A 54,058-nucleotide genomic window follows, 5' to 3' on the forward strand; every position below is an offset into this window, starting at 1 on the left:
GTAAAAAATAGACGGATCTGGTTTGCCGCGTCCAAAATTACCGGATATCAGAATATGATCAAAGAATGACACTAATTCCGGAACACCATCGAGCTTTTCCTGCTGTAAATCCGGTGAACCGTTGGTCAAGAGCAGCAAAGAGTAGCTTTCTTTCAGCTTTTTCAACACTTCGAATGTCTCTTCATACACGTAAGATAATTGTCGGCGTTCTTGTGGAAACTGTTCCGCAAGCTTAGCACCTAACTCAGCATCTTCGATTCCCGCAGCCTTAAGACCGTTGGTCCAGGCATCCTTACGGTAGGCAGGAGCCAGCTTTTGCAGGGCACGGAACTCCTCTAGCTGTCCGGAAGTGAAGTTTCCCCATAAACCCTCGAACGGATTAATGCCAATCATCTTAGTAAACGCAATTGTCTCGTAAGACTCATACAGCTTCCTGGCTTCGCTTCTAACCAAGTCCTCCAACTCTACCGGGTTCAGCTGCGGGTAGTGCTGGCTGGCTGCCTGACACGTTCTCTCAAACGCTTCCCGAACGCTTCGCTCATCCCACAATAACGTATCGTCAAGATCAAACAAAATCGCTTTTACCGTCATTCTATTCCCCTCAATCTACCAACAAATTAAAATTTATGATTTCACAGATGGAGTATCGTTCAAGGTTACACCATTGCGCTTGGCAAACTCCTTTAATTCTTCGGCGATCTCTTCTATCGGCATGCGATGCATGAATTTAGAGAAAACCCATCTTGACATTCTGCCTTTAAACTGGATAATGACGTAACCTTTAAGCAGCGTAATTTCCTGAATATCACCTGCTTCGACCCGCTTATCACCGGCAAACCGTCTGGACATGACAAATTTTTTGCCAATAGTGAGTGACGGACGTCTAACTAAATAGATGAACACTCCTAATAAAAAGTAAGCGATCGAAATAAACCAATAGGAAGCATCGCCTTCATAAAAGTCATAGAACAGTACAGTAAAACAAAGAGAGAAGCCAATTAAAAATAAGGGAAGCATCCAAGTTCTCCCGAGATAGCGCTTTGTCTGTTCAATTGAACTCGAGGTCAAGGATGTTGACTTCCCCTGCTTCTGTCTCTGCTTATACAGTTTCTGCTGATTTTTCTCTACCATGCGCTCCCATTTACGCGACATTGCTGTTTTCCCCCAAATCCAGGCTATTTGTAGAACTTACCTGAGCTACACATCAGCTTTATTGCTTCTTATCCTCATCCACAAATTTGATGTTTTCCAGTTGGCTTCTTAAGTTGGTTTTAAAAGCATCAATATAAATTCTGCGCAGCTTATCCCGCTCCGCAATTTCTTCCTCTGTCAATTCCTCTGATTTCGCTTTTCTGGCCAGTTCATTGATTCGATTGACAGTTTCCTCGATAGACAATATGTTAACCCCCTGTCCGCCTGTCATGCTATGCTTTTCTTACTTTGCCATTCCCCTTTTCAAATGTCAAGCAGGGCCTGTTCCTATAAACAAGCCCCGCTCGATTCATTGATTTATGAGATGTTTGGACCGCTTCATGGGAAGGAGCTAGTTTTTCTATAGAACAACTTCTTCTCATTACTTCACGGTCGGAAATAGCAAGCAGTTCTAACGAACAAGATAATCAAATTTATGTAGGACTTATTGGGGGATGTACAAAATCTGTCCCTCTCTTAATAATGATCCTGTCAACTGATTGACCTCGCGAATTTTCTTCATATACGAACGGACACTTTCACCTTCAGGTACATACCGATTCGCCAATGACCATAGGGTGTCTCCAGCAGCTACGTCAGTCACCAAATAATTCTGTTCTACCAATACTAGAGGCTCATTAGGCGATTGATCGTTGGCATACACATGAATAATGAAGAAGCCTGATAACATCGTAAGAATAAGGGCAGAAACGATAAAGATACGGATCCCCATTCGACGGCTCTTATATACAGAAGGAATCATGTTTAATATATTCATTGCTCAATCCCCCAAACGTTTGTTCTGTTTTATATAAAAAGAATACTACGAACAAGCGTTTGTGTCAACGGTTTTCCGGAACATTCGTTCCCTTTTTTTGTGCTGCACCTACCTAAAACATTAGAACAACTGTTTGTACGAACTCGGGTTCTATGTTATACTTTTTTTAACTTATATCTCGCATTGGAGTTGAATATGATGGCTAAAGTTTCTAATCGCCAGCAGGCGATTCTGGAGTTTATTAAAAATGAGGTACGGGACAAGGGCTACCCCCCATCAGTTAGAGAAATTGGGGAAGCGGTCGGCCTTGCATCCAGTTCAACAGTCCATGGACATCTGGAAAGATTGGAAAAGAAGGGGCTGATCCGCCGAGATCCGACCAAGCCCAGAGCTATTGAGGTGCTGGATGACCACGACAACTCAGGAGCATTCTCCTTGTCTGTTGCCAGAGTGCCCTTAGTCGGCAAAGTAACTGCCGGTACTCCTATTTTGGCTACCGAGAACATAGAGGACTACTTTCCGCTGCCAAGTCACTATGTTGGTGATAACAATGTATTTATGTTGAACGTCATTGGGGAAAGTATGATTGAAGCCGGCATACATGATGGAGATATGGTTATTGTTCGTCAGCAACCTACCGCTAACAACGGGGATATCGTAGTAGCTATGACAGAAGATGATGAAGCTACAGTCAAAACCTTCTACAAAGAGAAGGATCATATTCGCCTGCAGCCAGAGAACGCATCCATGGAGCCTATTCGTCTCTCTAATGTGACCATTCTTGGCAAGGTTATTGGCCTCTTCCGCGATTTCCATTAATCACTAGCCTTCCCGCAAGGAGATGCTTGAATTATAGTCACACTTATAGAAGATGAACCCCGTTCAGGAACATTGATAAGTTCCGGATAACGGGGTTTTATCTGTTGGTTCTTACTGTCTGGACGGACAAAAGGACCTCGTTCCCTACTTACAGATGCTGCTTTCCTCGTGCGGGTGCTGCTTTCCTTGCAGATTCTGCTTTCCTCCTGCAGGTGCTGCTTTCCACTTGCAGGCGCTGCTTTCCAGCAGACTTGGTTGGCCTCAGACCTTGAGAAGGCCTGACCACCCGTATGGCCAAAATGTTGTTTGAATTAAATCGTCTGAGCTTCTGTTTCTGTAAGCAATAGGCAGTAACCAAATGACCACTCATTTCCAGCAGCATAATGGTTCGCTGTGTAATCACTTCAAACCTGTCCATATAAATAATCTCTACCCAGTGATTCATGTAACGATGCAGGTTCACTATCGTTTCCCCCCTTGAAACATTGAGCGTGTACAAACAACATGTTCACTTGTAGTTCGCACCAAAAACAATACAAAGAGAACGTTTGTTCTCATTATAAATCAAATCGTTCCATCCTATCAACTGGAAAGTTCTCCTGAAATCTCGTTGCATACTGTCTTCACCTTGCTTCCAGCACCTCGCTGCTTGCCTCGTTTTTTGCACTTGCCGTGAAAGTGTTACTTGTGAATAGCAGTCAGTTGGCAGTGACAGCTGACAGCGAGGCCGTCTGCAGCCTGATTCAAATTCTAACGCTCGCCATTGTCCTTATTTGAGCAAAATCAGGGTGTTAGAAATTGTAACGCTTGCCACCGTCCTTATTTTGCTCAAATCGCGGTTTTTCGGGCTTTTTGTCACAAATAAGAGCGTGGAGGAGCGTTAGAAATCAAACCCCTGCTTTTTCGGCCGAATAAGAGCGAGGCGAGCGTTAGCGCAGAACAATTGGCAGGACGATGCGCACCGGACACTTGCGATGGATATCCGCAATAAATCAACAGCCTCACGTATCCGCAGTAAATTGACAATCTCACGTAGCGGCAGCAAAAAAAGCCTGCAGACAAAAGTTCATCCTAGCGGAACCTTGTCTTCAGGCTGAGTTACGAAAACTTCTTTGATTTATTGTTCGATTCAGATTCGAACTCTTAGTACAGAGTCAAGTACTGATCTCTCTCCCACTCGTGAACCTGAGTTCGATAAATATCCCATTCGATTTCTTTCAATTCATAGAAATGAACAAGAGCATGTTCGCCCAGCGCGCTGCTGATCACTTCATTCTCCACCAGCTCGGTAATCGCTTCTTTCAGATCTGCCGGAAGACTTGGAATCCCTTCGGCGATCCTTTCTTCTTCCGACATCACATAAATGTTACGGTCAGTAGGCGGAGGCAGCTGCATTTCATTCTTGATTCCATCCAGCCCGGCTTTCAGCATCACGGCAAGAGCCAGATAAGGATTGGCGGACGGATCCGGGTTACGCACTTCAACACGGGTGCTGAGACCGCGGGAAGCCGGGATACGAATCATCGGACTGCGGTTGCTCGCGGACCAAGCTACGTAACAAGGTGCTTCGTAACCGGGAACGAGCCGCTTATATGAGTTGACCGTCGGATTCGTAATTGCGGTAATGGAGCGTGCATGGTGTAAAATTCCGGCCATATATTGACGAGCTGTTTCGCTTAACCCAAGGCTGTCGGACTCGTCATAAAACACATTCGTAGCACCTTTAAATAAGGACATGTGACAATGCATCCCCGAACCGTTCATACCGAACAACGGTTTAGGCATAAATGTTGCATGCAAACCATGCTGCCTGGCAATGGTTTTGACAACAAGCTTGAACGTTTGAATCTGATCTGCGGCTTTAATAGCATCCGCATACTTGAAGTCGATCTCGTGCTGCCCGGGAGCGACCTCATGGTGGGAAGCTTCAATTTCAAAGCCCATTTCTTCAAGAGTAAGAACAATCTCTCTACGGCAGTTCTCACCTAAATCCATAGGGGCCAGGTCGAAATATCCGCCTTGGTCATTAAGCTCCATTGTGGCTTTGCCCTTTTCATCGGTTTTAAACAAGAAGAACTCTGGCTCCGGCCCGACATTCATTGCACTGAAGCCCATTGTTTCCGCTTCTTTAAGCGCCCTCTTTAAAATACCACGCGGATCACCCGGGAATGGAGTTCCATCCGGCAAGTAAACATCACAAATGAGGCGGGCTACACGGTCTTCGGCCACCCACGGAAATACAACCCAGGTATCTAGATCCGGATACAGATACATGTCCGATTCCTCAATACGCACATAGCCTTCAACTGAAGAGCCATCGAACATCATTTTGTTATCCAACGCTTTCTCCAGTTGTGACGAAGGGATTTCCACATTTTTGATCGTTCCCAGCAAATCTGTAAACTGGAGACGAATAAATCTTACATTCATCTCTTTCGCAATTCTTAAAATATCTTCTCTTGTGTATCCCATCTGTGATACCTCCTAAAAATATACAATGATAGGGAATTATTTCTGGAAAAAACGAGCCAGCTCTCCTTGAATAATAGAGACCTTGCCTGGCCGGTTGGGGCCGATCAGCTGTTGTTTCAGCAGCTTGTGCAGCTGCGACTCCGACAACTCCTTACGCTTGGCCACAGATTGTTCGTTAATAATCGTAACATCCTGACCATCTTGAGGAGCTGGACGCAGCACCTGCTTGATCCCGGCAATATTAACGCCTTTTTCTATCAACTGCTTAATTTCCAACAAACGTTGAACATCGTTAAAAGAGAACAGGCGCTGGTTTCCGTCCGTCCGTGCGGGCTTGACCAGTTCATGCTGCTCATAGTAACGAATTTGTCTAGCTGTCAAGTCAGTAAGCTTCATTACAATACCTATAGGAAATAACGCCATATTCCTACGAATCTCATCGTTCATCTAGATCACTCCCGTGTGAGTGTTAATCACCACAATTGTAGCTTTTCCTCCAAGGAATGTCAATAAGTTGATGAATTTATGAGAATTTTTTCGCTAAAAAGTCACAATTCGACGTTTTTATGTTAGGTATTATGACAAAGAGTGCTTTTTTTGCAGTTCAGACAAAGCAGTTATGACTCCTAACTTAACATGAGAGTAGGTTAATCCTCCCTGCATGTAAGCAATATATGGCTTACGGATAGGAGCGTCCGCTGACAGCTCCAGACTTCCCCCCTGGATAAAGGTTCCCGCAGCCATAATAACTGGATGCTTATAGCCCGGCATCTCCCACGGCTCGGGCAAAACATGAGCATCCACGGCTGCCGCCTTTTGCACAGCTTGAACAAATGTTATCAGCTCATCCTCATTCGTAAAGCGGATGGCCTGAATTAAATCTGTCCGCGGCTCGTCCCACTTGGGGCTTGTCTCATACCCGCAATCAGCAAACACCTTAGCAGCCAAAACGCTGCCCTTTAAAGCTTGGCCTACCAAATGGGGAGCAAGGAACAAGCCCTGGTATATGCTCCGTGTCGTCCCCAGCATGGCTCCTACTTCCCCACCGATGCCAGGGGCCGTAAGCCGGTAGGCAGCTTTTTGCACCAGATCGTCCCTGCCAGCAATATATCCCCCTGATGCCGCGAGGCCTCCCCCCGGATTTTTGATCAGGGAACCTGCAATCAGATCAACGCCAGCCTCGGTTGGCTCCTGACGCTCAGTAAATTCACCATAGCAATTATCTGCAAAAACAACAACATCCGGCTTGATCGCTTTGACGAACTTCACCATTTCCCCTATTTGTGCAATAGAAAAAGATGTTCTCCACTGATATCCGCGGGATCGCTGTATGCCAATTACTTTAGTTTTATCTGTAATTGCCGCGCGAATGCCCTCCCAATCAGGCTGGCCGTCCGCAGCTAGCTCCACCTCGTTATATTCGATCTCCCAGTCTCTCAGCGAACCGCTGCCATCCGGGCCGGAGCCGATTACTTTGTGCAGCGTGTCATAAGGTCTGCCGGTTATGTAAAGCAGTTCTTCCCTGGGCCTTAATAAACCGAACAGTGCCGTTGCTATCGTGTGGGTCCCCGACACAAGATGAGGCCTGACGATAGCAGCCTCGGCACCAAACACTTCCGCATACACGTGGTCAAGCACTTCTCTGCCGCGATCATTATATCCGTATCCTGTGGAAGCGGAAAAATGATAATCGCTAACCTGATGCTTTTGAAAAGCGCGGATCACCTTCCACTGATTAGCATCAATCGTTCCCTCAATATGCTCAAAAGCATTCCTTATTTGCTGTTCCGCGCTTTTAATTAAACGCTGAACGGTTTCTTCATCATGCATTCCATCCGTACACCTTTCCTGCTATACTCCGCTTTGTCCGTTCCATTCCTAGATTGGAGCTGACGCTTCCCACTCAAATTCCTTTAGCATAAATCCTAATTGCTCATAGTCGGGGCGGTTAACCCTTACCTTCATAACCATCCTGCCTTCCTCTTCAGCACATTCCAAAACCTCGCCGAGGCGGTAAACCTGGGATACGAGATCCCCGCGCTCAGCCGGAATGCGGTAATACAGTTCCCCGCCGCTAACCTTCTGCTGGATGCGTGCTAACAGCTGTTTCAGATCATCGGCATTGTAGGCGCTAATCCGGATGAACTCTCCCGGAACCACAAGCACTTCCTGCTGATGATCTTGCTCAGCAAGCAAATCAATTTTATTAAAAACGGTCAGCTGCTCTTTACCCTGTGCTCCCAATTCTGCCAGCACTTCCTCCACAACCGCTATCTGCCCGTCGCGGACAGGTGAAGAGCTATCTACGACATGAATAATCAGATCAGCCTCCAGCACTTCTTCTAAAGTCGCGCGAAAAGCAGCCACGAGATCATGGGGAAGATTCTGAATAAATCCGACCGTGTCCGTCAAAATGATTTCTTTGCCGCTTGGCAGTACCAAGCTTCTTGAGGTTGGGTCAAGCGTAGCAAACAATTGGTTTTCTACCAGAACGTCTGCCGCAGTCAGTTGTTTCAGCAGCGTCGATTTGCCCGCATTGGTGTAGCCAACCAAAGCGGCCTGATAGACGCCTGTCTTGCGTCTTCTCGCCCGGTGAAGCTGGCGATGGCGGACCACCTCCCGCAGCTGGCGTTTTAACTCCCCAATGCGGTTGCGGATATGGCGCCGGTCGGTTTCCAATTTGCTTTCTCCAGGGCCGCGAGTACCTATCCCCCGCCAAGGCGGGACAAATTGTTGCCGTGACCCGACAACCGGGGCAGCAAATAGGTCAACTGCGCCAGCTCTACCTGCAAAATACCTTCCCGGGTGTTGGCCCGCTGGGCGAAAATATCCAAAATCAGCTGGGTGCGATCGATAATCTTGACATCTAGCATCTCTTCGAGATTACGCACCTGGGCACCTGATAACTCACGGTCAAAAATAACCGTCTGGGCTTGAAATTCCGCAACACGTTGTTTTAATTCCTCTACCTTTCCTTTACCGATGAGCCAACGTGTATCTGCCGAATCCTTGTTTTGAGTCATCTCATCCACTACAAGCACACCCGACGTTTCTGCCAAATTCCTCAGCTCAAGAAGTGAATAGCTGGCAAGCTTGTCATCTTTATCGCTCGAAGTTTTCAAGCTTACGAGGATGGCTTTTTCTTGTTCGGGCCTATCAATTTGATGCATATGCTGTCTCATCCTCCACCTCCTATAAGCCATAGGTTCCGCCTTCCAGCGTTAACCTTGCCATCGCGCGCTCCGCCTGCTACCGCGCAGTCCGCTTACCACCGCACAGTCCGCTTGCCATCGCGCGCTCCGCCTGCTACCGCGCAGTCCGCTTGCCACCGCACGGGTCCCGCTTGCCACCGCGCACGGTCCGCTTGCCACCGCACGGGTCCCGTTTGCCACCGCGCACGGTCCGCTAGCTACCGCACAGTCCGCTTGCCACCACGGGTTCCGATCGCCATCAAGCCCTGCAAGCTGGTCTTCCCGTTTGGTAAGCAATAGCTTTTCCCCGCTGCTGCATTAACACGAAAGAGCCGTAAGAACTGGCCCATACAGCTACTAGGAAGTGTACACTTCTTGGCGAGTTTTATACAGCCTGTAGGGCATCCTCAGCACTCAAAGCCGGCGGTCGAGCCGCAAGTCATCTGGAAGCAGAGTCATCAGTTCTTTCTTGGAAGGCGGTTTATCTACTTCCAAAAGACGCACTGCCTGATGCCGGGTTGATCGTTCAATCAAATTGCGAACAAGCCGCGCATTGCTAAACCATTCATCGCCCATTTCTTTCTCCCGAATGAGATATTGCCGCAGCTTTAATTCTGCTTGAGGATGGAACATATATTCCCTTTCAGCAATCATCATCTTCGCAATCTCCATCAATTGGTCTACCGAGTAATCGGGAAATTCTACCTGAATAGGGAATCGCGAAGGCAGGCCGGGGTTGGTCTGCAGGAAGCTATCCATCTCTTCCGGGTACCCCGCAAGTATCAGCACAAATTGATTCCTGTAGTCCTCCATCGCCTTCACCACGGATGAGTTTTTTATGTGTGGAATCACTAATCCGTAAATGCAGCACAATATCCCCATTCTCATGCAGCGCAACGGATTCCACGAAGAGCCGGGCTAAAGCCCGCCGGTCCTCAATTGACAGACATCCTGAGCGAAGGAGTGTATGGAGCTTACTAGTATAGTTTACCATATGTGTTCGCAGATTAGCATTAGAGGAATTATGCTCCTCCAATTCCTTCTGCAGTCTCGTCCGCCGATCACGAAGACGCTCGATTTGCTGTTCAAGAGCATCCAGCTTCGTCCGCAATTCTTCCTTGTCCTTCAAAATTCCGTCCAGATAAAGCTCCAGCAGCTGCCGTCGAGCCTTTGTCTTGGCCTCCAGTGATTGCATAATCGTATGCAGCTCAAGCTCAAGGTGACGGCGTTCATCCGCAGCCTTCCCCGAGCCCAGCCAATTAGCAAGCAGCTGCCGCTCGTCAATGAGACTGAGCAGCTTGCCCCATACGAGATCATCTACTTGATCGCTGCGCCAGTTTCGTCCGCGGCAGCGGCTTTTGGCCGGCTTTCCTCCGGGAGCATAGCCTTTACCTGATTTGTTAGTACAGCTGTAATAGGTCAATTTGCCGTCCTTTCCCACAGAGCTGACCCCGGAAGAAACCGGAGCGGAGCAGCGGCCGCAGCGGGCCAGGCCCTTTAACAGGTAGCGCATGGATGGCCGTCCGGACGAAGCTTTTTTCAACCCGGACAGCCTGGCCAAAATTCGCAAATAGGTTTCATCATCAATAAAGGCGGGAATGGGAATCGCGATCCATTCCTCCTTCGGCCGTGTTCGTACGCTGCCTTTTCCATTCAGCTGAATCGTCTCTGTTTTTCCATAATAGTATTTTCCGGTGTAGGCTTCATTTTTTAATATCCGGCTGATGGTCGCCTGATACCACACATTGCCATCCGGGCCAGGCATACCCCGCCGGGCGAGCTCTCGGGCGATCGCCGAGCAGGACATATCTTTATGCAGCAAAAGATCAACCATCAACAGATACGTTAGCTTTTCATCCGGATGGACAATGAGTTGATCCGAGCTTTTATCAAAGCGGTAACCGTACAGTCTGCGCATCCCCGGAAGCTGCCCTTGCCTGGCCTTGGCCCGGCGCCCCCGCTTGGTATTCGCCAAAATCTTGGCTTTGTTGTATTGGGCTATGCTGCCCTGAATATTAAACATCAGCATTGATTCTGGATTCTCCTTATCCAGGTCGAACTCGACAAACTCGATATCTCCGCCTCTATCCCAAATTTTTGCCGTCAGCTCCATCTGCAAAAATAGATAGCGGCTCAAACGATCAGGATGCAGCAAGATCACCTTCTGCCCGATGCCCTGCTCCAAAAGCTCCAGTACATAATTCATCATCGGACGGTCTGGATTGTCCCCCCGTTCTCCAGCCTCTACAACAGCAAGCAGTTCTTCGTTCCGGCACGCTAACCGGCTTAATGCATACGCCGCACAGCGCTCTATTTGTGATTCCAAAGAATACCCGTGCCTGGCCTGATCCTCCGTCGACACTCTGACATAGATCAAAGCCCGAACGAGCCCCGCCAATTCGCTGATTTCCCATGTTTTCAGTTTTTCGCCTTGAATTACCCTCATCTGCGTCACACCTTATGGAGTAAATAAGTTATGCTCCCTAAGAGCATGCTTTCCATCCCGATTATTGACCCCGATAAATAATGGGGCTATCCGAAAAGTGGCAGTTCAGTCCGATAACAAAAAGCAATCCGAAGAATGCTGTAATATCAACATTGTTGGATTTTTAATTTCGGTGTGCTCGAAAATGAAATGTGTGCGGAAAACCGCATATATTCGCTGCTTCAGCGGGCCCCGGGGCCTATTTGTATGCGAAAGTGTATTCAAAAACAGTCATGCCATTGAATTCTCAGGCACAACTCCAGCATGAAAATAGCCAAGGTTGGCGGGTTCGAGGGCTGCGCGGGCTTGTTGCCTGCGCTTTGTACGAAATGCCGTACAAATTCATGGGGTTGAAGTGCGATTTCCGGAGAATTGTATGAAACGTTGTACAAATGCAGGGGGTTTAAGGCCAGCAACCAGCGACTTGTATGAGAAATCGTACAAATGCATGGGATTGAGGTGCGATTAACCGAAATTTGTATGACAAATCGTATAAATGCGGAGTCTTAAGCTATTAAGAAGCTCCAGCAAGTGTTTTAGACGAAATTTCGTAGCAAGTTATGTGATTGAGGTCGATTACCCATGATTGCTCATCATGCAGGAAGTTTTATTTTCACAGAAAATCCGCATACAACCGCCGCTACAGCGGATCCCGAGGCGAATTGGGGCTGTCCAGAAAGTCAGCGTTGACTGATTGCGGACGCCCCGTTTTGATTGAATTTTAAAAGTTGGACGGAAAACTATGTTTTTCCGTCCAACTTTTTATTTTGGAGACTTTCTGGACAGCTCCTTCCATCCTAACAATGATCATAAGTATAAAATCCGGTAATAGTTGACTGCACCGCAGTACCGGTGCCTACTTCTCCTTTCCTTTGAAATGATTGCTCATTACATTTGCAAACCATTTGGCCAGGTCAGCTTTTATCTCCTTTTCCATTTCGGGCGGTTCCTTCTCTTCTTCCTTAAAAACCAGGGCAACGTTAAGCTGTCTGTTCATAGTAAGTGTGAGCATCACCCTCCTTGCTTCTTTGCTTCATATGTATTCCGCTAATCTTTTGTCCCATTCCCCAAAAAGCAACAAAAGCGTAAAAAAATAAATCCCCTTAAATATTCACAGCCTGCCCTTAATATACTGTTAGCATGCGGGCTGTTTACGGAAGAAAACCGCAGCCATACCACTCCCGGATAAAGGCGAGGTGAAGGATCAGTGACAAGTCGTGCGGAAACACAGAGCCATTCTGTAAAAGTGTCCTTGAACTCCAGACAAATCAAAATGATCATTCATAATGAACCGCCAGTAGAGCATCGTCAGGATTTGCCTGTGGATCCGGATCCGTATCAAGAGATGATTAGGGAGCTTAATTCCATGGTGGGCCTGGAAAATGTTAAAGAGCTGGTCTTTCGCATTTATGCTATGTTGAAGGTCAATCAAATGAGGGAAAAAGCGGGGTTAAAGCCGAGCAAACAGGTTCACCATATGATATTCTACGGAAATCCGGGCACTGGCAAGACAACAGTAGCACGCGCCTTGGCCAAACTGTTCCACAAAATGGGCCTGTTGAGCAAGGGGCATTTGATTGAAGCCGACCGTGCTGACCTGGTTGGCGAGTACATCGGGCATACCGCCCAAAAAACGAGAGAGCTTGTGAAAAAGGCTTTAGGGGGTGTGCTGTTTGTGGATGAGGCCTACGCGTTGGCGCGTGGAGGCGAAAAAGATTTCGGCAAAGAATCGATTGATACCTTCGTCAAAATGATGGAGGACCATCGTGATGAATTTGTGCTTATTCTGGCAGGATACCCCAGCGAAATGCAGCAGTTCATTGCGATTAATCCAGGCCTGCCGTCGCGCTTTCCTATACAGCTGGAATTTCCCGATTATTCTCTTGATGAGCTCATGCAGATCGCCAAAGGAATGACTGAAGAAAGACAGTACGCCATGTCCGAATCAGCTGAGCTGAAGGTGAAAAGCATTCTGCAAAAGGAGAAGGACAATCGCTTTCTCAACTTTTCCAATGCCCGCTATGTGCGCAACGTCATCGAAGGCTCCATCCGAAACCATGCAGCCCGCTTGTTAAGGCAATCGTTATCGCCAAGTCTGCAAGACCTGCAAATGTTGCGCGCAGAGGATATTCATCGGCCAGACAGTCCTCAGCCTGCAGCCCCCTTCCTCCTGCCCTTGGAATAAAGCATGTTTAGCCTGCCTTTGGAATAAAGCCTGTTTAGGCAGCTAGGGCTTTAAGTATTGTCCAGGTATAAAGATAAGCTTAGCAGCATATAGTAATTAGGTGGCATAGCCTGACAGGAAGTCACTCCCATTCTTGCGTTGGGCCTGGATGAAAAGGAACAGGTATGAAGGAGGACAATGATGTATTCAAGAAAAACATTCGAAGAAATCGAAGAAGCCGAAACAGACGTCTGGTCCTGTACTAATGAGGACTGTAACGGCTGGATGAGAGACAATTTTTCGTTTACTGACCGCCCTAGCTGTCCCCTATGTCAGACAGAAATGCAAAAAGAGGCGCGAGTGCTGCCGGTGGTTGAAAATGCGACCAAAAAAACAGTAACCGGGTAGAAAGCAAAGGCTAAACCCGAATTACTGAGTATACACATAGACAACATTACACAAAGCTCTGCAGAATCAAAATCGCATCGGAGTCAACAAACGCATGTCCGCCGGGATGTGCGTTTGTTATTTGGCGCAGGTGCTGCACGATCAACAAGAAAACCTAAACCATCGCCTTCACCATCGTGTCGATCGCTTCTTTTCCAAAATCTTTGTCACCGCCCCGGGCCAGGCTATAGGCTTCATCAATGAAAAGAACGCCGCCAAGCGCTTTTTTTATCAGCTCTTTCGTCTTCTGGGCTGTATGGCCAATGTACTCGCCCACCAGCTCGGCACGATCGACCTCCAGGAGATGGCCTTTCGAGAGCACCCCAAGCTCGTGCAACAGCTTCGCTACAATACGAGCTACCGTAGTTTTGCCCGTACCGGGATTGCCCTTAAACACCATGTGATAGACGTGGGCATCGTAATGCAGCCCAGCTTCTGCACGGTATCGCTTGATCAGCAGTAACGCATAAATCTCGTAGATCAGCTCCTTAACATTATCTAGCCCGATCATACGCTCCAATTCTTTCAGCACTGCGGAGAACTGCCGGTTGGAAGCGGCACGGATTTTGGATAAATCAGCTGCAGCGCTGCTTTGGGCTTGCCCCGGCTGACGCAGCACGACATTGATTTGGCGGGATGTTGCGGTCATGCGGGAAACGGTCGGCGCCGAACTCCATCCGCTCATAGAGAAAATCACCTCGCTGTCTTGGTAATAGGCAGTATACGCAGGAGCCCAGATAAAGGTTCGTGGGAAAAGCTAGCCTCCGCTTCCGCCAAGTCTCATTGTCCATTTCTGCCAGACCCACTTGGCATAAGCAAGCGTCTCCCGCCCCCGGTGCCATTTCCCGTTTAGAACAGAAGATTCAACGAGCCATAATTGCGTCTCTTCCATCGGTAACACAGCCGCCATTTCCAGAGCACGCGCGCCATGAAAATCGTGAGTGACCACAATTGCACTGGACCATTCGTTGGCTTCCATAATCTCGTGACTGTAATAAAGATTTTCCCATGTATCGGTTGCTTGCTCTTCCAAATAGATCGCTTGCTCCGGAATGCCTCTGGACGTGAGATAATGAAACATCCCTTCAGCTTCGGTTATCTCTGAACCGCTGCCTAATCCTCCGGAAACAATGATGCTGTCTACTGCACCTTCATCAAACAATTCCACCGCAGCTTCGAGTCGCTCACGCAGAGCAGGGCTTGGACGGCCATCCCAAAGCGCCGCACCTAATACAATAGCTGTATCTGCCGGCTGCTTGCTCGCCGTACGGACGGCAGCAGCGATTTTCCACTGCACATAACCTGTCCAAATAACCGCAGCCAATAATAAAATGCTTGATGCGAGAATAAACCTTTTTATTTTCTTGCTGCGCACTTCATATCAGCTCCCGGCTTTCTTTACACAGGAACCGTCACCTCAGCCGGCTCCAGGAACGCTTCAATCTTGCAGAACAAGGCTTCCGCTTCAGCTTCCAGACATAATAGATGCTTGGAGTTAGGCAGGACCACCAGCTCCTTGGGAGCCTGGATCCGCTCATAAATATATTTCGAGCTGTAAGGATGAACGATCGGATCGGCTTGGCCGTGGATGATCAGCGTAGGGGCTTCTATTTTGCCCAAATCCCCCTTCAGCTCTTTAACCAGCCTCATAAATTCAAAGACAGCCTGCAACGGGGTCTGCTTCTTCCAATTGTAAAACTTTAAGTCTCTCTTGGCCAGCCGTTCCGTTACATCTTTGAAAAGTCTGGCTGGACTGACGTATATAATCGGAGTTCCTAGCAGCACTAGCCGCCGCACAGGATAGAGCGTTGCCAAATGCGCAGCAAGAAGTCCTCCCATCGAGAACCCGACCAGATCGATTGAACCGAATTGCTGCACCAGCTTTTGCGCTTCTTTTTCGGCCGCTTCAATCCAGTCATAACGTGTATAATTTTTCAGGTTTCGGAGATTTCCGTTATGGCCCGGCAGCTCAGGAGTGACACAGCAGCAGCCTTTATTCATTAAATGATGGGCCAGCGGCTTAACTTCATAAGGACCGCCTGTAAAGCCATGCAGCAGCAGGCAAGCTCGATCTTCTGTCATGTTCATTCTCCTTCCCACTCCTTGTATCTGTTTTTGTACAGATTACACATTATGCCAATGCAAGGTGAGTGAACTTTTTCTACTTAAGTATGCCCCAATCCGTACCATCCGAAGCTCCCTTCGGTTCGTATTTCCAATGACTACCTTTCGCAGCTGTAATTGAAAGCATCCAGGTGCAAATTCCCTCTTCATATTGGGCTGTGGCTTCGAAGCTTACTCAGGTGCATTGCGGCCCGGAAAACTTATAAAAATCTATATTATAAATAAAGCAAGAGCTTATGCTCTTGCTTTATCCTATGACGCGCTTCTTCGAACGGGACACGGCAATAGGCCAAGCAACGGCTTCGCAACCTTGTGGCTATTACGATTCGTGAATGGTAATTTTTTGGATGACGACTTCCGCCAGAGGCTTGCTCATCTCCCCAGATTGAGGATTCTTCTCTACAGGAGTAGCGGCAATCGCCGCAACGGTATCCATCCCCTCAATGACTCTGCCGAAAATGGAATAGTTGGGCTGGCTATTCAGCGCTACACTATCTGGTCCGGTACAGATAAAGAACTGGCTGCCATTCGTGTTCTTACCTGCATTAGCCATCGCTACGATGCCCGGCTCATAAGCAATACCGGTGTCCAGCTCATCTTCGAACTGGTACCCGGGGCCTCCTCTACCGGTGCCGGTCGGATCTCCCGTCTGAATCATAAAGGACTCGACAATCCGGTGAAAAATCACACCATCATAAAAGCCTTCGTTAGCGAGGAAAACAAAATTGTTCACGGTTTTAGGAGCTTCACTAGCGTATAACTCTATAGTAAACTCCCCCTTGTTCGTTTGAAACTGGGCCTGGTAAGTTTTATTCGGATCAATCATCATTTCCGGAGCTTCCGACCACTGCTTGGTCCCATTACCATCATTGCTGCCATTGCTTCCATTGGTTTGACCGCAAGCAGCCATGAGCAGCATAAGCGCAGTCAGGCTGCTGACCAGCCAAATTCGGGATAAGTTCTGCAAATTCATCTCGTTTAACCCACCTTATTTAGTATAATCGTCGCCACTTATTAGGTTACTACAATTTAGGGGCGCAGGGAAAGTCACTCCGGAAGAACCCTGTTTTCGCCAATCTCACGATGATAGACAAGTCTCTTCGTGCTGCATGAAACCATGCACGATAACACGAGTCTCTTTCGCTCCGCCAAACCCATGCACGATAACACGAGTCTCTTCCGCTCCGCCAAACCCATGCACGATACAAGAATCTCATCCATGTTATCAGGACAGGATGCCGCACGCGGCTGGAAGAGCAGCGTCCAAGCGAGCTCCACCACAATAAAAAAGCAGCCTGCAGCAAAGCGGCAGAACTGCTCTTATGCGGGCTGATGCTTTCATTGCACCCCCAGCCAGTCACTTCCCTCATCCTCAGAGCCGTTCGCCGGTTCCTCCAGCTCCCCTCCATTTTGTGGAGGTGGAGTGGGTGACGAAGAAGGCGTTGGCGTTGGAGTGGGACTTGGAGTCGGAGTCGGTGTTGGTGTTGGTGTTGGCGTCGGGGTAGGGCTATGTCCTGGCGTAGGACTATGATCCGGTGTCGATGTTGGTGACGAGTCAGGACGCTCCGTGTCATGGCCTGGCTCAGAGCTTCCGTTTTCATCCGGCTCTTCACCTTCCCCTTGACCGTCATCCCCGTCTTCATCAGGCGGAGGAGTAGCTGAGCCATCCTGCTCCTCGGGAATGGTCACACTGACGACAGCACTGCGTTCCGAGCTGCGATCATTGGCAGCATCGTAAGCAATGATATAGTATTCATAAGTGTTGCCCGGAATAATATTCATATCATTTAAATACTCTCCCGATACCGTGGCATACTCGAAAAAGTCGCCATTTCCAACAGATTTGCGATAAATCTGATACTGCAGGCCTTCTTCCTCTAGCGGCTGCCAGACTAACCGAACCTGCTCTTCATCCTCCAAATACAAGGCATCCAGCTGGGTAACTGCCTGAAGCTCCTCCTTGGGCTCGTCTGGCGGATCCGGTGTGGAATCCTCCCCGCTCGGGAACTGTTTTTTCGGCATGTTGGCCAATCCCTTGGACATAACTTCCTTGAACAGGGCAGCTGCATTGCCGCTGCTCATCGTAATATAGTGGTTAGCATCGGCCTTGTCAAAGCCCATCCAGACAGCAGCCGTCCATTCCGGCGTATAGCCGACAAACCAGATATCCTTGTCGCCATTCTCCACATGCGGATGCTGGGTTGAGCCTGTCTTGCCGACAACAATACGGTCATCCATGCGGGCAGCCCGGCCGGTACCATCACTGCTGTTGACAACCCCATACAGCAGCTCCGTCATATCGCGGGCAGTTTGCTGCTTCATCACACGGGTACCTTCATCGTTAAATGCAGCCACTTCCCGGCCATTACGATCTTTAATGCTTACAATCGCATGCGATTCAATCAATACACCGTCATTGGCAAAAGCGCTGTAGGCTTGTGCCATTTCCAGCGGCGAGGTCCCGTAGGTCAATCCGCCCAATGCAACAGCCAAGTTATTGTCCTGCTCATCAAAGGTGATGCCCAAGGAACGGGCAAAGTCCATTCCGTTTTTCAGGCCGATTTCATTGAGCAGCCATACGGCAGGTACATTGGAGGAATACTTGACCGCGTCGGCCATCGTGACAACACCACGGTAGCGGTTGTTATAATTTCGCGGAGAGTATCCGTTAAAATCCATTTGTTTGTCCTCAAGCCTGGAATAAATGTTGTATTCTCCGCTCTCGAGCGCGTAACCATAGCTGACCAGCGGTTTGATGGAAGAGCCCGGCTGCTGCTTGACCAGTGCCCGATTCAATCCTTTGCGCTCATAGTCTCTACCGCCGATCATGGCTACGATTCCGCCTGTGTACTGATCGACAATGACCATGCTGGATTGCATCTGCATCGTCTGACCGTCTACCTTCTGCTGAAACAAGCTTTCATTCTCAAACGCTTCCTGCATCGCCCGCTGGGCATCGGCATTCATGGCTGTCTGGATCGTATAGCCACCGCGCAGAATCACTTCTTCTTCCAGATTGTATCTCTCATTCGCCTCTCTAAGCACGTAATCAATGTACGTAGGAAACTCATTGCTGCTCACAATGGAGGTCGCTTTCTCGGGATCATATTCGATCTCCATCGCTTCGTTTTTCTGCTCCTCGGTAATATAACCTTGGTCAGCCATTAGCGTAAGCACTACCCCGCGGCGAGTCTTCGACCGCTCCGGATCATTAAGCGGAGAATAAGCATTCGGTCCTTTAGGGAGGGCTGCCAGGGTAGCAATTTGCCAAAGCTCCAGCTGATGAAGATCCTCTATGCCAAAATATTTCTTCGAGGCCTGCTTAATCCCGTAAGCGCCGCCGCCAAAATAAATCCGGTTTAAATAGAGCTCCAAAATTTGGTCCTTGGTCAAATTCTCTTCCAGAGCAATGGCGATTGAAGCTTCATTAGCTTTTCTCAGCAATGTTTTCTCAGAACTCAAGAACAGATTCTTGGCCAGCTGCTGAGTAATGGTGCTTCCGCCCTCGACAAAGTCTCTGGCGATAATATCTTTAACCAGCGCCCGGCCGATGGAAATAAAGTCAATCCCGGTATGCTCTTCGAATCTCCGGTCTTCCGTAGCAATAAACGCCTGCTGCAGAAGCTCCGGAATCTCATCCAAAGTGACCGGCTCCGGCGTTCCCTTTGCCTTGAGCTCAGCCATCTGGTTGCCGTCTGCATCTAACAGAATGGAAGGTGCTCCGAGCTCCAGCTTACCGCTCTGCTCACTCAATATTTTTTGACCTGTATACAAAATATAAAGATAGCCGGCTAGTGAAAATATGATTGCCAAGGCAAGTGCTATCAGCCCTGACGCCAGTATGGCCCTGCCTGTGATCCGTTTCTTTTTCTTCCTTTTGGGTTTAGGCTGGGCTTTCTTTTTTGCGGTCATCGTCTCTCTCCCCCTTTAGGTGTCCTTCTCTCTCTATTGACAAACAAGTGATGTTTCCATAATAACTCTCCTTCCGAGCATTTCAAGAAGAATAAGAAATAAATAAGAATTGTTAAGTTCGGTTTAATATCTTGTCCGCATTAGGAAGCCCCCGCAGCAAAGGCTCCGTATATTCTTCCGATGCTTCCCGCTGCCGTTCCCCCAATATTTAAACCTTCCTTATCCGTTATAGACGAAGCCGCCTGCATAAAAGATTCATTTCCCATCGCTTTGTCACACTTTTGACACTTTATGTTCGCCTTCGCCGCAAGGCAAAATAGTCTGTTTTTCTATAGGCAGCAGCATTTGGACAGACAGCAAAGTTTTGGGAAATAAAAAGAACAACCCTTTGCTTAAATAGGTGCACGGGGTTGCTCCACTTCGAATTGTATACAAGGATGGTTAACAGCTGGTTCTTAGTTCTCGGAAGAAAAAGATACAGAGCGCAGCGGTGTGAAGGTGGAAATGGCATGTTTGTACACCATTTGCTGCTTGCCCTCACTATCAATAATAATGGTAAAATTATCAAATGCTTTAATCAGGCCTCTAATTTGGAAGCCATTCGTTAAATATACAGTGACGGGTACGCTCTCTTTTCTCAAGGAATTTAAAAAATTGTCTTGAATATTGATCGTTTTGTTCATCGATGGTCCTCCTTCGAATAGTGGAACAGACGATATGTTCTTCCCCGTGTTCTTTCTAATTTGTGACCTACTGCTGGGGGGTCTTGTTAATCAGCTTTTCCTCAATTATACCATTAATGAGCCGCAAATGCTTGTCAAACTGATCTGTATCGGTGACATCCACCCAGTGTATATCCTTCATATGCCGGAACCAGGACAGCTGTCTCTTGGCGAATCTTCGGGTATTTCGTTTGAGCAGGGTGACTGCTTCCTCCAAAGTCAGCTCCTTTCGCAAGCAGGCGCAAATTTCCTTATAGCCAAGGCCTTGCATGGACACCAATTCATCGGAGTACCCCTGGCTTCGCAAGGAAGCCACTTCTTCAACCAAGCCTGCATCCAGCATTTGGTCAATTCTCTCTTCTATTCGTTTATATAGTAACTGCCTGTCCATTGTCAAGCCTACAATACAGATATCGTAAGGAGATCGTTTTTTTTGTCCGGCGAGTTGTGAGGAAAGCGTCTGTCCGGTTAAATGATGCACCTCCAGAGCGCGAATAATCCTGCGAGAATCGTTCGGATGAAGCCGCTCGGCCGTTACAGGGTCCACCGCCCGAAGCTTGTCATGCAGCGCATGCGCGCCATGCTGCCGCAAAAAAAGCTCCTGTTCAGCACGAAATTCCTCATCTGAGCCCGCATCGCTGAATTGATAGCCGTAAGCGAGTGATTCAACATATAGCCCCGTGCCCCCCACCACAAAAGGCAAGCGGCCTCTAGCGGTAATCTCCGCGATCAGCCTGCTGCCCCTCTCCTGAAATTCCGCTGCGGAAAAAGGCTCATCCGGATCGTGGATATCGATCATATGATGTACGACAGCCCGCCTTTCCTCCGGAGACGCTTTTGCCGTTCCAATATCCATTCCGCGGTATACCTGCATGGAATCACCGGATATGATCTCGCATTGGTAGGTTTTGGCAATTTCCAGGCTAAGCTTTGTTTTTCCCGATGCCGTCGGTCCGATAAGAATCAATAGCCGGGCTGAGTCGGGCTGTTTATCTGTAAGCATTGGGTCTGATCACTCCATACGCAATTTTTGACCCCGGCCGTGCAATCGCCTCAAAGCCGAGACGGGAAAATTCTCCGCTGCCCCTGCGTTCCTTCATCACCACAAAACGTCGTGCAACCCGGCAGGCTTCACGGACTGCTTCCGCGGATAATGCCTGCGGATTGGCCAAATTTCGCAAGGGGGACAAGGAGTCTGAGGCTGCAACCGGTGTACGGAACATCGGATCAAAGTAAATCACGTCTACACTTCCCTCCGGAGCATTACGCAAATAATCCAGGTGAGGAAGCTGCAGCAGCCTGACCCTCCGCATCGCCTCGTCCACTTCGTTTACCCCGGATTGATAGACAGCAAGCCCTTCCTGAACCAGAATAGCGAGCACAGGCTCACTCTCCAGAGCGGTGACGCTTCCTTCCTCGCCAACCGCATACGAAAATACGATCGCATCGGAGCCGAGCCCTGCCGTACAGTCCAGTACTGCATCTCCCGGTTTGAGCTGCAGCAGCTTGAGCAAATAATCCGTTTCGCCTTTCAGCATCCCCTTAATTCGCAATTGGGCCATACTGGGATGGAAGCGAAACGGTTCCGAGCCGCTACGGTAATAAGTTAACTGCCCGCCTGAAACGAGAATTAATTCGTCCTCTTTATAGCTCCGCTGCAGCTGACGGATGGATGAATTCTTGCGGGGCACCAGCGTCCAGCCGAACCGCTCCGCCAACCGGGCAGCCTTGTCCAGCTGATGCTTATCAGGCTTATAGGCTGTGGTCACTAACATATTACAACAATCTCCTGTTCCATTTGCTTTTAATATGCCCAGATTAATCCATAAGCATTTTTTAGAAATCTTCTGTCCGCACGAGGCTGCCAGCGTGGATGTTCGGCGTTACATGACGAAGGTCAAGCACCCCTTTTAAAGTTCGCCAAGATCGGAAGTTAAACCTAATCGGGCAGCCGGCGTTTCGGCGCAACTTTGACCGTTCAATTTCATTAGATGCAGGATGCTTGTTTAATCCTAGCACACCACTTGCTCGCATAACCCTAGTCAATACATGATGCTCGTTATTCCATGCCAGCACATGATGCCCTCGTTTTGACCTGGTCAGCAGGTTTACAAAAGGATAACCCGGCAGCCTCTTACATGACCCGTTTGAACATCTTTTCCAGCTCATACGTGGAAAAACTTACTACAATCGGGCGGCCGTGAGGACAGGTGTATGGAATCCGGCATCCGGCCAACCGGCGGATTAATGTCTCCATTTCGGCAATGCTCAGGGCCTGATTCGCTTTAATCGATGCTTTGCAGGAGCAGAGCGTTGATGATTTCTCCCGGAGCTTGGCAAGGTCCAGCTGCTTTTTCTCTGTCAGCATCCACTCGGCCATTTCCTCAATAAGCTCCTTTTCTTCTCCGGCAGGAAACCAGTGGGGATAAGCGCGGACGATGAAGCTCGCGCCGCCGAAACTTTCCATATAGACTCCAACCCGCTCAAACCAGTCAAGCCGTTCATTCAGGAGAGCGGCTTCCGCCGGAGTAAATTCCAGCGTCAAGGGCACGAGCAGTTCCTGGCTCGCTTCTTCAGGCTTGCCGAATTTCTCATAATAATATTCGTAGTTTATACGTTCATGCGCAGCGTGCTGATCGATTAAGTACAGCCCCTGCTCGTTCTGGGCAAGTATGTACGTGCCGTGCAGCTGGCCGATCGGCGTCAGTGCCGGAAATGCCGGCAGCCCGCCCGGGCCGCGCGTGCTTTCCGCCGCTGTGGCTGGCTGCGGCTGCAAGCCGGCTGCCAGCTCCGCCGACGCGGCGGACATTCCGCGCCTGCTGTCGCGCGGACTATAGCCGCGGGCTTCGCGGGCAGGCCCCGCCCCCCTTGACGCGAAGGTGTCAAGGGGGGCTCGGCCCGCAGCAGCCGGGCGATCGCCGCGGCCGCCTGCGCCGCCACCTTGGCCGGAAGCATCGCTAGGGAGCGATGCTTCCGGCTCGGGGGCGGAGCTGCTGCCGGCAGGCGGGCCGGAGCGCCGCACGCCGACCTCCGGCGGCAGGGCGTTTGGCGGCGTGAGCGGCGCTTGGCCAGCGCCTGGTGCGCTGGAAGCAGAGGACTCCGCTTGACGCGGAGTCCTCTGCTGATCACGCGCAGCATCGGGGCGGCCGGCCGCCGCGGGTACGCCGGCTTGCGGTACGCCGGCTTGCGGTACGCCGGCTTGCGCCCGGGCTTCGCCGCTAGACGCGGTCTGCCCGGGCTCGCCGGTGCCAAGGTCATCTTTCGCGCTCTCTTTCGCAATAGCGCTGCCAGCTTCACAGCCTTGTTGGCCAGCGGCAAACATCTCATCGCCGTACCAGGCGATCTGCTCCCGCACGACCGGCTTCTTGTCTGCCGGCTTACGGCCTTCCGGGATCAAAACTTCCTGAGCAAGCGCTGCCCGTACAGACTCCTCAACGCTCTGCAAGAGCTCGGGTTCTTTGCTGAAGCGGACCTCCAGCTTTGCAGGATGGACATTCACATCGACCAGTTCCGGCGACATCTCCAGGTGCAGGACTGCCAACGGGTAACGATTAATCGGCAGCAGCGTATGATAACCTTTGAGCAAAGCCTGTACCAAGCCGTAATTGCGTATATACCTGCCATTAATAATCGTAGATATTCCGTATCTGTTCGCCCTCGTCCATTCCGGACGGGAGATGTAGCCTGAAATCGTATAGTCGGGTGTTTCCAGGCTTACCGCAAGCATTTGCTTGGCAGCCGATGTTCCATATACGGCTGCTATTACTTGAAGCAAATCTCCGTTGCCAAGCGTGTGCAGCAGCGAGTTGTGGTTATGCTTCAAGGAAAACGCGATACCAGGATGAGCCAGAGCCAAGCGGTACATATAATCGGAAACATGGCCCAGCTCTGTTTGAATCGTCTTCATATATTTCAGCCTTGCCGGGGTATTGTAAAAGAGCTCGCGAACCGTAATCTCCGTGCCGCGGGAAGCCGCTGCCTCTTCTGCAGCCAGTACCTGTCCCCCTGCAACGACTATTCTTGTTCCCAAGCCGGAGGTATTGTCAGAGGTCACGCACTCTACTTTCGCGACTGCGGCAATACTCGGGAGAGCTTCCCCACGGAAACCAAGGGAGCGGATGCGGAACAAATCCTTGCTTGCTGAAATCTTGCTCGTCGCGTGCCGGTGGAATGCCAGCTGTACATCACTCTTCTCCATTCCTGATCCGTTGTCCTTGACACGAATAAGCTGGATGCCGCCTTCCTCCAAAAATACTTCAATTCTCGTGCTGCCGGCATCGATCGAATTTTCCACAAGCTCCTTAACCACGGAAGAGGGACGCTCTACCACTTCACCTGCCGCGATTTGGTTAGCTATATGGTCATCCAGCAATCGAATCCTACCCATCCTCAGACACTCTCCTTTCAAAAAAGCTTTTGACCGCTTCAACCGGATCTCGTTAAACCTACTATTCCAATCAATCTTCCGGCTGAACTTATATCATATTCAAGTAAAATACAAATACATCCTGCGCGGTAACTTCCATTAGAAGATCACGGACGGACAGTCAATACCAAGCCGCCATCATTTACTTTCCAATGAAATTGGGGAAAGACTTGCTGAAATGCTTCAAGCTCCACGTAAGCCAAATCCTGTTCCAAAATCACAGACTCACCAGTATGGAAAACGATAACTTGTCTGTCAGGGAGTGAAGTAAGCACAACAGAGCCCAACGCCCCATGCCAGCCAATGTCATTTCCTACCATGGCTGCCAGTATTCTTGAATGGACATACCATTTCTCCTCCCGATTGAGAAATGGAGCCTCGTATCCTATCTCCTCACCATTAACTATTAGCTCACCAGTGAAACGAATATCCAGCTCTACTGCAGAGTCGAGGGCATGCAGAGCAGCAAGCAGCTGTGGAAGCTCGCCTTCTACTTCCCAATCGGGGATAATTCCCTGCCCCTGTACGGGATGTCCCATTGGCGTAAAATATTGCTCCGTGGACATTTTCAACACACCGCCATTGGACAGAGGAATCATCGACTGGATCGTTCCTTTCCCGTATGTACGGCTGCCGATAAGCACTGCTTTTTCGTAATCCTGTAAAAATCCGGCCAGCACCTCAGCCGCACTGGCGCTTTCCCCGTTAACTAACAGAGCAACCGGTACGGATAGCTCCGAACCGCCAATAATTTCTATGTCCTCCTGGTAGCCGGAACCGTCCTGCACCGTCATCAGCACACCCTCTGGAATAAAGCTTGCTGACAATTCATGCACCGAATCCGCCAATCCCCCAGGGTTATTACGAATATCCAAAATAAGAGCTTTCATTCCTTGCGCGCTTAATTGATTCAGCATCTCAGTGAACTCCTGACTGGTTTCACTGGCAAACACGCTAATATAAATATACCCGGTACCATCGTTCATCAAAAATCCGCTCACGGAAGGAACAACGATTTCCCCTACGAATAATTCAACTTCCACTATTTGTCCGGAGCGATCAAGGGTCAGGATAACCGAGCTGCCATCTTCCTTCGGAATAAGGCTTAAAAAGCTGTCAATCTCCCTGTCACCCGCAGTGACGCCATCTATGGCAACCAGATAATCTCCAGCCAGCAATCCGGCTTCGGCTGCAGGTGAGTTGGGATATACTTCAACAATTCTCATCCCCTCATCTTCCTCAGCGACAAGGACACCTATCCCCGTGAACTTCTGATTGAGGGAATTCAGGTAGTTATCCCACTCATCTGGTGTCATATAGCGGCTATAAGGATCGTTCAGGGCCTCAAGCATGGCCTCTATCGATACCCCCGCCAATTTTTCTCCGGAAGGGGATGTCACATGAAAGGATTGGAGCAGCTCGTGAATTTCAAGCCACTGCAGCTGGGAATCGCTCAGCTCCCAGTACTCCTCTTCCTCCGCAGCCGCAAACGCTGGAAGGGCAAGAAGCATAAGGCAGACCAGCCATACAATAAACAGTTGTTTTCCGGTTATTTTGAACTTAAAGGGCATATAAGGTTTCTCCTCTCATCCTTTACCTCTTCCTTTACAGGGCCTGTATCCATTTGCACAATCTTATGGCTTGTCTTATGTAGTTTTTTTACAAACAAGGGACCCGCTGGTCCTTTCACACTTTAAAATCTTCCGTGTTTCCGGTTTCCGGCTCCTGCTTCCTGCTTCCTGCTTCCTGATTCCAGCTTCCGGCTTCCGGTTTCCGGCTTCCAGCTTCCTGCTTTCAGCTTCCGGCTTCCAGCTCCCCTGCAATTTCTTTTTGTTTTTCAATATCTCTATTTTCTGTGCTTGTGTTTTCTTTCGCTTCTTAATCTTTGTTACTCTCTAATCTTTTACTTGCCACTATGATGAGCTCTTGCTTTCGTTTGCCTCGCGGCGCCTTCGCTTGACTCGCTTCTGTAAAGCAGGCCGTTACCGGGTTGGAACCGGACACTGTGCTGCCTTACCGACTCGCGAGAGGGCCAGCGTGCCGCTATTCAGGCTGCGTTACCGGCCCCAGCCGGGCCAACGTGCCGCTATTCGGCTGCCTTACCGGACCCAGCCGGGCCAACGTGTCTTTATACGAGCTGCAAAAAGCGCACGACCAAGGCCTCCCGGCCCGCGGTCCGGGCTGTCATTCTCAGCATGCGATTTCATGCAGCTACAGCTTTTGCTTGAGCTCATACAGCAAGTTCATCGCCTGCAGTGGAGTCATGTTAATCAGATCGGCCTGCTTTAATTGCTCCACCACCCGGTAAATCTCACCGGAAGAAGAGTCCTCCTTAAGCAGGTCCATACTGCTGTTCCTTTCGGCAGTATAGGACTTCTTTTGCAGTTTGCTTTCCGCTGACGATAGAGACTCAGTGTCTCCGAAGAAGCTCAGTTGAACCGCCTCCGGGCTTCTCCCCGCTTGCGCCAACCGCTCGTTATCATGAGCATTACCGCAAGCATTACCTTGCGCATTATCATGAGCATTATCACGAGCATTACCGTAAGCATTATCGTGAGCAATCTCCTGAGCATCATCCCGGGCCGCCGCCATCTCTTTGCGGCCTTGGTTTGCCTCTCCTCCATAATCCACTGCTCTCGCCTCAAAAGTGCTGAGCAGCGCATAGGATCGTGAGATGATCGATTCCGGCAAGCCGGCGATTTGGGCACAATAAATACCGTAGCTTGTGCTTGCTGCGCCGGGAACCAGCTTGCGCAAGAACGTAACCTGCCTTCCGCTTTCCTTGACTGCCATGGAGTAATTGTGCAAATAGGTCAAGCTATCCTCCAAATGAGCCAGCTCGTGAAAATGGGTAGAGACGAGCGTCTTGCAGCCGATCTGGTCATGAAGGTATTCGATAACCGCCTGTGCGATAGCCATTCCTTCACCGGTTGAGGTGCCTCTGCCAAGCTCATCAATAATGACCAGGCTTCGCGGTGTCGCTTTAGCTGTCATCGCTTGGATGTCCATCATCTCCACCATAAAGGTGCTCTGTCCGCCAATCAGATCATCGGCGGCGCCAATCCGCGTGAAGATCCGGTCCGTTATCGGAACAGCAGCCTGCTCAGCGGGGACAAAGCTGCCCATTTGAGCCATGATGGAAATCATCGCCACCTGTCTCATATAGGTGCTTTTCCCGGCCATATTCGGCCCGGTTATTAGCAGCACGCGGTTCGTGTCCATCTCCATAACAGTGTCATTCGCGACAAAAGATTGCTCCTTCAGCACGGATTCTACCACGGGATGACGGCCTTCCTTCACAACCATATCGCCGTTCTCGGAGATGGCCGGCCGGGTGAAGCGATGGGAAGCGCTGACCACGGCCAAGGATTGCAGGGTATCGACACTTGCAATTGTGGCTGCCAGCTGCTGCAGACGGGTTCTATGTGCGGCAATCTCCTCACGCAGCTGAGTAAACAAGTCATATTCAATTAGGACCATCTTCTCCTGCGCTTCGAGAATTAACGCTTCCTTTTCCTTCAGCTCCGCAGTAATAAATCTCTCTGCGTTAGCGAGAGTTTGTTTCCGTTCATAGCGTCCTTCCGGCAGCAGTGACAGATTGGCGCGAGTTACCTCTATGTAATAGCCAAACACCTTGTTATAGCCGATCTTCAAAGACTTGATGCCGGTAGCTTCCCGCTCTTTTCTTTCCAGCTCGGCGATCCACTGCTTGCCGCTAGTATCAGCTTCTCTAAGCTTGTCCAGATGCTCATGGTAGCCTTTCTTGATAAGGCCTCCCTCCCTGACGGAAACCGGGGGATCATCCACAATAGCGGCTGCGATGAGCTCCAGAACATCCCCGCAGTCATCCATCTGCCGGACAAGCCGCCTTAAGGTGGATGAACCCGAATGCAAGCACAGCTCCTTCAGATGCGGCACCTGTCTCAATGATTGGCGCAGAGCCGCCAAATCGCGCCCGTTGGCATTACCGTAGCAGATCCGGCCCACCAGCCGCTCCAGGTCATAAACCTCTTTGAGCTGGGAGCGAATATCCTCGCGGACAATCATCTGGTTATGCAAGCATTCCACTGCTTCCAGACGGTCTTCAATAGACTGTTTATTCATCAGCGGCTTCTCAATCCAGCGCCGCAGCATCCGGGCACCCATCGCTGTCACCGTGCGGTCGAGCAGCCACAGCAGCGAGCCCTTCTTAGAGCGGTCTCTAACCGTCTCTACGAGCTCCAGGTTCCGCCGCGTGAACGGATCCATGACCATATATTGATCAGGCTCGTAACGCTGAATTCGCTCGATATGGTCCAAGGCTCTTTTTTGCGTCTCCTGCAAATAGCTCATTAGCAGCGCAACGGATGCTTGCTCGGCATCGTTCAAGCTCTGGACATCGCCAGCCTGGAACCGGCTGAGCGGGTCGTAATCGTGGCCTTGACTACCTGAAGCATGACCAGTGAGCGAGCCGGTAAGTTCTGATGCAGCAGCCAATGGCCGGCCTCCTGGTGAGCCCGCGGATTCCCGCTCAGTATAGATGGGGATTTTCGTATGCGAATACAGAGCTCTCACTTCTGCTAACAGGGTAGGAGCGCCTACAATCTCTGCAGGCGAATAGACACTGACCTCATCGAGCAATTGCTCCAGAGAGCTGCTGAAGGAAGTCGCGTAAAGCTCGCCTGTCGACAGATCACAAGAAGCCAGCGCATACTCCCCGTTGGATACTGCCAAAGCCGTTATGTAATTGTTCTGGGATGTCCCGGCTTGTTTGTTATCCATAAACGTACCGGGAGTAACAACCTTCACCACTTCCCGGCGGACGATGCCTTTAGCATCCTGGGGGTTCTCCACCTGTTCACAAATGGCCACTTTGAACCCTTTTTCTATTAATCTGGCAATATAGCCATCAGCAGAATGATAGGGTACTCCGCACATCGGAATTTTTTCTTTGGCTCCGCCATCTCTCCCTGTTAAGGTTAATTCCAGCTCGCGCGAAGCTACTTTGGCATCTTCAAAAAACAACTCATAAAAATCTCCCAGCCTAAAAAACAAAAGAGCGTCCTGCACGCCCGATTTTACCGATAAGTATTGTTGAATCATTGGGGTATAAGTCAATTCCGGGCAACCTCCAAACTGTGAGGGACATAACCGTTCTTGCTATGGCCTGAACGGCAGCGTGTCCACCTGCTAATGCTCTTTACATTATAACACGAATCAGTACAGCCCTGTTGATATAATCATTCGCTGTTCGAATCAAGCAGCCCGGCCTCACGTCTTGCCCTAATGATAACCGATTCGATGAATGGCCCTTTGGCTAAAGTATACTGCTCGCGGTCCATAGCATGGTCTTCGGCTAATCGCTTCTTTAGACTGGCATATTGTTCCCGCACATCCGGGTGCTCGGTCAGATAGTCCCTGAATAATTGCTGATTCGTCCAGTGCTCGCCTTTATAGATATATATATGAAGATGGTGGGTCCCGGCACCGCGCTCCCCTTTTCTAAAAAACCGTCTGAAAGGGAATGCTTCGTGATAAACCCATTCATACCCTATACGGGCGAACGGCTCCACCCATTCCAAAGCTTCGTCCAAGTGCCGAACACCGCCCATTAGGTCGAGAATAGGCTTCGCACTCATACCGATAACCGAGGTGCTGCCGATATGCTCGATTCCCAGCAGCTTATCGCCCGCGATACGCCTTATTTGAGCCGCCTCCCGCTCATAGCTGACGGTCCACTGCGGATTGTAGGCTTCTACTATTACCGATTGCTCCATGGTCAGCGGCTTCCTCCTATTTCATAAACTGCTGTCACCCTTATCTCATGCAAGTATACGACATCTCGTGATCTGATGTAAGCAGGTTTTCGCTCAAAAAAATGACACGATTATACGTCACAGCTTCCAATTACGGCGGAAATCCAGGCTGCTGTCAGGCGCTGAAGCAGCAAACAGCACTTGCTTCAAGGCGTCCAGCTGCTTGCTATGTGCTGAGTAAGCCGGCAGCTCCTCGAGCTCTTTCCATAATGGAGCGACAACGTTCAGCAGCTCTTTACGATTACCACGATAGAAGGCTTGCTGTACCCGGGACTCGGCCAGCGGCTCCTGCCGCAAATATCGGTAATTTTCCGCAAGGAGGAAAGCAAGAGTCAGCACTCCGGCAGTAATCTCAGGGGAAAGCAGCCAGCTTGGCAAGGTCCGATATTCGAAGCCTCCGTGCAGCTTGCGCCGGCAGTCTCCCAGATAGCCATAGAGCGGCCGCCGCTGATGCGACCCTTTGTCTTCCAGCAGAGCTGCGGGTAAGGTTAAGTAGTTGTCGAGCTTGCGGACCAGCCCGGAATGCAGCCAAATGCCGCTAAAGTGGATATGGCCACCAAGGGGAATGCCTTTGACCGGCATTCCACCTGACAGCCATTCCAATGCATCATCCGCAATCAGATCCTTAGCCTGCACCAATCCTGAATGGATGTTGTCCAGCAGCTTGCCGGGAGTTTCCGCCGGCTCCGGCCGGATCTCCACCAGCGGGTGGATTAACCTCCTCCCCCTCAATACGACTGCATCACATCCGACATTACCTGATTTATCCATAAAACGGGAGGCTGGAATGACCTTGCCATTCGGACTTCGCAGTATAAATTCCGGATCGGCGCCAAGAAGCAAAGGTGCGTTTAGCCTGCGGCCGGCTTCCTCTTCCCTTGCGAAACGATTCATCGCCCCGGCGAAAAGCACGGCCAGCTTAGTCGTCAGCTTGGGCTGCGGCCGAACATCGAGAACAAAGGTGCCCCCAACCGGATGGATGCCGATTTGAACGAGGGCATAATCGAGCCCAAGCGCATAAACCGAACGCACCGCCGTTTTCATCGCCCGCAGCACATGATAGCCGTTGCGCGGCCTTCCCAGCTCGCGGTAGCCGACGTTACGATCAATCCTGGAAGAAAGCAAGAGAGGCTCCACTAATGATTTTTCATAGACAGCCAAAGCCTCCATATGAAACACCGGAATCCAGTACAGTGTCGTATACGTCCGTTCCGCATTCTCTTTCCCTTGAGAGTCTGTTAAAGACAGGTTCCCCGTCTTAAGTCCATGCCGGTTCAGCGTTTCGTTGCGTTCAGAGATGCGCATCGCTCTTAATACTGCGGACAGCCGGTTAAGTGTCGGAATGGAGTCCGGCTCCTTGAGCGTCGTTCCCCAGCGTATCAGATACGTAGGGAGGGACTCGGCATCCAGCCGGCTGCCTGAAGTAACCTGCAGCCTCGCAAGCAGCAGTTCGATCCCCGGCTCATGATTATGCATAAAAAACACTGCCATTTCAAGCGCCCCCTTTGTTCCCGCAAGCACGCACTGATAATTTTTCAGCAAAAAAGAGGGCTGCCGCCCTCAGCAAAAGCTGGTTATGCACATATAATGGTTAGCAAAGATACAATCAGTTGTAATCCTCATCAATCAAGTCAGGATCCAGGTCCTCATATTCGCCGAGGTCCGCATCATCGAAATCGAATGATTTTTCATAGTCGGGCAATCCATGCGGGTTAACCAGTACGCACACCTTGGTTTCAGCGATCATTTCGATCTGGAACTCCCTTTCCACTCGAATGATGACACTGTCACCGTTGGACGCAACTGTGGCTTCCACACAGTTAGGTTCTTGTGTTGCTAAGGCCGATACCTCCGAAGTGGATGCCCTGTGTTTTTTATCCACATAAGTCAACGGAATAACATCAACATAAGATACCGTCTCCTTGGCTACATCCGTTTTGGAGTTTCCATCATAAGAATACCAGATGTTGATATCGTAAGTACCGATTACTTCCACCCCATCGCTGGCTTTTGCCGCCTCATACTGGTGGTTGATAAGCCAGGCGCCGAGTATGCTCGTAGGGGTATTCGCCGGAGTGACGTTGTGGCTTACCTGACTGAATTTGCGTCCCTTGCCGCAGACAGCTTTTGTAATAATCTCTCTAAATTGAAAGTCTTTATCTTTAATCGACATTGTTCAACCTCCTCCATGCAATCATTCTTATAAATTGTATGCAGGACATTCGTCTAGAGTGACAAAAATTTTTCGAGAATCGTATAGAGAGTCTGCACCTCACAGGCCGCCTTAGCCTGTGATTTGGCTGAACCGCGGAGTGGACAAGACTATTGTCCTCTACTTTATCTGCTCTTTTTATTAGATAAGCATTTTGCATAATTCGATTTCATTTACAAGTAATAACAAGATATAGACAAACTGAAGCGTTTGGATCTATATCTTGTTTGATTAAAGGCTTATATGGAATTTATGCAAAAATGCTCAAGACATTGACTATCCAACCTGCGGATCACTAGCATTTTTAGTTTTTGCAGCCGATCTCAGCGCTGCCTGATCAGCTTGCTTTCCAAATACGCTACAGCCTGATACATCAAGGTGGCGACAATAGCGATAATAAATAAACTTCCGATGACCAGTGAAAAGTTAAACACTTGAAATCCGTAAATGATTAAATAACCAAGGCCCTGTTTAGAAACCAGAAATTCGCCGACAATGACTCCTATCCAAGCCAGGCCGACGTTCACTTTAAGCGTCGAAACGATGGCCGGGAAGGAGGCGGGAAAGATCACTTTGCGAAATACACTGGAGCGGCTTCCGCCAAAAACCCGGACTACTTTTACATAATTCGAATCCACTTCGTTAAAGCTGGAATAAATAACGAGAGTCGTAATGATGACCGTGATCGCCAGGGTCATCCCGATAATGGATAATACACCCGGACCGAGACCGACGATAAATAACGGGCCTAAGGCAACCTTAGGCATGCTGTTCAGCACGACAATGTATGGGTCCAGCACTTTTTGCAGAAATGGAGACCACCAGATCAATACCGCAATGACAGTACCCAGCAGCGTTCCCAACACAAAGCCGACAAGTGTCTCCAGAACGGTAACTCCGATATGCGGCAGCAGAGTCCCCTCCACAAGCCTCGAATACAAGAGCGCCCATACCTTGCTCGGATAGCTGAAAAGAAGCACGTCAATCCAATTTTTCCTTCCCGCTATTTCCCATAGCAGCAGCCCGCCAAGCAGCAGCGCCAACTGGGTAAAGCGAACCCACACCTTGCTCTTGAACTGCTTTTGTTTGTAGCTGCGGTATATAGCATCCGTCAAGGGGAGGGTTGGATTTGGCGCTTGAATAGGCCCTTCTTTATTCTCCGTTTTCATCCGGCTCTCCCTCCTGTCGTTCCTCCGACTCAAGCTCTCTCCAAATCTGATGAAACAAAGGATGGAACTGCGGGTGCTCCCTTGCTTTAAGCGGGGCAGCTTCCCGGATTTCGTGAGGAATCACGACTTCCCTGCGGATCGTTCCCGGATTGCGGCCCATAATGAGAACCCTATCACTCATCGCCACGGCCTCCGAGATGTCGTGAGTAACCAGCAGCGCTGTTTTTCCCCGGATGCTCAGGGTATGAGACAACAATTCTTCAAGCTGCAGCTTGGTCTGATAATCGAGAGCCGAGAACGGTTCGTCTAGCAGCAGCACCTCCGGTTCTGTAGCCAGCGTGCGGGCCAGAGCGACCCTTTGACGCATTCCGCCGGAGAGCTGGCTCGGGTAAAGCTGCTCCGTTCCCGCAAGCCCTATCTCCTCCAGCAGATGGCTCGCGTACTCCTTATGCGGGCCCGTTAAACGGCCAGTCAATTCCAGCCCAATCATCAAGTTTTGCCAAATGGTCCTCCACGGAAATAAATAGTCCTGCTGCAGCATGTAGCCCACTTTTTCCGAAGGGCTTTCAACCTTCTCCCCAAACAGCTTCACTGTTCCCTGCGTAGGCTGGATCAACCCGGCAATCGTGGAGAGGACGGTCGTCTTACCGCATCCGCTTGGTCCCACCAGGGAGACGAATTCTCCCGGCGCTACCGAAAAAGAAATACGATCAATAGCCAAAGATGCCCCACTGTCGGTGACGTACACTTGTGTAATGCCTTCCAATGCGACGGCAGGCTTCAAAGTATCACCTCCTCATGAATTCCATGAAGCTTGCTTTACGGTGAGGATAAAGCGGAAATGGCCTGTTCTGCGAACCGGTTATCAATCAGCGCCTCCGGCTCCACTCGCTCTTCCAGTTCACCTGCTGCTTCCATAATGTCCAGCAAGTTATTCCACTCATCCGCGTCTATGATCGGATCGGTGGCAAAGGAGCCCTGCTCTTTGTAACGCTCGACAACACGGGCAATGATTTCTTCGTCTGTATCATCAAAAAAACCGGCAATTGCCCTAGTAATTTCTTCCACCGGCTGGGTCTCCACCCAAAGCTGGGCGCGATGAACCGCATTGGTGAATTTTTGAATCAATTCTTCATTCTTTTCGATATAGCTTTGTTTGGCCATAAATACGGTATAGGGCAAATGCCCGCTCTCCACTCCAAAGGAGGCTATAACGTGGCCGCGTCCTTCTTTCTCAAATACAGAGGCCTGGGGCTCGAATAACTGGACAAAATCGCCTGTCCCCGATGCAAAGGCTGTCGGGATGTTGGCAAACTCCACATTTTGCAGAAGCTCGAGATCGTTATGGGGATCAATCCCGTGTAATTTCAAGGTGAATTCGCCCGCCATTTGCGGCATTCCGCCCTTTCGCTGACCGAGAAAGGTGGTGCCTTTAAGCTGTGACCATTCAAAATCGGGAAGAGGCTCCCTGGCCACCAGAAAGGTACCGTCAGTCTGCGTCACTTGGGCAAAATTAATAATCGGATCGTCACTGCCCTGCTGGTGAACATAGATGGAGGTTTCCGAGCCGACCAGCGCAATATCGATTCCGCCGGAGAGCAAGGTAGTCATGGTTTTGTCTCCGCCAAATGTCGTGGTGAGCTCCACTGTCAACCCTTCTTCTTCAAAGAAGCCTTGCGAAATCGCCACATACTGCGGCGCGTAAAAAATCGAGCGAGTCACTTCGCCTACCCGCAGGGTCTCACTGCCTTGGGCGGATGAGCAAGCAGCCAGTACGACCAGTGATACCATCCCGAGCCAAGCGATAAACCGCCGAGCCCAACGCTTCATAGCCTATTCCCCCTTCTTCATAATTCTTGCTTCTGTATCCTATGTCCGCTGCCTAAAAAGTGTTAAGGACAGCTGAATAAATCCCCCGGGAGCAAGCACGGCTAAGCAGCTTGCCCGCCCGTGAAGCATTAGCCTGCCGGCATGTCAATCTCGCTTCAAAAAAAATAACCCCACATAAGTGGGGTTCGCAGAGAGCCGGGATGCTTACTCAACTTACCGGCAGCTATCGCACAGCAGCTTTATAATTTATAAATATTTTTATATTTTTCTTCCAGATAGCGCACGAGATAATCGGGGTTCAGCTCTTCCCCGGTTACTTTCATGACAATTTCCGAAGGATCCAGCAGCTTGCCGTACTGATAAATTTGCTCGCTCAGCCAATCCTTAATAGGCAGCAGCTCGCCTCGCCGGATTTTCTCCTCAAAATCAGGCATTTGCATCATCAGCGTATGACGGAATTGGGCAGAGTACATATTCCCGAGAGCATAGGACGGGAAGTAGCCGAACATTCCTCCTGACCAGTGTACGTCTTGAAGCACCCCATCGCCGTCATTATCCGGGGCGACCCCCAAATAGTCCTTGTACAAGTCATTCCAATATTCAGGCAGCTCAGACACTTTAACGGAGCCGTTAAAGAGCGCTTTCTCAATCTCATAACGGATCATGATGTGCAGGTTGTAAGTGACCTCGTCGGCCTCGATCCGGATTAAAGTCGGCTTAACCTCGTTAATCCCCCGGTAAAACCGATCGAGCTCCACATCATCCAGCTGGCCGGGGAATTGCTTGCGCAGATCGCCATAATATCGCTGCCAGAATGGTTCACTGCGTCCGACCATATTTTCCCAGAAGCGGGATTGCGATTCATGAATGCCCATGGAGGTTCCCGTGCACAGGTTCGTTCCCATCAAATCGCCAGATATGTTCTGTTCATAAAGTCCGTGGCCGCCTTCATGAATCGTTCCGAACAGCGCGGTTGTTAAATTATCCAGGGCAAACTTGGTCGTAATTCGCACATCACCCGGATTTAATCCGATTGCGAAAGGATGAACCGTTTCGTCAAGCCGTCCCGCATCGAAGCTGTAGCCGATTTGCTCCAGTATGTAATGGTTGAAGCGGCGCTGCCGTTCTTTTTCAAACTTTTGATGGAGAAATCCGGTTTCCGGCTGGTAAGCTGCGCTTGCAATAGCACTGACCAACGGCACGACCCGCTCTCTAAGCACGCCAAACACTTGATCCAGCTTTTCTACAGTCATGCCTGGCTCGTACATATCAAGCAGTGTATCGTATTTGTTCTGCTCATAACCCCACAGCTCGACAAATTCCAAATTCGTCTCCACAATTTGCTCCAAATACGGCTGAAACATGCTGAAGTCAGCCTGATCCTTGGCTTCCTCCCATACCGATTCCGCTTGCGAGGTGAGCACCGTGTAGGCTTGGTATTTATCCGGCGGAATTTTTTTGTCACGATCATAGTCTTTCTTGCATTCCAACACCATTTTTTGCTGGGAAGTGGTGAGCTGGCTTGCATTTTCCGGCTTAGTCAATTCCTCCAAATACTCGCCCATCTCGTCAGATACCGAAAGGCGGAACATTTCGGCTGATAAGTAGCCAATAGCTTGAGATCGGCCCTCCATCGCTTTTTTCGGCGCACCGGTCCGCATATCCCAATGCATAAGGCCGATCGCTTCGCTGTAGCCGTTCATTTTTCTCAGCAAATTCAAAAATCCATCCAACTTGTTTTCAAAGGCATCCGTCACTTGATCACACCTTCCCACAATATTTCTCTTTGATATTACTTTTTCTTCGTTTTATAATCAATAGAAAGCCCCGATAGAATTGTTGCCGCTGTGTAAACCATCCTAGAAAATCTTGCCTGTATTAAGGCAGCTAGATTGCCAGAATCAAACAGGGGAGGAGGCCAACCCATGCACGTAGAAGTTACCGAAAGGGCAGCCAAGCAAGCTGCTGCTCAAGTTGGAGCGGATGGCGTCCTTCAGCTCGTATATGATTCCGAGGGCTGCGGCTGTGCTGTTAGCGGAGTCCCCCAGCTTTGGATCATTTCCAGCGAGGATGCTGACCTTGAGCTTCTCAAGGCCGCCGACGCGCCTGTGCCGATATTGTATGAGCAAAGGCATGAGGTGTTTTTTGAAGAGGAACTAAAGCTGGATTATATACCGGAGAAGCTTTCATTTCGGCTTAACAGCAAGCAGCAAATTTACAACAACAGCATGAGCTTAATCGACAAGCGAAAATAGGAGGTTTTAAAATGAGCAGATTACAGAGCATTCTTGAATACAACGAAGAGTTTGTAAGCAAAGGAGCTTACGAGCCGTATATTACAGACAAGTTCTCAACGAAAAAAATGGTCATCGTAACCTGTATGGATTCCCGTCTGGTGGAGCTGCTGCCGCGGGCATTAAACCTGAAAAACGGCGATGCGCAAATCATTAAAACCGCCGGTGCTGTCGTCTCCCATCCGTTCGGCAGCGTTATGCGGAGTATTATGGTTGCAATATACAGTTTGAAGGCCAGCGAGGTGCTTGTCATTGGCCACCATGATTGCGGCATGACCGGCTTGAATTCCGCTTCTATTCTGGATAAAGCCAAGGATCGCGGTGTATCCGACGAGGTATTCAGCACGTTGACTAATGCGGGCATCAAGCTGTCGCGCTGGTTGACCGGCTTTGATGATGTGCAGCAAGCAGTGGAAGGAAGTGTGGACTTGATCCAGAGACATCCGATACTGCCGAGGGATGTGTATGTACACGGCTTGATCATTGATCCGAAAACCGGCAAGCTCGATCTTGTGATCGATGGGACCAAGCAAGGGAATAAATACGATAACTAAGAAGCCAAGGCAGACGATGGGGGCTAAAGGTGCAAAAGCCTTTAAGCCGCCCCTTAGTCAGGCCGGCTTAACTTTATGACTTGCTACTCGTCACTTGCTACTTGTGACTTGCGACTTGTCACTTGCGACTCGCTACTTATGACTTGCTACTTGCTACTTGTGACTTGCTGCTTGTGGCTTGCTGCTTGTGACTCGCTGCTTGCTACTTTCGTTTAACGCTGTCGCTTTAGCTGCTTCTCCCTAAGCCTGCGCCTGCGTTCACTCACCACCTCACTACGGTCTCGCAGTGAGTGCTTATGCACCAAATATTCGTTGCTTAAGTCGCTGGCCTTAAGCCAGACGCGCCCCCGCTGTTGACAGAGCTCTACACAAGCCTGCTCCAATCGCTGATCACAGATCGGCAGGTTCAAATCCGTAAACGGCACCCCTTCTAAAGATAGACGCTTCGCTCCACCATCTTCATCAGTGCCGGCAAGTCTATGCTCCAATTGCTGCTTTCTTTCCTCTAATCGGAACATTAATTCTGCGCTGTCCAGTCCGATCTCCTCTACTCTTATCTGCTGCAAATGCCCGATGGCGCTGGTAAGCATGATTAAAGCACCCTTCAAGTTATTTCTGCGTTCATGATATTGAGCGACAGCTACCTGAATTAGTCCCAGCCAAGCTTGGCGAAGCGGACTAGCCGGACAGGCCTTCCAGTGCTCCTCCATAATTTCATGACACTCGAAGTAGTCCCGGTCCGCATGAAAAAAAACCAAGTATTCAATATAGGGCATATCATAAGACATTCTGCCTATCAATTGTGCAATATCGTCCTCGTTCATAAGCTCCATCACCTGTTCTGGGGAGAAAAATCTGCAATCTTTGGCCGCCCCATTTTTGTTAAAAAAAGAAAATGTTTATTTGTTTAAGAAATGAAAATACTGCCGCTCCCATAAAGCAGTCTTTTTTTGAAACCGGCCGCTTGTTTCCCCCGTATGAATTCTATATAGTAATTATAGATGAAAATCTTAAAGCAAGTAAACTTCAGGAGGGGAATCATGAAAAAGTTTTTACTCGTCTTTATGTCTTGTTTTCTTTTCTTGGCAGTCGTTACTCCGGACCTGGCGGATGCTCGCCGAGGAGGCGGGGGCTACAAGTCGAACACGGGAAGCTTCAAGAAGCAGGACACCAGTACTAATCGCACCCAGTACAATCAAAGCAACGTATCCCGCAATGACACTTCCAATACCTCCAACGCCAATACCCGCAACACAGCGGCCACTAATCAAAACCGCGGCTTTTTTAGCGGAGGAAGCTTCATGAAAGGCATGATGATCGGCGGCATTGCAGGACTGCTCTTTGGCGGCTTATTCGCCGGAATGGGCTTCATGGGTGAAATTCTCGGGCTGCTCGTCAATCTGGCGGCAATGTTCGTTATTATTTTCTTGCTGTTTGCTGCTGTCCGCTGGATCTTTAATAAAATGGACCGCCGCCGGATGGACACTAACCGCAACAATCCGTATAAGAGGCACTAACCATGATCCTGAGTGAACAAGAAATTATGAACGCCATCTGCTTGAATATGGCAGAGCGCAAGCAGGTACAGCCGACCCAGGTGCAGGTGCAGCTAATGTGGGATGAAGACCTCGGCTATTCTGCCGAAGTTATTGTCGAAGGGCGCAATCAATATCTAATTGAAGGGAATATGAAAGAGGCCGTTGAGCGTTACATGCTGACGGAGTATGGACGAAGAGTTTTCCGCAGCGAGATTCAATTCGATATTACCGAAGAAATGATCTGCATCGTTCCCGATGAGTAGAGATGGATATCGAGGTAAAGCATGCTGAAGCCTTCACACAGTGAACTTTCATGCAGTGAAGGTTAAAGTAAAGGGCCTGTCCGGCAAATCCCGAAAATAAAAAGTTGGGCTGCTCGATAAGGCCCGTAAATAAAAAAGTTGGACGGAAAAAATTTCGTCCAACTTTTTTTGTGCGGCGGCTTTTGCAGGAAAGCAGCGAGGCGGATGCCTGCCACTTTCAATAGATAGCGGGCCAATGCCGCAATCCCATCAACCGCCGCCCTCCACCCCTTAAAGGGAACCGTCGAACGACGGCTGCCCTTAGAGGGACTGAACGCAACTTTCTGACCACTTTACTCGAGTTACGATTGCGCTTTCGGTGGAAGGATAGAATCTAAGGCGCACAAATACATTGAAAATCCTGCGGGATACTGCTCTACAACAGCCGCAAAGCTTCTTAATTGGCGGTGGGCAAGCTGTAAGAGCTTGGTGTCCTCCGTTAAACTTGCTAACCGTAGTAAATTCATCGCAGCAGCTGAATTGCCGGACGGCATATCTCCGTCATGAATTTCTTTGGAGCGAGCTAACAGCTTCTCCCCATCTATTCCAGAGAAATAAAAACCGCCGCTTTCATCATCCCAGAACAAGCGGATCATCTCCTGGTTGAAACGGACTGCTTGGTGTAAATACTCCGTTTCCCGCGTGGCTTCATAGAGCTCGATCAAACCCCAGACAAGAAAAGCATAGTCGTCCAAATATGCCGGAATGGCTGCATCTCCATCCCGATAGCGGGCCAGCAGCCGGCCATCTTCCCGCACTAATCTTTGCAGAATAAAGCCAACGGCTTTTTGCGCAGCATCCGCATGTTCCGCTTTTTGCAGTACCTTGGCTCCCTTGGCCAAAGCCATGATCATCAAGCCATTCCAGGCGGTTAGCATTTTATCGTCCTTATGGGGGCGAGCCCGCCTTTCGCGATGCTGGAAAAGCTTCACCCTCGACCTCTCCAGCCGCCGTTCCCGTTCCGCCGGATCCATCCGCTGCAAGCGGGCAAAGGTCGATCTCGTCAAGCCTAGAAGATTAGGAACACTATATCCATCAACAGGCCCATCTTCCTGAATATCGAATACATCACAGAACAGCTCTCCGTCCTCTTCTCCGAGTACAGCATTGACCTCTTCAGGCGTCCATAAGTAAAACTGTTCTTCCGCTCCTTCGGAATGAGAGCCCTCCGCACTGAAAAAGAACCCTTCGCTGGAAGTCATATCACGCTTTACATAGGCAAAAATTTGTTCAGCGATTTCGGCATACTCCTGCTTTCCCGTCACCTCGTATGCTTCCAAATAAACCGCAGCTAACAAGGCATTGTCATACAGCATTTTCTCAAAATGCGGAACCAGCCAGCGTTCATCCGCAGAACAGCGGGCAAAGCCATAGCCGATGTGATCGTACATGCCACCGCGGTGCATTCCTTCCAGCGTTTTCTCCGCCATGTCCAAAGCGTCTTGCTCTCCTGTCCGCTTGTAATAGCGAAGCAGGAAGGACAGCTGATGGGGACTGGGGAACTTTGGTGCATCACCGAAACCGCCGTACTGTGAGTCGAACGCCTGGCTGAACAGCTCATACGCCATGTCCAGCATATCTGCAGACAGCTCGCCGGAAAGTGCGGTCTCCTGGCGGTTGCGAACGGTTTCCGCAATCTCCTCCGCTATGTCGAGCAGTTCTTCCCGCTGCTCCGTCCATTTCTGATGCACCTGACTGACGATGTCGATAACTCCCGGCTTACCGTATTGGCTCGTTTTAGGAAAATACGTACCAACAAAAAACGGCTTTTTATCCGGGGTCATGAGTACTGTCAGCGGCCAGCCACCCTGACCGGTCATCGCTTGACATACCGACATATACAGCTTGTCCACATCAGGCCGTTCTTCCCGGTCGACTTTAACAGCTATGTAATGAGCATTCAGCCATGCGGCTACTTTTTCATCTTCGAACGATTCCTGCGCCATAACATTGCACCAGTGACAAGTAGTAATTATGCGTATCCTTTCTCATAGTAGCCCGAAGGCTAGGAATAGCCAATGGACAGAAACACCGGCTTGCTCTCTCTTGCCGCTTTCGCAAAAGCTTCTTCTCCCCAAGGGTACCAATCGATAGCGTTATAGGCATGCTGCAGCAAGTACGGGCTTTTTTCCTTAATCAAGCGGTTGGCTCTGCGGTCTTTATTTTCAATAAATTCACGTGTAGTCATCATAATCATCCTTTCGCTTCCTACTTGTAACCATTATACCCTAATTCACATCTGAGAGAACAAGATCCCTGAAGAGAAGAGCTTATTGCCGTCTATACCGGTTAGCCTTCAGTGTTTAAACCTTCAGCGTTTAAACCTTCAGTGTCTAAACCTTCAGTGTCTAAACCTTCAGCGTTTAAACCTTCAGTGTCTAAACCTTAACCTCCAGCATCTAAGCTTACGTCCTTAAACGCGGTCGATTAACACAAAAAACTGCCCCCAGACCATTGACTAGGCCTATGGGACAGCCCCAAAAACGAATACGTAAGAGATACAGTATTTCTGTGAAAATAAAACTCCCGCATGATGAGCAATCTTGGGTAATCGGCCTTAATCACATAACTTGCTACGAAATTTCGTATGAAACACTGGCTGGAGCTCCTTTAAACCCCGGTATTTGTACGGACTCAACTCTTAGACCCCTGCATTTGCGTTTGTACGATTTGTCATACAAATCTCGGGCAATCGCCCTTCAATCCATGCATTTGTACGATTTGTCATACAACTCTTGGGTAATTGCCCTTCAATCCCCTGAATTTGTACGACGTTTCATACAAACCTCCGGTAATCGCACTTCAACCCCATGCATTTGTACGACATTTCGTACAAAATGCAGGAAACAAGTCCGCGAACCCCGCCAGCCTCGGCAATTTTCATGTTGGAGTTGTGCCTGAGATTCAACGTACATAAAGAGATACAGCGTACATATCTATACAGTCACGTATTGTTTACGCGATCTTGAACCTTCTGTTCGGCTACTCCGTTCTTAGCTGATGGATGTACCGCGCACGGATCAGGAGGAAGTAAATCAGTTGAATGAGCAGGAAACTGCCCAGAACAAGCGCTGATTCCATCACCAGTGAAAAGCTGAACATCCTTTGAAAAGCGGTAAGCGCAACGGCGCCGTGAATGAGCGCGGTACCGACCGGTACGAAGAACAGGAGCAGCAGCTGCCGTGTAACGACTTTGGCCTGCTCTTCATCCGACAGTCCGAGACGGCGAATGGCGCTGAACTTGTGCTTGTCATCCTCCAGATCTGCATATAGCCGGAAATAGAGAAAGCTTCCCGCCGCGACAAAAAAGACGACGCCAATAAACAATCCGACAAACAGGATAACCCCGTAAGATTGATTCATCTCATGCATGGCGATAGCCAAAGATTTATAATCATAGGGGCCTGATCCCCGTTTGCCAAACTTTTCTCGCAATTGCTCTCCGGCATGCAAAGTGCTTCCCCAATCCGCTACGTCAAAAGCGTAGAAGCGTTCGAGCTTTTCTCCCTGAAGCGAAGCAAACACCGAATCAGGAATGACGTAAAACGTGGAAAAGATCGGAAGGACATAAGTCTGCATTCTGTCGGTTACCTGCAGCACTGTGTCTTGTTCCGCAAAACTCAGCTGCTCCTGCCTGTCCATGCGGTTAATGAACGGATTGGAATAATAGATCGCCACAGCCTGACCATCCTGGAGATGGACCGGACTCTCTCCTGCCGCTTCGGCAGCTTGATTATAGTCGGATTGCTTGACAGTCACCACCGTTTGCCCGTCCTCCGCCCCCGCGACTGTTTTCATTTCGGCTTTATACAGAGTATAGGCGATTTGTTCGGAGCGAAGTGTTTCCTCAATAGCCTCAACATGAGCCCGTTCTGTTTCTTCCGGATTCCCGGCTTGGGATATATACTCTAATGCGAACGGGTTTTCCTTCAATATCGAATCGTTCATCATCGTTTTAAAGCCGACAAGAGCACCGATGGCGGAGAAGGCGACCGTTGACAAAATGGCTGTCAGAAAAAACATGCGTGCATTGTCCTTCATGCGATAGGCCATATCAGACAAAAATAGCATGTTCGTTTTCCGCCAGAAAAAAGCCTTCCGCTTTTTGCCGAAATGGATGAGCCGCACACTCAATTGAGTGAATAAAAAGTATGTGCCAATGATGACGAGCACCGATACAGGAATGAACGCTGCGGCAACCGCAACACCTTCCACCTTTAATGCGACAGCGTAGCCCGTACCGATACAGAGTGCCGCCAGCAGAGACAGCCATATGGAAGCTTTCGGCTCCGGTCTCGGCATGACGCTGCCTTTTAGCAGATCGATCAGCTTATCTCCCCTCAGTACAGCGGCGGTAAAGAAGGAGATGCCTGCAAACAGCAGCACAAACGCAGCAAATGTTAACATTACTGCCTGCCACGGCCAATAGAACGTTAGCGTCTGCTCGAGACTGAGAACATTTTCCGCCGCCAGCAGAATTACCTTGGCAAATGCCGTCCCCAAACCGATGCCCGTTATCGTTGCTAGCAGGCCGAGCAGCCCATTTTCCAGGAACACCATCCTTCTTAGCTGCATATTTGTCATGCCGAGCAGCACCAGGGTACCGAACTCTTTTTTACGAGTTTTCAAGAAGGCGTTCATGGAGTACAAAACGAAAAAAACGAGAAAATATAAATGACCCATTCCGCGAACCCCATCACGCTTGACACCTGTGATCCGATCGCCTCATCCTTAAGCGATGGATGGAAGGCAAATACGGCATACACGAAAAACACCATGACAGAAAACGCGCTGCTCAAGAAATAAGCGGCATAGGTGCGCCGGTTGCGCACCACGTTATTATACGCGAACTGACGAAAGGTCATGTGCATGCCCTCCCATCAATGACAGCATATCGATGATTTTCTGGAAAAACGCCTGCCGGCTATCACCACGGTGAATTTCGTTGTACAGCTGGCCATCCTTGATAAAGATGACGCGGTGACAATAGCTCGCGGCCAAGGCGTCATGCGTAACGAGCAGCATCGTAGTACCGTCCTCGCGGTTCAGTTTCTCGAGCAGCTCCATTACGTCTTTCGCTGATTTCGAATCAAGGTTGCCTGTCGGCTCGTCCGCGAGCAGCAGCTTCGGCGAATGGATGACTGCCCGTGCAATCGCCGCCCGCTGTGCTTGGCCGCCGGAGATTTCGTACGTGCGTTTGTCCATGATCGCCTCAATGCCGAGCTTGCTCGCCGCTTCGCGTGCTTTTTGCTCCATCAGCTTGACCCCTTTGCCGTCCAGCGTAAGCGGCAGCACGATGTTCTCCAGCACGGTCAGCGTATTAAGCAGGTTGAAATCTTGAAAGATAAAACCAAGCTCCCGGCGGCGAAAGCGGGCCAGGTCATTTTTTTTCAGGCTGTATGGATTTTTACCGTTAATAAAGACTTCTCCTGACGTTGGCGCATCAATCGTCGAGACAATGTTGAGCAGCGTCGTCTTGCCGCTGCCCGATGGCCCCATAATGCCGATAAACTCACCGTGCTCCGCCGTCAGATTAATATCAGTCAATGCACGGTAAGCCAGCTTTTGCCCTCCATATACTTTATTCAAATGTTCAACGCGAAGCATGTCCATTCCTTGCACTTCCCTTCCAAAGCTTTGACGGAACGCTGGATTGGGCAGTCTAACTTCATGACTTATCCCGGGCATCCCGGTCTTCTCCTAGTATAAAGAAAGGGCGTACAAACGATCCATCGATTTGCCTTTCATTTATCTTACATTGTTGTAAGGTACGGCGGAGTTGAACGCGATGCGAACCGTCGTCCCTGCACCGACCATGGACTCGATTGCGATGCGATGCCCGAGCCGCTGACAGAACTGCTGCGCAACGTACAGTCCCATCCCCGTTGATTCGCGGTGGGTCCGACCGTTTTCACCTGTGAAGAACGGCTGGAAGACACGCTTCAGATCGTGCTTCGGAATACCAATGCCGCGGTCCCGTACTTCCAGCCAGACCTCCTCGGCTTCCTTCCATGCATGGATAGTCACTTTTTGCCCGCTTCCGGCAGAATATTTGACAGCATTAATGACCAGCTGATTCAGCACAAACAACAGCCATTTGGCGTCTGACTCGATAACAAGGGAAGGATCTATGTGCACCTCCGGGTAGACGTTATGGCGGATGAAGAGCCGTTTGTTTTCATGCACCGCCTTCTCCGCCAGCTTGCGCAGCAATACCGGCTCCACCTTGAAATCGCTCTCGAACGATTCCAGCCTTGCTGCATAAAGCACCATTTGCAGCCCTTTCTCGAGTCGGTCCGCTTCATCCCGTATGCTTGCCGAGCGCTCATCATCCTCGTCCTGGACCAGCAGTTGAATGACCGACAGCGGTGTTTTCATCTGGTGCGCCCACTGATTAATAAAGGTCAGATGTTCTTCGCGATGCTTCTCAATTCCTTTAATTTGCCCTTGAAAATGACGGTACTGCTGCCGCAGCAGCCCTTCAACCGCATCTCCCAGCGGTGAGGCGCCAAACCTCTGCATCGATTCGTCCATCTTGTCGAGCTGCGCTGATAACCGCTTGTAAAGCAAACGTTCGCTCACATATCGCCAGCCCAGATAACCGCTGAACATCAATAAACCAATGAACACAGAGTACAGCGCTGTGGACAGATTGCGATAACCGTCGAGCCAATAAACTAGCATGACGAGACTGAACGTCACCGCCTGAACTATGATGAGCGGAGCATGCTCGCGCAGGAACAGCTTCATAGCCGTTCCCCGCTTTCTCCGGCGAGTACCAGCCTGTACCCTGTGCCGCGGATCGTTTCCAGTGCGGACTCAAGTCCCAGCTCCTGCAATTTTTTGCGCACACGCGTTATGTTTACATTCAACGTGTTCTCGTCGACGAAGGATTCGTCCCACAGCTTCTCCAGCATCGACTCGCGGCTAACGACACGGGGGTAACGCTTGAGCAGCAGCTCGACGAGCAGCGCCTCCCGTTTCGTCAGCAGAACCCTGCTGCCCTGCCAATACAGCTCCAGCCGTTCCGGATACAGGACGAGTCCGCCCTGGGCGATGACCCGTTCCTGCTCGGCCGGTGCATATTCGCCATACACGCGACGCAGCTGGCTGCGAATTTTCGCCATGACGACTTCGTAATGAAACGGCTTCGTAATATAATCATCGGCCCCGTATTCGAGCGCCATCACCTGATCCATTTCACCATCCCTGGCGGAGATGAACAGAATTGGACATTTGGAAACAAGACGAATTTGCCTGCACCAATAAAAACCATCATACTTCGGCAAATTGACATCAAGCAGCACGAGATGCGGGTCGCTTTCCTGGAACGTCTCCATGACCCTGGCAAAATCTTGCGCAAGCACCGCTGCATATCCATATTTTTCAAGATGCCCGCTTAACAGCGCCGCCAATTTCGGATCGTCCTCACAGATCATGATGCGATACACCGCGAATCTTCCTTTCTACCAAGAATGCACACCAAAATCGCTTAAGAAATCATATAAAGATGGCATTGGTTTTGTTTTTTGAGATTGCATCTATTATTAAAACAATTTCGCAAGCGATACACAAGCAAACACGAAGCAAATCGGTCATCCCAACATCCCATTGTCTCAATGCATATAAAAAAACCTCCCTTTTCGTCTTTCATCACCATGACGATTACAGGAGGTTGTTTGAGACACCGGCAGATGCACAAAGACAAAACGGGAGCCTGAATTCGGCCTTAATCCGGATTCGCCCTACCCGGACTCGGCCGCGGCCAGAAGCTTGGCCCCCTCACTCTCCAGCTCCAGAAGCTTAGTTTTCATAGCGAGGCCGCCTCGAAAACCGGCAAGTGCCCCATTTTTGGCAATGACCCGATGGCACGGGACGATGACCAGAATCGGGTTGGCGCCAATTGCCGTTCCTACGGCCCGCACAGCCGCTGGCTTACCCAATTGTTGAGCTATGTCGGAGTAAGACCGGGTCTCCCCATACGGAATATCGTTAAGCGCCTCCCACACGGCAAGCTGAAAAGGTGTGCCCCGCCAATCCAGCGGAAGCTCGAAGAGGGTGCGTTCACTTTGCAAATACTCGAGCAGTTGTATAATGTACGGTTGGCATCTGTGATCATCCTCAATAAGCCGGCAGCCCGGATACCATCGGTTGATCCAGACTCCAGCCTCTTCATCGAACATGGAAGGAGAGCCAACATAGGTTAAACCTCTGGTTGTTGCCGCCAATGCGAATTCCCACTCGCCGTAGTTCACTCTGCTCCAGAACATTTCTAATGGGTTAGCAGTTGTCACTAACATTCACCCCAATCGCTATGTGTTGTACCAAACCACCCTCCACTCATTATAACTTCCTATGAACAAAATAAAAGCTGCAGCAAATAGGAGAGCAAGATTGTAAAACCGGAAGTGGACGCCAGAGCCCTGTAATGTACGCGCATTCCACCCCGCTTCTCGAAAAAATAAAGCTTTCTAACGAAGCCCTTTCAAAGATAAACAACCCGGTATTAGCGGAACTTTTCATGCGGCTTCTAATCCGCTAAAAAAAAGTCCGATAATAAATCCAGTTGATACTCGAGCGCAATTACATCCTGAAAGTAAAATTCCTGAAGATTGTATTCGTACACATTTCCCGCTTGCACTGCAGGCAGCCCGGTCCACAGCGCGCTCGATTCGATCTCTGTTTTGCGCTGCCTACCCGCTTCTCTCACCCCAAGCAGGATGTAATCTGCTTCACCTAAAAAATCCGGCAGCGTTTCCAGCGAGATGCTGGCCCAGCCATGCTCGGACGTTGCATCCTCAACCATTTCAGGGGCAGACAGTCCTAACTGGTTGTAAACAATTTCCCCTCCCCGTCCATACGTTTTTCCGAACAGGTACAAATCCTTGTCTGAAATTTCAATAATGGCCACTTTGCTATCCGGACTTACTTTGCCGCTGAGCTCTTGTTTCTTGACCTCTACTTTCTGATCGAATAGCTCGAGCCGCTGGCGGGCCTCCGTTTCCCGGTCCATTATTTTTCCGATTTCAAGCAGCCGTTCGTCATAGTCATACATCCCGTAAGGCATCAGAATCGTCGAGGCGATCTTTGACAAATTTTCATAGGCATCCTCTTGGTAGGTAAAAATCAAATTCGGCTCGAGGCTAATGATTTTTTCCAAAGAACTTGCACCGTCCTCACCGATGCCCTCTACCCCGTTCAGCAGTTCTTTATAATAAGGCGTATCAAAAACCATCGTGCTGGATACGCCAACAGGCTCAATATCCAGTGCCAACACATCTCCTACATAATCCCGGTTGGCAACGACGACTCTTGGCGGCCCGTCAGGCAGCTCGATCTTTCCCCTGACACTCTCGTAGTACCTCTTGGACTGTTCCCCGCCGCTTCCAGCTGCTTCATGCTCCTGCTGCGCCTCTTGCCCGGGAGGGGCTTCAGTTGGACTAGCCGGCGCGCTGCTGCACGCTACTGCTGTAATCGCGACACCGAAGAGGAAACTGCCAATAAGCAAGCGCTTTTTCTCTTGACGCACTGCGACACCTCCATGAATAGGAAAGCGAGATGACTTCCCTTGCTTATTAATAATGATTTTCATTCTCAATAAGGATTGTAGCAGGCGCCCCTAAAAAAGAAAATAAACATTCCTGTATTGGAACTGGACAAATTTTTTCATGCTTGAACAATAATACGGTGATCGGCAGCGGCAATTTCTCGATAGAACTATACATTTAAGCACTTAAATCTTTAACTATCCTCCAAAAATCACTTCTATAAGATCGTCCGGCCACATTCAAATACCAGATTACTGCAAGCTATTGCGATTCAACGAGTAACGGACGGACACGGAAGCATGGGATTCGTCCAGCAAGGAAAGCCGCAGCTCCAGATTAACGGAAAGGGAGTCATCTCCGATCAAAGCCATTAAAATCTGAGGATCAGCTTCAATACTCCATTCCTCCAAATACTCTGAAGGCAAAGGCAGTTTTGCCGGCATTTCCCGCATAGAATCCAACCGGTTTGGATGATTTTCGATTGTACTAGGCTCGCCATGCAGATTAACAATTTCCTCTCTTAACGCCTTGCTGGCATCAAAAGCGGTTTGATGATTGTCAAAGCGATAATGCAGAGCCATAAGTGCATCATTATAAAATCCAAGCTGCAGCTGGCTCGAGTATCCCTGCACTTGAACAAGCTGCTTCAACGAGTAATCCGTACTATCGGGACTTAAGGCTTCTTCCTCTGCATCTTCATCCGCATCAAGCGATAAAGCTGCAAATACTTCCTTATCCGACAAACCGAATAAAGTATAAAGCCCGGTGAAGCTATCGGCTCCCTCACCTTGAGACTTATTGGACAGCCCTTTTGGGCTAGTAACGGAGCACTTTCAAATTCACATCCATATATTCCCTGTTGGATATCATTCAGTAGAAGCTGCAATCCCCGCCAGCCGTGGTAAGAAATGGGCATGAGACTATGCGCCATATATTGCCATATGCGACTTATGTGCCATATATGCCTTTTGTGCCTTATGCGACTTTATTTAAAGCTGATCCATTCCCCGTATTCATGCTGGTGGTCATTGACGAATTTATAAATATCCTTTAACGATGTCAGTCCCTGCCGGTTAATTGCCTCATTTAACTCATTGGAATATCGGGCTTGGCCTCCATAGACGAGATATACCGACGATCTAGTGGTGTGATCTCCATCAGTCCCGCGATAATCGGCTACAACGGCAAGGACGGTAAAGTAGCTGGCTGGCTTATGAAGGCCGACATTTCGGACCTCTGCCAGCTCCAGGGTCTCGGGCTCAAAGAATCGATCGATTAGAAAGTGGCCGTCCGAATCGGTTAAATACAGCCTCAGCTTCTTCATACCGTCGACCGTTTGATAACCCGTGTAGAGTTTACTTTTACCGTAATGCTCCATCTTTTGCTCGACGGTAAACTTGTCAAGAATTTGATAGCCGTGTTTAACCGCATTGTCGATATGCATGTGTCCATTATATAATACCCGTGTTTCAATCTCTTCTTGAAGAGCCGGAAGCTTGTCGATATATCTCTCCGCTGTTTCCTCGCGATGTTGGAGCAATCCCTGCTCAAGCGATTCCGGGGTATCGTTAAGCTCTCCATTTTGGACGATGGCCATAGCAATTTTGCAATCATCGAGCAAACGGCAGTAGGCAAAGAGATCGCCGATCTCCGCGGAGTCTCGGGAATACTTATTTAAGACTGCGTTTATATGATGGATATGTTCGAACTCGTTTTGATTAAGATAGGCGACTGTCATATAGAAATTATTGATGCCGCGGCTGAGCAGCTCCTTCTGCACGGAATCAATGGTCTCTGAGGCTTGGCTCAGTTCTTCCTCATGAAGCACCTTGTTGACATATACATCGATGTTGAAGGTTTCGCTGTACTCTGACAGCTCCGAGTCAAGGGTAAACTGATTGGACGGCAGCAGATCATACGGTTTTGTAAATGTAGAGATCTCGTATGCAAACCTATCATCGGCTAAGGCATCAGCTAACGTTTCCGATAAGATGATTTCAGCCCGGTCCGTCATGAATATGGCGGAGTAACCGTCGTCAATCTCTCCTGTTTTTTTATGATAATGAACGGGAAAGATCTTGTCTTCCTCCCCGACTGCATGGGCCTCGGCCTTCAGTCCGGAAATGCCTCCGCTAAACGGATTACCGAACGATGCATAGTGAAGATTGTCGACGATTTTGACGGAAAACTCAGCGTTATATTTCTGGGTTAAGTGTTCCGCCATCAGTTTTTCAACTTCTCTTTTCTCTTTCGCACTAAACCCGCCACAGGCTGCCAGCATTAGGGATACACCGAGGGCAAGAAGTGCCTTGGTATAAGCTCTTTTCATGGAAGGGTCTATTCCTCCCCAGCAATATTTGGAATAACAATAGGCTAAATCTAAAAAATCAGTGCTAGACTTTCAGCAGAGTATGACGCTGCGGGGAATGTGAGAACTTCCGATCGCTTCTAAGCATACGCTCCCGCAGCAGTCATTTTTTAATAAAGCTCAGACCTCTTCTAAGACCCTGCTGCTTCCAGCAGTCTCAGCAAAATGACTACCGATTCCGCTCTAGTCGTAGGCTCATGAGGGGCAAAACGGTTTCCTTCACGTCCTCTTACCAGCCCATTAGCGGCTGCCACCTCCACTATATCTGCTCCCCACCCGGGAATAACAGCAGAATCAGCAAAACCAGAAGTCTGCTTGTTCACCGGCAAATTTGTGCTGCGCACGAGCATAGCTACCATTTCCAAACGGCTGATCGAGCGCTTCGGACCAAAGGTTCTGTCGGGATAGCCATTAATGACACCGGCTTGCACCGCCCAACTGATTGCGTCTTCCGCCCACTCCCCGATATCACTGCGGTCTGCAAACGAGAGAGAGTCTGCTTCTCCCTTATGCCCTAATGCTTTAGCCAGCATAACGGTAAACTCCTCACGGCTGACCGGTTGATCCGGTTGGAAGCTGCCGTCGGGATAGCCGCTCACCAGCCCTTTTTTCACTGCTTCCTTCACCTGTTCCTCAGACCAGTGGCCGGCGATGTCGTTCAGCTCAACCAGCTCGAAATTTTCTGGCGGACTGGCGGGGTTCTCAAGCCCTGGATCAGCCTCGGATGATTTGCGGTGAATAGTGACGGTATAGAGCTTAGTAGTGAAATTTTCCGCTCTGACAGTCAGTTCAAAAGGATTGTCTCCTTCCTTCAATGGAACCTCAACTTCGGAGCCATATACCGGTATCGGATTCCCATCCAGGATAATCCTTGCGGCAAAATGCGATGACAGCGCCCTGATCTCTGCCTTGTCCGCTTCTGTCTCTACCCAGTAATTCACAGTATCGGGTGTAAAAGCAGGGGTTAGGGCAAGGAACTTCCCGTCCGTCAAGATTTCCAGATTCCGCAAATCGGCATCGGCAGATAAGTACTCGCCGCCCGTACGGCGAGGAGGCACTTGTGCCGCATTGTAAACATCTATGGCTTGCTGCAGCTCGGCAGCCGCTGAATCTACTTGAGCCTGGGTAACGCCCGCAGCTGCAGCAATCGTTTCAGCTGCAGCAACCGCATCTTTCAATGCATTTCTGGCTGTTACCGGGAACTGGCCCGGAGCATTTCCTTCTCTCGTAGATTCCAGCCTTGCTGCAGCATCGTTAATTTGCTTAACCAGCTCGGTCTTATCTGCAAGAGTTACGATTGTCTCCTTTAATCCCGCTCCCTCACCCGCAGCATTATACGCTTTGAGTGTTACTTGATAAGCAGTTCCCGGCTGCAAACCGCTTAAAGTATACGTATATGCACTGCTGCTTGCAGTATAGACCGGTGTCGTCTCATCGTTTAGATATATGCGGTATCCATTAATGCCGGCAGCCGCATGGGCCTCGGGCCAGCCTATCCGGACGCTCGTTTGTCCCACATCCGTTACTGTCAGCCCACCCGGCTTCCATTCCGGCGCTGACGCCTCCGGCACCTCCGCAGCAGCGTACGCCGCCAGCGCTGACGCCAGCTCGCTCTCCGCCCGCGCAACCTCCTCTTCGCTCGCGTACGCGTCGTCCACGACCGCCTGCGCGGCGAGGATGGCGGCGGTTAACGCTGCGCGGCTCGTTGGCGGATATT

At 49.8% G+C, this 54,058-nt stretch carries 48 protein-coding genes and 2 pseudogenes (1 of these 50 running past the window's edge); 7 read left to right on the plus strand and 43 right to left on the minus strand.

Annotation, left to right across the window (positions count from 1 at the left end):
* From PSHG_RS13315 to PSHG_RS27595, 4 genes are all read right to left on the minus strand, one after another.
* Positions 1-591, minus strand: the 5' portion of a protein-coding gene (locus PSHG_RS13315; RefSeq protein ID WP_010273564.1) for an HAD family hydrolase. It extends 210 nt beyond the left edge of the window; 591 of the gene's 801 nt are visible here — the first part of the coding sequence; the start codon lies at positions 589-591; the stop codon falls past the left edge of the window.
* Between the two features lie 33 nt (positions 592-624).
* Positions 625-1,152, minus strand: a complete 528-nt coding sequence (locus tag PSHG_RS13320) for a hypothetical protein (protein ID WP_010273565.1) — start codon at positions 1,150-1,152, stop codon at positions 625-627.
* Positions 1,153-1,210: 58 nt separating this feature from the next.
* Complete coding sequence (locus PSHG_RS13325) at positions 1,211-1,396, minus strand: DUF896 domain-containing protein (protein WP_010273568.1); 186 nt, start codon at positions 1,394-1,396, stop codon at positions 1,211-1,213.
* A gap of 240 nt (positions 1,397-1,636) precedes the next feature.
* Complete coding sequence (locus PSHG_RS27595; RefSeq protein ID WP_010273571.1) at positions 1,637-1,969, minus strand: LysM peptidoglycan-binding domain-containing protein; 333 nt, start codon at positions 1,967-1,969, stop codon at positions 1,637-1,639.
* A 198-nt stretch (positions 1,970-2,167) separates the two neighbouring features.
* On the opposite strand from PSHG_RS27595, the gene lexA reads away from it, so the two are divergent.
* The gene (gene lexA / locus PSHG_RS13335; protein WP_010273573.1) at positions 2,168-2,788 is read left to right on the plus strand and encodes a transcriptional repressor LexA; all 621 of its coding nucleotides are present in this window, start codon (positions 2,168-2,170) and stop codon (positions 2,786-2,788) included.
* A gap of 148 nt (positions 2,789-2,936) precedes the next feature.
* On the opposite strand, the gene PSHG_RS27600 is transcribed toward lexA, so the two are convergent.
* The 8 genes and pseudogenes from PSHG_RS27600 to PSHG_RS30560 form a co-directional block, all read right to left on the minus strand.
* Positions 2,937-3,251, minus strand: a complete 315-nt coding sequence (locus tag PSHG_RS27600; RefSeq protein ID WP_010273575.1) for a hypothetical protein — start codon at positions 3,249-3,251, stop codon at positions 2,937-2,939.
* Positions 3,252-3,931: 680 nt separating this feature from the next.
* Positions 3,932-5,260 carry a type I glutamate--ammonia ligase gene (gene glnA / locus PSHG_RS13345; RefSeq protein ID WP_010273576.1) on the minus strand — a complete coding sequence of 443 codons (1,329 nt, stop codon included), beginning with the start codon at positions 5,258-5,260 and terminating at the stop codon, positions 3,932-3,934.
* Positions 5,261-5,296: 36 nt separating this feature from the next.
* Positions 5,297-5,707 (minus strand): MerR family transcriptional regulator, encoded by a 411-nt coding sequence (locus tag PSHG_RS13350; RefSeq protein WP_010273577.1) that lies wholly within the window; start codon positions 5,705-5,707, stop codon positions 5,297-5,299.
* 129 nt (positions 5,708-5,836) lie between these two features.
* Positions 5,837-7,090, minus strand: coding sequence for a methionine gamma-lyase family protein (locus PSHG_RS13355; protein WP_010273578.1), 1,254 nt, complete (start codon positions 7,088-7,090; stop codon positions 5,837-5,839).
* 48 nt (positions 7,091-7,138) lie between these two features.
* Positions 7,139-8,442, minus strand: a pseudogene (hflX, locus tag PSHG_RS27605) (GTPase HflX).
* A gap of 423 nt (positions 8,443-8,865) precedes the next feature.
* A complete protein-coding gene (locus PSHG_RS13365) occupies positions 8,866-9,240 on the minus strand; it encodes a stage V sporulation protein K (protein WP_148497723.1) in 375 nt (124 codons plus the stop codon).
* The gene (locus PSHG_RS27610; RefSeq protein ID WP_010273580.1) at positions 9,203-10,897 is read right to left on the minus strand and encodes a recombinase family protein; all 1,695 of its coding nucleotides are present in this window, start codon (positions 10,895-10,897) and stop codon (positions 9,203-9,205) included. Before PSHG_RS27610 ends, PSHG_RS13365 begins: the two co-directional genes overlap by 38 nt.
* Positions 10,898-11,792: 895 nt before the next feature.
* Complete coding sequence (locus tag PSHG_RS30560; protein WP_157213454.1) at positions 11,793-11,948, minus strand: hypothetical protein; 156 nt, start codon at positions 11,946-11,948, stop codon at positions 11,793-11,795.
* A 195-nt stretch (positions 11,949-12,143) separates the two neighbouring features.
* Here PSHG_RS30560 and PSHG_RS13380 point away from each other — a divergent pair, with 195 nt between their 5' ends.
* The gene (locus tag PSHG_RS13380; protein ID WP_010273581.1) at positions 12,144-13,121 is read left to right on the plus strand and encodes an AAA family ATPase; all 978 of its coding nucleotides are present in this window, start codon (positions 12,144-12,146) and stop codon (positions 13,119-13,121) included.
* A 177-nt stretch (positions 13,122-13,298) separates the two neighbouring features.
* A complete protein-coding gene (locus tag PSHG_RS13385; protein WP_026021364.1) occupies positions 13,299-13,508 on the plus strand; it encodes a cold-shock protein in 210 nt (69 codons plus the stop codon).
* 160 nt (positions 13,509-13,668) lie between these two features.
* Here the strand turns inward: PSHG_RS13385 and PSHG_RS27615 are convergent.
* From PSHG_RS27615 to PSHG_RS13485, 18 genes and pseudogenes are all read right to left on the minus strand, one after another.
* Positions 13,669-14,232 (minus strand): annotated as a pseudogene (locus PSHG_RS27615) (AAA family ATPase); the annotation flags it as partial.
* Positions 14,233-14,304: 72 nt separating this feature from the next.
* Positions 14,305-14,922, minus strand: a complete 618-nt coding sequence (locus tag PSHG_RS13395; protein WP_010273586.1) for a YdcF family protein — start codon at positions 14,920-14,922, stop codon at positions 14,305-14,307.
* A 23-nt stretch (positions 14,923-14,945) separates the two neighbouring features.
* A complete protein-coding gene (locus tag PSHG_RS13400; RefSeq protein WP_052310064.1) occupies positions 14,946-15,629 on the minus strand; it encodes an alpha/beta hydrolase in 684 nt (227 codons plus the stop codon).
* 361 nt (positions 15,630-15,990) lie between these two features.
* Entirely contained in the window at positions 15,991-16,644 is a 654-nt protein-coding gene (locus tag PSHG_RS13405) for a peptidylprolyl isomerase (RefSeq protein WP_010273589.1), read from the minus strand.
* 365 nt (positions 16,645-17,009) lie between these two features.
* Complete coding sequence (locus tag PSHG_RS27620; RefSeq protein WP_010273591.1) at positions 17,010-19,583, minus strand: penicillin-binding protein 1A; 2,574 nt, start codon at positions 19,581-19,583, stop codon at positions 17,010-17,012.
* A 455-nt stretch (positions 19,584-20,038) separates the two neighbouring features.
* Complete coding sequence (gene hfq / locus PSHG_RS13420; RefSeq protein ID WP_010273593.1) at positions 20,039-20,266, minus strand: RNA chaperone Hfq; 228 nt, start codon at positions 20,264-20,266, stop codon at positions 20,039-20,041.
* Between the two features lie 67 nt (positions 20,267-20,333).
* Positions 20,334-21,308 (minus strand): tRNA (adenosine(37)-N6)-dimethylallyltransferase MiaA, encoded by a 975-nt coding sequence (gene miaA / locus PSHG_RS13425; RefSeq protein ID WP_010273596.1) that lies wholly within the window; start codon positions 21,306-21,308, stop codon positions 20,334-20,336.
* Positions 21,295-22,080: a class I SAM-dependent methyltransferase gene (locus PSHG_RS13430; protein WP_010273599.1), complete on the minus strand. Its 786-nt coding sequence runs from the start codon at positions 22,078-22,080 to the stop codon at positions 21,295-21,297. The genes miaA and PSHG_RS13430 overlap by 14 nt, the downstream gene beginning before the upstream one ends.
* A gap of 359 nt (positions 22,081-22,439) precedes the next feature.
* Positions 22,440-24,692 (minus strand): DNA mismatch repair endonuclease MutL, encoded by a 2,253-nt coding sequence (gene mutL / locus PSHG_RS13435; protein ID WP_010273601.1) that lies wholly within the window; start codon positions 24,690-24,692, stop codon positions 22,440-22,442.
* 146 nt (positions 24,693-24,838) lie between these two features.
* Entirely contained in the window at positions 24,839-26,302 is a 1,464-nt protein-coding gene (locus PSHG_RS13440) for a S41 family peptidase (protein WP_010273604.1), read from the minus strand.
* Positions 26,303-26,942: 640 nt separating this feature from the next.
* A complete protein-coding gene (mutS, locus tag PSHG_RS13450) occupies positions 26,943-29,813 on the minus strand; it encodes a DNA mismatch repair protein MutS (protein WP_042122052.1) in 2,871 nt (956 codons plus the stop codon).
* 137 nt (positions 29,814-29,950) lie between these two features.
* On the minus strand, positions 29,951-30,487 hold the full coding sequence (locus PSHG_RS13455) for a GrpB family protein (protein WP_010273610.1): 537 nt from the start codon (positions 30,485-30,487) through the stop codon (positions 29,951-29,953).
* A 117-nt stretch (positions 30,488-30,604) separates the two neighbouring features.
* Positions 30,605-32,017 carry a putative amidoligase domain-containing protein gene (locus PSHG_RS27625; protein ID WP_010273612.1) on the minus strand — a complete coding sequence of 471 codons (1,413 nt, stop codon included), beginning with the start codon at positions 32,015-32,017 and terminating at the stop codon, positions 30,605-30,607.
* 115 nt (positions 32,018-32,132) lie between these two features.
* Positions 32,133-32,699: an outer spore coat protein CotE gene (locus PSHG_RS13465; protein WP_010273613.1), complete on the minus strand. Its 567-nt coding sequence runs from the start codon at positions 32,697-32,699 to the stop codon at positions 32,133-32,135.
* A 362-nt stretch (positions 32,700-33,061) separates the two neighbouring features.
* Positions 33,062-33,907, minus strand: a complete 846-nt coding sequence (locus PSHG_RS13470) for an ABC transporter permease (RefSeq protein ID WP_010273615.1) — start codon at positions 33,905-33,907, stop codon at positions 33,062-33,064.
* Positions 33,891-34,691 carry an ABC transporter ATP-binding protein gene (locus PSHG_RS13475; protein ID WP_010273617.1) on the minus strand — a complete coding sequence of 267 codons (801 nt, stop codon included), beginning with the start codon at positions 34,689-34,691 and terminating at the stop codon, positions 33,891-33,893. The genes PSHG_RS13470 and PSHG_RS13475 overlap by 17 nt, the downstream gene beginning before the upstream one ends.
* 35 nt (positions 34,692-34,726) lie before the next feature.
* Positions 34,727-35,737 (minus strand): ABC transporter substrate-binding protein, encoded by a 1,011-nt coding sequence (locus tag PSHG_RS13480; RefSeq protein ID WP_010273622.1) that lies wholly within the window; start codon positions 35,735-35,737, stop codon positions 34,727-34,729.
* A 239-nt stretch (positions 35,738-35,976) separates the two neighbouring features.
* Positions 35,977-37,494, minus strand: coding sequence for a carboxypeptidase M32 (locus PSHG_RS13485; protein WP_010273624.1), 1,518 nt, complete (start codon positions 37,492-37,494; stop codon positions 35,977-35,979).
* Positions 37,495-37,662: 168 nt separating this feature from the next.
* Here PSHG_RS13485 and PSHG_RS13490 point away from each other — a divergent pair, with 168 nt between their 5' ends.
* Positions 37,663-37,992, plus strand: a complete 330-nt coding sequence (locus PSHG_RS13490; protein ID WP_010273627.1) for an iron-sulfur cluster biosynthesis family protein — start codon at positions 37,663-37,665, stop codon at positions 37,990-37,992.
* An 11-nt stretch (positions 37,993-38,003) separates the two neighbouring features.
* Entirely contained in the window at positions 38,004-38,585 is a 582-nt protein-coding gene (locus tag PSHG_RS13495) for a beta-class carbonic anhydrase (protein WP_010273629.1), read from the plus strand.
* 212 nt (positions 38,586-38,797) lie between these two features.
* Here the strand turns inward: PSHG_RS13495 and PSHG_RS13500 are convergent, their stop codons facing one another.
* Positions 38,798-39,409 carry a DUF309 domain-containing protein gene (locus PSHG_RS13500; RefSeq protein ID WP_010273631.1) on the minus strand — a complete coding sequence of 204 codons (612 nt, stop codon included), beginning with the start codon at positions 39,407-39,409 and terminating at the stop codon, positions 38,798-38,800.
* Positions 39,410-39,625: 216 nt separating this feature from the next.
* Between PSHG_RS13500 and PSHG_RS13505 the strand changes: the two genes are divergently transcribed.
* Both PSHG_RS13505 and PSHG_RS13510 read left to right on the plus strand, forming a co-directional pair.
* Entirely contained in the window at positions 39,626-40,102 is a 477-nt protein-coding gene (locus PSHG_RS13505) for an import inner membrane translocase subunit Tim44 (RefSeq protein WP_010273632.1), read from the plus strand.
* Positions 40,103-40,104: 2 nt separating this feature from the next.
* Entirely contained in the window at positions 40,105-40,386 is a 282-nt protein-coding gene (locus PSHG_RS13510; protein WP_010273635.1) for a DUF2653 family protein, read from the plus strand.
* A gap of 341 nt (positions 40,387-40,727) precedes the next feature.
* On the opposite strand, the gene PSHG_RS13520 is transcribed toward PSHG_RS13510, so the two are convergent.
* From PSHG_RS13520 to PSHG_RS27640, 12 genes are all read right to left on the minus strand, one after another.
* Positions 40,728-42,371 (minus strand): thioredoxin domain-containing protein, encoded by a 1,644-nt coding sequence (locus PSHG_RS13520; protein WP_010273637.1) that lies wholly within the window; start codon positions 42,369-42,371, stop codon positions 40,728-40,730.
* Between the two features lie 59 nt (positions 42,372-42,430).
* Positions 42,431-42,622 (minus strand): DUF255 domain-containing protein, encoded by a 192-nt coding sequence (locus tag PSHG_RS27630; RefSeq protein WP_010273638.1) that lies wholly within the window; start codon positions 42,620-42,622, stop codon positions 42,431-42,433.
* Between the two features lie 785 nt (positions 42,623-43,407).
* Positions 43,408-45,108 carry an FtsX-like permease family protein gene (locus tag PSHG_RS27635; RefSeq protein WP_235782054.1) on the minus strand — a complete coding sequence of 567 codons (1,701 nt, stop codon included), beginning with the start codon at positions 45,106-45,108 and terminating at the stop codon, positions 43,408-43,410.
* Positions 45,063-45,290, minus strand: coding sequence for a hypothetical protein (locus PSHG_RS31515; protein ID WP_235782055.1), 228 nt, complete (start codon positions 45,288-45,290; stop codon positions 45,063-45,065). Before PSHG_RS31515 ends, PSHG_RS27635 begins: the two co-directional genes overlap by 46 nt.
* Positions 45,265-46,038, minus strand: a complete 774-nt coding sequence (locus tag PSHG_RS13535; protein WP_010273639.1) for an ABC transporter ATP-binding protein — start codon at positions 46,036-46,038, stop codon at positions 45,265-45,267. The genes PSHG_RS31515 and PSHG_RS13535 overlap by 26 nt, the downstream gene beginning before the upstream one ends.
* A gap of 135 nt (positions 46,039-46,173) precedes the next feature.
* A complete protein-coding gene (locus tag PSHG_RS13540) occupies positions 46,174-47,175 on the minus strand; it encodes a sensor histidine kinase (protein ID WP_010273640.1) in 1,002 nt (333 codons plus the stop codon).
* Entirely contained in the window at positions 47,172-47,876 is a 705-nt protein-coding gene (locus PSHG_RS13545) for a response regulator transcription factor (protein WP_010273641.1), read from the minus strand. Before PSHG_RS13545 ends, PSHG_RS13540 begins: the two co-directional genes overlap by 4 nt.
* A 294-nt stretch (positions 47,877-48,170) precedes the next feature.
* The gene (locus PSHG_RS13550; RefSeq protein WP_010273642.1) at positions 48,171-48,719 is read right to left on the minus strand and encodes a methylated-DNA--[protein]-cysteine S-methyltransferase; all 549 of its coding nucleotides are present in this window, start codon (positions 48,717-48,719) and stop codon (positions 48,171-48,173) included.
* Positions 48,720-48,955: 236 nt separating this feature from the next.
* The gene (locus PSHG_RS13555) at positions 48,956-49,954 is read right to left on the minus strand and encodes an ABC transporter substrate-binding protein (RefSeq protein WP_010273644.1); all 999 of its coding nucleotides are present in this window, start codon (positions 49,952-49,954) and stop codon (positions 48,956-48,958) included.
* Between the two features lie 270 nt (positions 49,955-50,224).
* Entirely contained in the window at positions 50,225-50,716 is a 492-nt protein-coding gene (locus PSHG_RS13565) for a hypothetical protein (protein WP_010273645.1), read from the minus strand.
* A gap of 242 nt (positions 50,717-50,958) precedes the next feature.
* Complete coding sequence (locus tag PSHG_RS13570; protein ID WP_010273647.1) at positions 50,959-52,302, minus strand: RNA-binding protein; 1,344 nt, start codon at positions 52,300-52,302, stop codon at positions 50,959-50,961.
* 170 nt (positions 52,303-52,472) lie between these two features.
* On the minus strand, positions 52,473-54,058 hold a 1,586-nt coding region (locus PSHG_RS27640), incomplete at its 5' end, for an S-layer homology domain-containing protein (RefSeq protein WP_010273648.1).

The sequence above is a fragment of the Paenibacillus senegalensis JC66 genome, assembly GCF_000285515.1.
GTDB lineage: Bacteria > Bacillota > Bacilli > Paenibacillales > NBRC-103111 > Paenibacillus_L > Paenibacillus_L senegalensis.

Coding starts and splice junctions, on each gene's coding strand:
- PSHG_RS13510 (WP_010273635.1), top strand. CDS start 40,105: ATGATCCTGAGTGAACAAGAAATTATGAACGCCATCTGCTTGAATATG.
- mutS (WP_042122052.1), bottom strand. CDS start 29,813: ATGATTCAACAATACTTATCGGTAAAATCGGGCGTGCAGGACGCTCTT.
- PSHG_RS13495 (WP_010273629.1), top strand. CDS start 38,004: ATGAGCAGATTACAGAGCATTCTTGAATACAACGAAGAGTTTGTAAGC.
- lexA (WP_010273573.1), top strand. CDS start 2,168: ATGGCTAAAGTTTCTAATCGCCAGCAGGCGATTCTGGAGTTTATTAAA.
- PSHG_RS13465 (WP_010273613.1), bottom strand. CDS start 32,699: ATGTCGATTAAAGATAAAGACTTTCAATTTAGAGAGATTATTACAAAA.
- glnA (WP_010273576.1), bottom strand. CDS start 5,260: ATGGGATACACAAGAGAAGATATTTTAAGAATTGCGAAAGAGATGAAT.
- PSHG_RS13440 (WP_010273604.1), bottom strand. CDS start 26,302: ATGCCCTTTAAGTTCAAAATAACCGGAAAACAACTGTTTATTGTATGG.
- PSHG_RS13430 (WP_010273599.1), bottom strand. CDS start 22,080: ATGTTAGTGACCACAGCCTATAAGCCTGATAAGCATCAGCTGGACAAG.
- PSHG_RS13535 (WP_010273639.1), bottom strand. CDS start 46,038: ATGGACATGCTTCGCGTTGAACATTTGAATAAAGTATATGGAGGGCAA.
- miaA (WP_010273596.1), bottom strand. CDS start 21,308: ATGCTTACAGATAAACAGCCCGACTCAGCCCGGCTATTGATTCTTATC.
- PSHG_RS13500 (WP_010273631.1), bottom strand. CDS start 39,409: ATGAACGAGGACGATATTGCACAATTGATAGGCAGAATGTCTTATGAT.
- PSHG_RS27620 (WP_010273591.1), bottom strand. CDS start 19,583: ATGACCGCAAAAAAGAAAGCCCAGCCTAAACCCAAAAGGAAGAAAAAG.
- PSHG_RS27610 (WP_010273580.1), bottom strand. CDS start 10,897: ATGAGGGTAATTCAAGGCGAAAAACTGAAAACATGGGAAATCAGCGAA.
- PSHG_RS27630 (WP_010273638.1), bottom strand. CDS start 42,622: ATGATTATGATGACTACACGTGAATTTATTGAAAATAAAGACCGCAGA.
- PSHG_RS13320 (WP_010273565.1), bottom strand. CDS start 1,152: ATGTCGCGTAAATGGGAGCGCATGGTAGAGAAAAATCAGCAGAAACTG.
- PSHG_RS13540 (WP_010273640.1), bottom strand. CDS start 47,175: ATGAAGCTGTTCCTGCGCGAGCATGCTCCGCTCATCATAGTTCAGGCG.
- PSHG_RS13405 (WP_010273589.1), bottom strand. CDS start 16,644: ATGAATTTGCAGAACTTATCCCGAATTTGGCTGGTCAGCAGCCTGACT.
- PSHG_RS27635 (WP_235782054.1), bottom strand. CDS start 45,108: ATGGGTCATTTATATTTTCTCGTTTTTTTCGTTTTGTACTCCATGAAC.
- PSHG_RS13520 (WP_010273637.1), bottom strand. CDS start 42,371: ATGGCGCAGGAATCGTTCGAAGATGAAAAAGTAGCCGCATGGCTGAAT.
- PSHG_RS13350 (WP_010273577.1), bottom strand. CDS start 5,707: ATGAACGATGAGATTCGTAGGAATATGGCGTTATTTCCTATAGGTATT.
- PSHG_RS30560 (WP_157213454.1), bottom strand. CDS start 11,948: ATGCTCACACTTACTATGAACAGACAGCTTAACGTTGCCCTGGTTTTT.
- PSHG_RS13385 (WP_026021364.1), top strand. CDS start 13,299: ATGATGTATTCAAGAAAAACATTCGAAGAAATCGAAGAAGCCGAAACA.
- PSHG_RS27625 (WP_010273612.1), bottom strand. CDS start 32,017: ATGGCAGTGTTTTTTATGCATAATCATGAGCCGGGGATCGAACTGCTG.
- mutL (WP_010273601.1), bottom strand. CDS start 24,692: ATGGGTAGGATTCGATTGCTGGATGACCATATAGCTAACCAAATCGCG.
- PSHG_RS13505 (WP_010273632.1), top strand. CDS start 39,626: ATGAAAAAGTTTTTACTCGTCTTTATGTCTTGTTTTCTTTTCTTGGCA.
- PSHG_RS13400 (WP_052310064.1), bottom strand. CDS start 15,629: ATGACAGAAGATCGAGCTTGCCTGCTGCTGCATGGCTTTACAGGCGGT.
- PSHG_RS13480 (WP_010273622.1), bottom strand. CDS start 35,737: ATGAAGCGTTGGGCTCGGCGGTTTATCGCTTGGCTCGGGATGGTATCA.
- PSHG_RS27595 (WP_010273571.1), bottom strand. CDS start 1,969: ATGAATATATTAAACATGATTCCTTCTGTATATAAGAGCCGTCGAATG.
- PSHG_RS13570 (WP_010273647.1), bottom strand. CDS start 52,302: ATGAAAAGAGCTTATACCAAGGCACTTCTTGCCCTCGGTGTATCCCTA.
- hfq (WP_010273593.1), bottom strand. CDS start 20,266: ATGAACAAAACGATCAATATTCAAGACAATTTTTTAAATTCCTTGAGA.
- PSHG_RS13470 (WP_010273615.1), bottom strand. CDS start 33,907: ATGAAAACGGAGAATAAAGAAGGGCCTATTCAAGCGCCAAATCCAACC.
- PSHG_RS13490 (WP_010273627.1), top strand. CDS start 37,663: ATGCACGTAGAAGTTACCGAAAGGGCAGCCAAGCAAGCTGCTGCTCAA.
- PSHG_RS13455 (WP_010273610.1), bottom strand. CDS start 30,487: ATGGAGCAATCGGTAATAGTAGAAGCCTACAATCCGCAGTGGACCGTC.
- PSHG_RS31515 (WP_235782055.1), bottom strand. CDS start 45,290: ATGACCTTTCGTCAGTTCGCGTATAATAACGTGGTGCGCAACCGGCGC.
- PSHG_RS13355 (WP_010273578.1), bottom strand. CDS start 7,090: ATGCATGATGAAGAAACCGTTCAGCGTTTAATTAAAAGCGCGGAACAG.